We start from the raw sequence: 57,671 nt of genomic DNA, 5'->3' as shown, positions 1-57,671 counted from the left end.
TTTACAGACTTTGTGGGCAGTTCAGATCGTAATGATTATTACCGCTTTAGTTTATCTCAAACCAGCAATTTCAATCTGTTGCTGAGTGGTTTAAGTAGTTATGCAGACGTGGAGTTAATTTCTGATAGCAACGGCAATGGTACATACGATACTAATGAAAAATGGTACCAATCTGATGGTAATCCTTGGAGAAATGGTGCAATTAACGCAACATTGGGGTCTGGTACTTATTTTATTCGTGTCTATACTGCCGACCTCATAGATAATACTAATTACACTCTTGAATTATGGGTGTAAGTGGTTTGTGGTTGGGAATTATGGGAAAACATCGGCTGTTTGGAGAGATTTACCACTAGCATCTTTAGCCGATAGGATTGGTGGGCTGGTTAAAGGCCAATCTATAGCTAGGTCGAGGTCGTTCCAAATGATACAGCGTTCGCCACTAGGGGCGTAGTAGTCTGTTGTTTTGTAAAGAACTTCAGCTATTTCTGAAAGTACAACAAAACCGTGGGCAAAGCCAGGGGGTATCCAGAGTAGTCGTTTATTCAGGGAACTGAGTTCGCAGCTAACCCACTGACCAAAAGTGGGGGAACTTTTTCTGATGTCTACAGCTACATCAAAAATGGTACCTGCGATCGCACGGATGAGCTTGCCCTGTGGTTGTTGAATTTGGTAATGCAATCCGCGCAGGACATTCTGCTTGGAAAATGAGTGATTATCTTGTACAAAGTTAGCAAAAATACCAGTTTTCTCTGTAAAAGTCTGGTGATTGAATGCCTCAAAAAAAAATCCCCGTTCATCCTGAAAGACTTTTGGTTCGATGATGAAAACCTCAGGAATGTCAGTAAGAATAATATTCATTGACTTAATACGTGGACAGAAATAAGTAGAACTGTGTTACGAAATGTCAACCAATCCAAAATCCTTACTAATGACAAAGGACTTTGGACAAAGGACGACCCTCATGAGTTAACTTTACTTGTGTCATCCTAAAAGAGTCTTGAAACAATTAAACAACGAATTAAGCTAGAATTTTACAGCACAATGCAACACAGTTTTAGAAAAATATTGTGGCAAGATTAGCTAATTGCCATATATACTTAACTGCATTCGTGGCTCGCGCTGACAAAACATGATGACAAAGCCTTGGTATTGGCGATCGTTCCCATTAGAAAATCGTACAGGTTCTGACGTTTTCACTGCCTTATTTCGCCATACCTCCACGTCTAAAATTGCCACTTTACTGGAAAGCCCTTACCCAACCCCAACAGATCGTTCCCAACTGGCTCAATATTCTATTTGTGCTGGCGCTTATAGGGTAGTAGATGGCGTGCCACAATTATGGACACCACCAATTGGGGAAATTTTACCGTTGTTGAACAAATTAACGCGCCTCCAAGGGGAAATTTCCGCAAGAGCCCCTTTTTCCCCGAACCATCTCCCCTTCACAGGTGGTTGGCTGGGTTGGTTGGGGTACGATACTGCATGGGAAATTGAACATCTTCCCCAGACCAAACCCGACTTTCTGCCATTTCCCGTGGCTTTTTGGTATGAACCAGAGTGTTTTGCGGTTTTAGACCATAAAGAGCAAATTCTGTGGCTAGCCGCTAGCAGTCCTGTTGGACTCGATGAGCTTGAGAATAAGTTGAAAGATGGACAAGGGGATAAGGAACCCCTCTCTCAGACATTGAAAAACTCCCCTACTCCTCAGTTCCTTGTATCTCAACAAGAGTATGAAACTGCAGTAAATCGTGCCAAAAAATACATTCAAGCTGGAGATATTTTTCAGGCAAATCTGTCACTGCGTTTTAAAGCACAGACAGCAGCGTCTGGTTGGGATTTGTACCGCGCCTTGCATCAGATAAATCCTTCGCCTTTCGCTAGCTACTGGCAAACACCTTGGGGAGAAGTTATCAGCTGTTCGCCGGAAAGGTTAGTGCAACTACAAAAATGTCAAGACAACAAATTTTACGCTTCAACAAGACCAATTGCCGGAACGCGATCGCGTGGAGTAACTTTGAGCCAAGACGAACAGTTGGCGCAAGAATTACTCAATAATGCCAAAGAGCGTGCCGAACATATTATGCTTGTGGATTTGGAACGCAATGATTTAGGGCGAGTCTGTGAATGGGGAACTGTGAGTGTTGACGAATTACTAACAATTGAGCGTTACAGTCATGTCATGCACCTTGTCAGCAACATCAAAGGTGTCTTAAAATCTGATTGCAATGCCGTTGACTTGATTCGCGCCATGTTCCCTGGCGGCACAATTACAGGCTGCCCCAAGGTACGCTGCATGGAAATTATTGAAGAACTTGAACCAACGCGGCGCAGTTTATTCTATGGTTCCTGTGGCTATCTGGACTGGCGGGGTAGCTTGGATTTAAATATCTTGATTCGCACTCTTCTACTAACCCCCTCCTTGATTCAAAACACGGGGATACAGAGATACGGTGATGCGCTTAATGGAGAAGAACTCTCCCGGTCATCACATTTTCCGGTCATCGCGTCTTCCCCTCCCTTCCCGTTCAATAAAGTTTGGGGACAAGTTGGAGCTGGAATTGTGGCAGACAGCGATCCTGAGAGAGAATGGAATGAATCGCTGCACAAAGCGCAGGCACAACTTCAAGCCCTAGCTTTGGTCTTGAATAACAAGGACTAGAGTTTGGGGTTCGGGGAAAAGACCACAACCTATGGTCCGGCTTGCACTTGAGCCTCCAATCCGGTGACCCTTAACTCGGTGACCTTTGGCTTTTGATTTATTTATATATCCAATCATCAATCAGTATTAAATGTACTCAGAGAACTCGGAAACTTACATAAATCACCCAACTTGGGGTTTGCTCTATAGGATTTGTATGGGAGACGAGAACCAAGAGTTGTTCACTACACTTTATGCCCAACGCTTGTTTTTTTTGGTAACATCTGATGCTAAGGGTCTTAAGTTTCAGTCGATTGGGCGTACAGAAGCAAGAATGTTATTGGAAAATCGTTTACGTAATCTGCGCCGCAGCGGACAATCTCAAGAGTACGATCAGCTTCAAAGTGTATTCCAACGAACCTTCCAATGAGCAGTTCGATTAGCGAACGTATTATTGCCATTCGCTCCTCTCTACCAACATCGGTTCGGTTAATTGCTGTTACCAAGCAAGTCTCTTCCGAAATTATGCGCTATGCCTATGCTGCAGGAATTCGGGATTTTGGAGAGAGTCGCATTCAAGAAGCCCAGAGCAAACAAGTCGATTTGCAAGACTTAGCCGATATTACCTGGCACTTTATTGGACACTTGCAAACTAACAAAGCGAAAAAAGCTATTGAGCACTTCGAGTGGATTCACTCTGTGGACAGTTTGAAGCTAGCTCAACGCTTAGACCAATTAGCTCAGCAATTGGGAAAGCGCCCTTTGGTTTGTTTGCAAGTCAAAATCTTACCCGATCCTCACAAGTCGGGTTGGGAAGTCTCGCAATTACAAGCCGATTTACCCGCTCTTAATGAATGCAAAAATATACAAATTCATGGTTTGATGACAATTCCGCCACTAGGACTAGATGATTCAGAAATACTAACTGTGTTTCATCGCACCCGAGAACTGGCACAAGCAATCCAAACAGAAGACTGGTCTAACATCAAAATACAGCAACTTTCAATGGGTATGTCCGGTGACTACCAACTGGCAGTGCAAGCAGGTACAACAATGGTCAGACTGGGAACTATTCTGTTTGGAGAACGATTTCATCGGTAAATTTGGGCAAACGCAAATAAAGATTAAAAAAAGGGTGTAAGCAACTTCCCCTGCTACTCCAGGTAAGCTATAATCTGGACTCATTGTTGTGTGTAAGTCGGATTACGGACATACCAGGGGGCATTTTCTGTTTAGAAAAAAAAAACGTAGTGAATGCTACAAACAGCGATAAAATTGCTGAAATGTCCGTCCTTTGTAGCGGTGATAGTTGGCTGAGTTATTTGAGCCTATCAGTCAGGAGTGATTGGCACTAGGAGCGCAAACCATGAACAACATATTTTCCAAGCTGAGAGACTTTGTTGGTCTAAATGAGCCAGTAGAGTATTATTATGAGGATGAGGAACCAGATACAGAAACCTATCAGAATTTGTATCAGGAGCAGAACGCCCCTCAACCAACACCCCAAGAAACGGCTGCAGCTAATCGACGTTGGCGCGAACCTGTGCCTACAATGGGGAATGATGTAGCAGCAGGTTCCAAGCCGATGAGTAATGTTATTGGTATGCCAGGAGCAATGAACGGTATCTCAGAAGTATTGGTGCTAGATCCACGCACCTTTGAAGAAATGCCCAAGGCGATTCAAGCATTGCGAGAGCGTAAGTCAGTAGTATTAAATTTAACAATAATGGACCCGGATCAGGCACAACGGGCAGTAGATTTTGTAGCAGGCGGAACTTACGCGCTGGATGGACATCAAGAACGCATCGGCGAAAGTATCTTTTTGTTTACACCAAGCTGCGTGCAAGTTAGCACCCTGTCAGGAGTTATCCATGAGGTACCCCAACCCCCAGCGCGACCACGTCCAGCAGGTCAAAACCCAAATTGGGGAAATGATGTTAACCGTGTGGCTCAACAATAAATATAAATTTAGTTATTAGTCCTTTGTCCTTTGTTCTTATAACTCATGGCAAATGGCAAATGACTTTTGACCAATGACTAATGACTAATGACTACTAAATTTGGCCTAATAGGTGGCGGGGTAATGGGAGAAGCGCTGTTATCCCGTCTTATTGCCCGTAAAATATATCAACCATCAGAAGTCATAGTCAGCGAACCGCAGTCCTCACGGCAAATGTTTTTGCAGGAGGAGTACGGTGTGGCTGTGACAGTAGATAATCGTATAGTTTTCACACAAGCAACAGAGGTGGTATTTCTGGCGGTCAAACCTCAAGTATTTAGTGCGATCGCTCAGGAAATAGCAGATGTCATACCTACGGGTGCAAAACCCCTGGTCATCTCCATCCTAGCAGGTGTAACTTTAAGTCAGCTAGAAGCAGCTTTCCCCCACATACCAGTCATTCGGGCAATGCCCAACACCCCAGCAACCGTAGGGGCAGGTATGACTGCAATATGTCCGGGAGCTTATACAAAGGGAAATCACCAAGAAACGGCAAAGCGACTCTTCTCAGCAGTGGGAGAAGTTGTAGAAGTTTCAGAAAACTTAATGGATGCTGTGACAGGACTATCTGGATCGGGACCTGCTTATGTGGCGCTGATGGTAGAAGCACTTGCTGACGGGGGAGTCGCCGCCGGGTTACCAAGGGGAGTCGCCAATCAGCTAGCCCTGCAAACGGTCTTGGGAACGGCACAGCTTTTGCATCAAATCAAAATTCATCCCGCAGAACTGAAAGACCGCGTCACAAGTCCGGGGGGGACAACGATTGCTGGCATTGCCCAATTAGAAAAAGCAGCTTTTCGCTCTGCTCTCATTGAAGCAGTGAAAGCAGCCACAGCCCGCTCTCAGGAATTGGGAAAATAGCCATGAGTTTTTTGTCATTGATCCTTGGTTCTTTGTTAAAAACTGATAACTAATGACTAATCACCAATGACAAAGGACAAAGTTGACAAAAGAGTCGTTAATATAGTAGTTAGTATGGTTGCAATTGTGATTGAGTGAAATATCCTGCGCTGTCACCTGAACTTGACCCAAGTTCTATATTCCCTTTTGAACTGGATCGGTTCCAGAAGGATGCGATCGCATCCCTGAACGCTGGAAGCTCCGTAGTTGTATGTGCGCCCACAGGTTCAGGCAAAACTCTAATAGGGGAATATGCTATCTATCGCGCCCTGTCGCGAGGAAAGCGAGTATTTTATACGACTCCTCTGAAAGCACTGTCAAATCAAAAACTGCGTGACTTTCGCGAAAAATTTGGTTTTGAGCAGGTTGGGCTGTTGACTGGAGACGCCTCCATCAACAGAGATGCACCAATTTTGGTCATGACCACAGAGATTTTTCGCAATATGCTTTATGGCACACCCATTGGGCAAGTCGGTATTTCATTAGTGGACGTTGAGGCGGTGGTACTAGATGAGTGCCACTACATGAACGATCGCCAACGAGGAACGGTTTGGGAAGAATCAATCATTTATTGTCCTCGTGAAATTCAACTTGTAGCCCTTTCAGCAACGGTTGCCAACAGTGATGAACTAACCAACTGGTTAAATCAAGTTCACGGTCCTACGGATCTGATTTACTCTGATTTTCGCCCGGTGCCCTTAGAATTTCACTTTGGTACAACAAAGGGGCTGTTTCCCCTCTTGAGTGATGACAAAACCCAGATGAACTCCCGACTCCTGAAAAAAAAGAGAAAAGGAGAGAGAGATAAGGGCAAAAATGTCAGAGCTGAAGCCCCCAGCATAATTCAGGTTCTCTCCCAACTCCAAGAACGGGATATGCTGCCAGCCATTTACTTTATCTTCAGCCGTCGCGGGTGTGACAAGGCAGTGGGAGAAGTCGGCGATTTATGGCTGGTGAATAAAGATGAGGCACAACAGTTACGGAGGCAAATTGACGAATTTTTAACACGGAACCCCGACGCTGGTCGTTCCGGGCACGTTGGACCTCTGTATCGCGGTATTGCCGCCCACCATGCTGGGGTATTACCTGCTTGGAAAGTGTTGATAGAAGAACTCTTTCAGCAGGGGCTGATTAAAGTAGTCTTTGCTACCGAAACCTTGGCAGCTGGGATTAATATGCCAGCTAGAACAACTGTCATTTCTACCCTATCCAAGCGTACCGATACCGGGCATCGCTTGCTAAATCCTTCCGAGTTTCTGCAAATGGCAGGAAGAGCAGGTCGCCGAGGCATGGATGAACGGGGTCATGTGGTAACGCTGCAAACTCCCTTTGAAGGAGCTAAGGAAGCAGCGTATTTGGGAACATCCAAACCAGACCCCTTAGTCAGCCAGTTTACTCCCAGTTACGGCATGGTGCTGAACTTACTGCAAACTCACACCCTGGAAGAAACTAGGGAACTGGTAGAACGCAGCTTTGGACAATACTTGGCAAACTTGCATCTCAGACCGCAGTACGAATATGTTACTGATTTGCAAACCCAATTAGCCCAACTTCAAGCGCAAATTGAAGCGATTGACGAAGGGGAATTGGCAGTTTACGAAAAATTGCGGCAACGTATGCGAGTCGAACGCCAGCTATTAAAAACGTTGCAAGAACAAGCTCAAGACGCCCGACAAGAAGAGTTGGCAATGATGTTGGGTTTTGCAGTTTCGGGAACGCTTTTGAGCCTCAAAAGCAAAAGCTTCACAATGCCTGCTCCCATACCGGCAGTGCTTGTGGGGAAAACACCAGGTCCGAGTCAAACTTTCTACCTCGTCTGCTTGGGGCGAGATAACCGGTGGTATGTAGTCACAGCCTCAGATGTGCTGGATTTATACGCCCAATTGCCAAGAATAGACGTACCTGGTGAGTTGCTACCACCACCAGAGATGCCTTTGAAACGGGGAAACTCACTCATTGGAAATGAGGAAACAGCAGCAATCGCCCAGCAGATCCCCGACCCTAGCGAAGCTGCATACATGGCTCCAGAAGTTGTAGAACAACTAAGCCGCGTTGTCGCAGTGCAAAAGCAATTGGAGGCTCACCCCCTGCATCAAGATGGCAATGCCAGTACTATTGTCAAACGCAAATCACGTGTAGCGGAACTCGAAGCCGAAATTAAGCAACTGCGATCGCAAGTTGACCAACAATCCCAGCGCCATTGGGAAGAATTTCTCAATTTAATTGAAATCTTGCAGCACTTTGAATGTCTCAACAACTTAGTGCCAACGGAACTGGGACAAATTGCCGCAGCCCTTCGGGGAGAAAACGAATTGTGGCTTGGTTTGGTACTTGCTAGTGGGGAACTAAACAACTTAGACCCGCAGCATCTAGCAGCTACAGTTGCAGCCTTGGTGACTGAAACACCACGTCCGGATAGCAAAGTTAACTTTGATATATCCCCTACCGTGGATGAGGCATGGTCGAGATTGCAAAAAATTCGTCGTTCCGTGCTCAAAGTCCAATATCGACATGGTGTCGCATTGCCTGTCGGCTTGGAGAATAAATTTATCAATTTAGTTGCCCTAGTAGAACAGTGGGCACTGGGAATGGAGTGGATAGAATTGTGTGAAAGTACAAGTTTAGATGAAGGCGACGTGGTGCGAATTTTACGCCGGACTTTAGATTTGCTCTCACAGATTCCTCACGTACCACATTTACCAGACACTTTGCGACGCAATGCCAACCGTGCGATGCAGTTAATTGATAGATTCCCTGTAAATGAAGTAGTGGAATAATAGCAACTCTATCTGTAGAGACATTATGTGTAACGTCTCTACAGATAAATCATTAGTCATTAGTCAATCCGCGTAGGTTGGATTGAGGAACGAAACCCAACACCACCATATAGCCTTATATCTAACATCCCTATATTTAGATATTAAACGCAATTGAGAAGACACCTAGATTGGGTTAAGAAACGAAACCCAAGATATCACCAATGAAAAACAACAGACACGTAGGTTGGGTTGAGTCACGAAACCCAACACCACCGTATAGCCTTATATCTAACGTCTCTATATTTAGATATTAAACGCAATTGAGAAGCATTATCAAACAACTTTTGAGTTTTTGTGTAACCTTATTCTCATCAATTTGTAAATCTTATCGTAAATATCAGTTAGTTGCAATAACCCAAATTTAATGATGGGAAAAAAGTAGTTTTTCAAACTCATACTTCACAAAAGTAAGGAAATTAAACATATCAAATTAATAAGTGTGTAATTATACGATTTGAAATTTTTATCAAAGTTATACTAGATTTCAGGTTCTACCTGGGAATTACTTAGAAGTGGCTCTGCCACTTCTTTTTTTAAAGTATTAGAAGCCATAAGTAGGTCGGCACAGATAAAGTTAACAAGTTTTCGTCATTCTTTATCATTAGTCATTTGTAAGAGTTAGAAAACAAGTCTCAAAATTGTCAAGGACTTGTCAACTCCCAAACACACGTGTTACTAATGTAATATACAAACTAGTAGAAATTCTCCGGTCGTTTTCCCCTAGAATCTGGGAGAATGACATGAATGCAAATTGTTGAGACGCGGCTGCTGAACCACCGTCTCCCAAATCTTCAAAAAATAAAGCCCTGAGTTTAGAGTCATGGGTTCTGAGTACTCATTTGGTGATTTCTGAAATCCCCCTCAGTATTCAAGACTCATCTCTCAGTGCTGTACGCGGAGTTTTCATGCAGCCAAAGAATTTAAAACGACTTTTGCGAGCTTTATCTCGACAAGGGCTAGATGTTAGCTACAACAACCATACCTATTCTGTTCGTTTCTCCGATACTCCAAATGCACCCGTAGCAGAAGTCCTACTTCCAGAAGGTTTTCCAGTAGAAGCTAAGGCACTAAAACAGTTAGCCAACTTAGCACAAGTGCAACATCCTGCAGGCGGGTGTGTTTGCCGTGTTTGTGCGACACCTGACTTTCACCCCGGTGATGCGGGGATTGCCATTGGTTCAGTTGTTGAAACAAAAGGTCAAGTCATTCCTGCGGCTGTCGGTTCAGACATAAATTGTGGTATGCGCCTGCACGTTGCTGATTTAACTATTGACCAATTTTTAGCAAAACGCAACCAGTTTGTAGAACGTATGAAGGGGGACTATTTTTTTGGAACCCGTGATGTAACAATGACAGCCCATACCATGCAGGCTTTGTTTCAACACGGAGTTCCCGGTTGGGTGGATGCAATGGAGAAAGAACCTACAGGGAGTTTTGTCAAGTCCGATCTAAACCAACTTGCAAAGGAATGGGGAAGCATCTTTTTAGAGGGTTCAATGGAGGGAAATTGGAAACTTGCCCCTGAAGAACTTGTACCTGATGATGGGTTAGTGCGTGATGGCGGACTGGCAACTATTGGATCTGGAAACCATTTTGTTGAAGTTCAAAGAGTAGAACGGGTGTTCAATCGAGCATTAGCCCATGCGTGGGGAATCAAAGAAGGACAAATTGCCTTTATGATTCACTCTGGTTCGCGTAATGTAGGCAAATACATTGGGGGAATGTGGCGCGATAGGGCAAAAGCTGCTTGGGAAAAAGGTCTGAAGTATCCAAATTCTCACATCTTTCCTTTGTCCGTGCATTCCCATCCCGAACTAGTCAACCAGTATCTGCAAGCCGAGGCTACAGCTGCTAACTATGGCTTTGTTAACAGACTTTTATTAGCTGAATTGCTGCGTTTGCGTTTGCGGGAAGTTTATGGACAACTAGAAGCACCACTTGTATACGACTTACCACACAACATCACTTTGCCAGAAGGTGCGGGATGGGTTACGCGCAAAGGTGCTTGTCCCGCCCAGTCCGGACAACCCGTGATTATACCGGGGTCAATGGGGGCACCATCATATCTGATGGTCGGTCAAGGCAATCCAGCTTTTTGCTCCTCCGCTTCCCACGGTGCAGGAAGAGTACTTTCACGCTTTGACCTCAGCCGTAAAGGGGCAAAGCATACTGAGGAATCCTTGGGTTTAACTGGGGTAGATTGCATTACTCTGCGGGAAGAACGTCGTATCGAGGAAGCACCAACTGCTTACAAGCCAATTCAGCCCGTGATTGATGTACAGGTCGAGGCGGGAATGGTAGGTTTGGTGGCGAAGTTGAGCCCAGTGTTGACGTTTAAGGCTTGAGGTTTGAGTTTGACCCCTCCCTAGCCCTCCCCTTATAAAGGGGAGGGAACTGCAGGTGCCATATTCCCCCCTTGATAAGCAGGGCTGTTTTATTTCCTAAAAGTCCATAACTCACAAGCGTATCAATCAAAAAAACCAGGTAGTTATTGTCTCGTAGGTAGGGCTGTGCTGCACGTCCCCTCCCACTCGAAGGTGCAAGATATCAACTGACGCACTTAAATTTATTATCAAATAAATAAGTCGCTAAGAGTTTTTTCTGAGACTTGGAGGATTTGCATCGCTTCTCGCGGTGTAACATACCTAGTCATGAACTGTATTTGTATCACTGTATATTTAGTTTTACAGCTCCAGTAACATAATTCCAGAAAAATCTACAAACTAGTATTTATTTTTTCTTTTAGTACCTACGGTTTATAGTTATAAAGCCACTCCTCAAACTCAGATTGATTCACCTTTGCCACATCTAACGCGTCTCGCAAAAAAATATCGCTGTCGGTGTCATAAGAGCGATCGCCTTGAAATGCACTGCGAGCTTGGATAGCTTGGGTACGAGGTATTCGGCTCTTTTCGTAGCTAGCAAGGGCAGCTTGAATATTGGGCGACTGGGAAAGGAACTGAGCAAGTTCCCAAGCATCTTCAAAAGCCGTATTCGCTCCCTGTCCCAATACTGGCACTACTGGATGTGCTGCATCACCCAAAAGCGTTACCTTACCTTTGCTCCACTTTTGCAATGGCGGTCTGTCATATATTGGTCTTTCCACGATGTCATTGGCAGGCGTCGCCTCCACGATTGCTTGCACGGGTTCCGCCCATCCGGCAAATACCTCAAAAACGCGAGACTTTACTTCTGCAGCAGATTGGACGCAATTTTCATCCGCCGACAAAGCTCCACCGGCCCAATATACGTATCCGCCACCCACATCAATGAGAGTAAAGTTTTTACCATCATCTCCAATCATAAACGTTGATTCGTCGGGATATAGTTGCTCGTGGTGATACTTGACCACCGCACGCCAAGACAAGCGCCCAGCATAGTTAGGGAAACCGTCCCCCATGAGGCTATGTCTGATCGCAGAATTTATCCCATCAGCTCCTATCAGTAAATCTGTCTGCACTTGCTTACCACCATCAAAGCAAACTTCTATACCTTTATCATCTTGCTCAAAGCCGATACATCGACAATTAAGGTGGATGGCGTCCGGAGGTAGTGCAGAGGCGAGAATTTCCTGCAAGCGCGACCACCGGATATTCAACATCGGCTGCCCGTATTTCTCCAATAAGGTGAGTGGGTTTTGCATTACCATTTCTCCGGTGCTTTTTTTCAGGTTCACCACACGGGTTTGGCTACCTGCGCTTTTTAACGACTCGACTATACCTGCATCAACGGCATGGAGACTATTCAATCCGTTGGGAAAAAGAGTAAGACCTGCGCCGATTGGTCGCAATTCCCGTGCCTTTTCATAGATTTGTGCCTCAATGCCTTGTTTTCGCAGTGCTAACGCAACTGCCAAGCCACCAAGCCCAGAACCAATGATGGTAACTTTCAACGGCGACACTGCTGGAAATTCTTTTAAGTTGTTTTCCGACATGGATAAGACACAGGAGTTATGTTTTCGTCGCGATCGCGAATAATAAAAAATTTAAAGTGAGTTTTAACTGATTCAACTACCTTACAACTTCAATTTTAGTGTCTGGAATCTCTTTTGACTGCACTTTAATTTTTTTTAAATAGCCCTCATAGTTGTGGCAGAATCCGAGCGTGCTGGGTTGTCTGAACGCGACTTAATTGTACGCCGAACCATTGCCGAGCGCGATCCGGGTAACGAAAACTCTGTGCGGTTGTTTGGGGTAGAATTCACCAATAAACTGGTTCGAGCACTCTGGGGTGGCGATAGCATCGGAAAATAAGTGTATAAGAATCAACCAAAGCAAAGTTATGGTAGCAAATCAAGAAACCATAGAATCATTTCGAGCCTTGGCATTACAAGTCACTTGTCATGCCATCAACCAGGCAACTGACCGTCAGGAAGTACGCGCTTTGATGCAAGATACAATCAACCGTTTGGCACAGCAAATTGCTGCGAGTATTGCGTTCATTGGTTCGGACTGTCGTTTAATTGTTTTACCAGAATACTTCCTGTCGGGCTTTCCTATGGGAGAATCACTCGCGGTTTGGGCAGAAAAGGCTTGTTTGGAAATGGCTGGTGCGGAGTACGAAGCATTGGGTAAAATTGCACAGCAGTATAATATATTTCTTGCAGGTAACGCCTACGAGTTAGACCCCAATTTTCCAGGATTGTACTTTCAAACTTGCTTTGCGATCGACCCTTCTGGAACGGTGGTTTTGCGGTATCGGCGTTTAAATTCCATGTTTGCGCCAACCCCTCATGATGTTTGGGATAAGTATCTCGATTGCTACGGGTTAGAAGGTGTTTTTCCAGTTGCCAAAACAGCAATTGGTAATTTGGCAGCACTTGCCTCAGAAGAAATTCTCTACCCGGAAGTGGCAAGATGTTTGACAATGAGAGGCGCGGAAATTTTCCTGCATTCCACCTCAGAAGTTTATGGAAAAGAACGTACACCCAAAGAAGCAGCAAAAATCTGCCGCGCTGTAGAAAATATGGCATACGTAGTTTCTTCCAACAGTGCAGGTATTGCTAACATTGCCATACCCGGTGCTTCTACGGATGGTGGTTCCAAAATTATCGACTACAGAGGATTGGTACTAGCTGAAACAGCTTCAGGGGAAAGTATGGCAGCATTTGCAGAGATTGATTTGGCTGCTTTACGTCGCTACCGCCGTCGCCCAGGGTTAAATGGGGAGAGGGAGAGGGGGAGCGAGTTTTCTGGTTTTTGTACAGATTGTTTAATCATAACTAATTAACCGGACTTGATGTTACATGATGGTTAGGTTCTGGCATACTGAGTTGCTGTTCTCACGCTCATAGCATCTGCTGCCCGCTCAATGCTGGTTTTTAACCGTTCGCCTAGCACTTGGACATGGGGCTCATACATCATTGTGAAATGATTGCCAGGAATTACATGTACCTGCACTGGTTCGGCAGAAAACTTGTCCCAGCCCCATGCCGCATCCTGAATAATTTCAGAAAGCTCGTCTTCAATCAAAGCAGCAGTTTCCAGATTAAAATCACTTGCTCGGAAGAGGATACTTCGGGTCAAATGAACTTTTTGCGGTGTGTAAAAACTTAAATTGTTAACCATAAAAAGCTTGATCCAGTTGTGTATGTGCATTGCCCTCTCCATTGGAGGCGCTTGGTTAGCCATCTGCATCCGTTTCTTATCTCCAGGATCGAGCTGGTTGGAATCGAGCAACCGCTCAATTAGGTAGTTTATTTTCTCATCTGGATTGAGAGGCTGAAAATCGTCGTAGGACAAACCCAGACTTATTCCATGCTGAGCTTCAAATGTGTTGAGAAGATAATTTACCCATCTACCACGCTCCCAATCAAGACCTATGGGCTTAGACCTTGGTGCCCAAGCATCCATCAGGGCAAGCAGGGCTACCTCATGCCCCTGCTGTTGCAATTGCTGTGCCATCTCAAACGCCACCTTACCGCCAAGGGAATGACCTCCTAAAAAGTATGGACCTTGAGGCTGAACGGTCTGTATTGCTTGAATGTAGTGGGATGCCATGTCCTTACATAAGATGTTAGGTTCCGATTCCCTTAAAAAATCTAATATTTGCAGTCCGTAAAACGGTATGTCTGAACCAAGATGGTGCGCTAGTTCACACAAGTAACTCGCATTTCCACCACCTCCCGGCACGCAGAAAAAAGGCAGCTTTGAACCACCTGCTTGAATCTCGAGTAAGGAAGACTTGGATAAGGATGGCAATAGTTGAGGGAAAGCATCAGCTACCAAGGGGTCAACTTTTAAAGTTTTATTTTCTATAAGTGCAGGTGTATCATAGTTTAATACATTCAAAGATACTTCTTTTCTACAATTTTTATGAGACCGTTCTATCTGTTTTACAAGATACTTTCCCAAGTCAAGAATAGTAGGTTGCTCGTAAAATTCTCGAGGATATATCTTGATTTGAAAATCCTGCTGCAAACGATTGATAAATTCCATAATAATTATGGAATCTATATCTATATCTAAGAGATCGGCTTCCACTGGTATCTGTTGAACATCTATTTGTAGAACCTTGGCAATCTGTTTTTGCAAATAGGATGTGAAAAATTCTACTCTTTGCTCTGATGACATCTCAAGAATTTGCTTGAGAAGGTCTTCCTCTTTTTCTATTATTTTGGAATTTAAGTTAACTGAAACAGGCTCTTTATCTTGAAAATGGTTAGGTTGTAACTCTAATTCATCTGACCCGTTTTTGAGTTGGGTTGGTATTGGCTTAATTAAATCTGGTTGTTCATTGTATCCATTGGCTGCGGAACTTGTTTGCTGAGCTTTAGATATCTCAATCCAATATCGCTGTCTTTGGAATGGATAAGTTGGCAAACTAACCTTTTGCCGTGAATTACTGTGGTAAAAAGCAGACCAGTTGATAGTTTGCCCGCGTACATATAAGTTGCCCAAACTATCAAGTAACTGTTGCCAATCAGAAGTCCCCGGACGCAAGCTCGGGAGCCAAACTCCTTCTTGTGCTGGCAAACAATTGCGTCCCATTCCTAACAAGATAGGTTTTGCTCCGATCTCCACAAATATTTTATAACCAGAGGCATGAAGTGTCTGCACGCTTGCAGCAAATTGTACGGGCTGCCTTAAATGACGACACCAGTATTCAGGAGTTATCTCAGCAGATGTCAAGCGCTGTCCGGTGACGTTGGAGATAATGTCAATTTGCGGAGCAGTGTAAGAGATACTGGCAGCAACTTGACGAAATTTAGCTACTATCGGCTCTACTAATGGAGAGTGGAAGGCGTGGGAGGTTTGTAGCTTAACGGTCTTAATTCCTGCTGCTTCTAGTTGGGTACAAATGTTCTGTACTGTATTTCGCTCTCCAGAAATCACGGTATTTTGCGGTCCATTTTTGGCAGCGATCGCTACTTTAACATCATCAATTTCAATCAGCTCGCGTATATATGCTTCTTCTGCAAACACTGCTACCATCTCACCATCAAAAGGTAGGTTTTGCATCAAACGGCTTCTTTCGGCAATCAGTTTCAGTCCATCTTCCAGGCTAAAGACTCCCGCCACACAAGCAGCAACGTATTCTCCCAAACTGTGACCCATTACCGCAGTAGGTACAACACCCCAAGATTTCCAAAGCTCGAAGAGTGCATATTCTATGGCAAATAAAGCAGGTTGGGTGTAAGCAGTCTGGTCTAATGGAGAAGTTGTTTCAACTCCAGAGTAAAGAACTTCAAGCAGTGATTTTTCTAGGTAAGGACGTAAAATTTCATCGCAACGATCTAAGGTTTGCCGAAAAACAGGCGCAGTTTCATAAAGTTGGCGTCCCATGCCAATATATTGCGAACCTTGTCCGGTAAATAAAAATGCCACTTTCGGACGCTTTTTCCCTTCTACCCGACCACTAACAACTGCGGTAGGCTCATTGGCAGTAAAATTGCTTAGTTCTTTTTGCAACTGCACATTAGATTCAGCGACAACAGCAAGACGGTAGTCAAAATGCGACCGTCCCGTGTTAGCAGTAAAACAAATATCTACAAGCGCTTCTTCCGGTTGGTCACTCAAGAACTCTTGATAACGCTGTACCAGTTCCCGCAGAGCATCCTCACTTTTAGCTGACAAGGTCAGAAGATGCACGGGACGAATGAAGGAGGGGGAGAGGGGGAGAGGGGGAGATGGGGGGAAAGAATTATTCAACTTGTCCCCGCGTCCCGGCGTTTCCGTGTCCTCCTTCAAGGGTGCTTCTGCCAAAACTACGTGAGCATTTGTGCCGCCAAAACCAAAGGAACTCACTCCAGCTAGTGCCAAACCATTTTCTTGGGGCCAAGGCTCTAAGGTTTGCTGAACTCGTAGTGGCAGTTTATCAAAGGGAATATAAGGATTTGGCTTTTGGAAATGTAAACTTGGTGGGATTTGTTGGTGTTTGAGAGACAACGCCACTTTAATTAACCCAGCAATTCCCGCTGCTGCTTCTAAATGTCCAATATTGGTTTTAACCGAACCCACAGCGCAGTAGTTTCCACTTTTGCGATCCTGAGAAAGCACTTTTCCCAATGCCTTCATTTCTATAGGGTCACCCAGACTCGTACCCGTACCATGAGCCTCAATGTACTGAACTTCCCCAGGGGAGACACCGGAGACTCGGTAGGCGGAGCGCAGAACAGCTTCCTGTGCTTGTGGATTTGGTGCGGTTAGTCCATTGCTACGCCCATCCTGGTTAACCGCACTTCCCCTAATCACAGCGTAAATGCGATCGCCGTCAGCCAAAGCTTGTGATAGAGGCTTTAAGATAACCACACCAGCCCCCTCGCCGCGAACATAACCATTAGCGCGAGCATCAAAGGTTTTGCATCGACCGTCAGGAGCCATGAATCCTGCTTTAGCAAAGTTAATCGTGGCTTTCGGCAACAACAAGACATTCACCCCGCCAGCTACGGCAAGGGTAGACTCTTCGTTCCATAAGCTCTGACAAGCATAGTGAACCGCGACGAGTGCAGAGGAACAAGCTGTATCAAATGCTATGCTTGGTCCTGTGAAATTAAATAAGTAGGAAATACGGTTAGCTGCTATACACTGAGAAGTTCCAGTGGTCATGTAAACGTCTTCGTTGGAATTGCCCCATGCCAGCACAGAAAAATCATGGGTTGAGATTCCAATAAAGACTCCTGTTTGCGTACCAGCCAGACGGTCGGGTATTTGCCCAGCATCTTCTAATGCTTCCCAGGTAGTTTCCAGTAATAACCGTTGTTGGGGGTCTATACTGGTAGCTTCTCTTTGTGAAATACCAAAGAATTTGGGGTCGAAGCGATCGACTTGCTCCAGAAATCCACCCCAAAGAGTATTGACTGTTTTTAGTTTTGCTGTTCCTGGGTCTATTTCCCAGCGAGAAGGAGGCATTTCTGTGATGGCATCCACACCATTGGACAGCAACTGCCAAAAAGCCGTTGGATTATTGGCATTAGGAAAACGGCATCCTATTCCAATAATGGCAATTGGTTCTCTGTTCATGTTTAGCTTAATTAAGTAAGTAAGTTAATGTAAATGTTTGTTACTGTTTAGTGGTTGGGATGCATGCGAAGACAGCGCCACTACGAGCCTTCGTTACATAGTTTGGTGTTTTCTGGCTGACGTAGATGTTTTAAGATGGAGTAGAAATATAAATTACTGACAAGTGAAAGTGACGGGGAGAGCGGTTAAGCCACGTAAAGCGACATTTTTTCGCCACTCCAGTTTGTCTGAGGCTAATTGTAAATCGGGGAATTGTTGAATCAGTGTGTTAATAGCAATTTGAGCCTGAGCGCGTGCTAGGGCAGCACCCAAGCAATAATGAATGCCATCACCAAAAGCAAGGTGGTTATTCTCAGACCGATGAATGTTTAATCTATCTGGGTCGGGAAATTGAGATGGGTCTCGGTTAGCAGCTCCCAGGCAAAGAACTATCTTTTCACCTGCTTGAATTGTTTGGTTGCCTATTTCTAAATTGTCAATGGCAATACGGTTTGTAATCTGAACTGGGCTATCATAGCGAAGTATTTCTTCAACAGCACTTTGGATAATTGTCGGTTCCCTTTTGAGTTTTTCCATTTCTTCGGGGTGACGTAGCAATGCCAGCATTCCATTGCCTATTGTATTTACTGTGGTCTCTTCACCTGTTGCAAATAACAATATACAAGTTGACAATAGTTCTTCTTGGCTAAGCTTGTCACTTTGCTCTCTAGCTGCAATCAAAGCACTGATAAGGTCTTCTTGGGGATTTTTTTCTCGTTCGGCAACAAGAGTACGTAAATACTCTTGAAACTCTTCCATAGCCTTATTCATGGCTTCATATTCTTCTAGTGAAACCAGTGAGTCTAATATGCGGGACAAAACATTAGACCACTGATGAAGTTGGTCTTGAGCCTCATTAGGTATTCCCAACATCCTACCAATGACAGTCACAGGAAGTGGACTGGCTAGATCGGCAATAATGTCCATAGACCCGCGATCGCGAACTTTGTTAAGTAACTCATCTACCAGTCCCTGGATACGAGGACGCATACGCTCAACGACTGAAAGAGAAAAAGCTTTAACGACCAATCCACGCAGTCTGGTATGGTCTGGCGGATTCATATAAAACAAAAGTTGATTGCTAGTATAGGCAAGGGTATTCAGATTCTTGCCTTTGTCTTTGAGGTATTGGTTTCGTTCTTTGATTGATTCTGGCTTGTCGTGACTGCGAACGCGACCGCTTTTCAAAACTGCTTTTACATCAGCGTAGCGCGTGAGTACCCAATCACCTCCAACAAAGTATCGGTGTACGGGCTCCTCAGAGCGGAGGCGATGGTAAGTTGGATAAGGATTAGCGCGAAATTCTCTGTCAAAGGGATTGAATTTGAATGCTTTTGCTGACCCCAGTTTTTTAGTCTTGTCAGTACTGAGGGCGTCTTTGTTCGTGTTAATAATTAGCTCCATTTATGAATCTCCCTAAACACCCACTGGTAAAGTTGTCGATCGCAATAACTGACATTCCACTGCCAAATACTGCGCTAGCGTTTCAATACTGGGGTACTCCCAGAAAAGAGTGGGTTCTAATTCACAACCAATCCATTGTGCTAATTCACCCGTTAAACTGACCGCCACTGCTGAATCCAAACCGTATGCTGCAAAAGGTTCTTGAATGTCTATTTCATCAGGAGACACTTTCAAGTACAGAGCTAGATGAGACACAAGCCAGGTTGCGATCGCATCAACTGTAAAACTTGGCTGTAACGATTTCTCCTCAACCTCAGACGGAGCTGAATTTTGCACTTGCTCCCTGAGGGTTTCGACTTGTTGTTGGAGTTGCAGTAAGTCTATTTGTTGAGAATCCGCTGTCCAATTTCCTACAACATCCAAACTTCCATCTAGAAAACTAACCCGACAAGCGTAGCGCTGAATCTTACCACTAGAAGTTTTCGGGATACTTGCTGTTTTCAGTAGCACAACAGCATAAACTTGTAGCTGGTGCTGCTCGGACACCGCCTGACGGATTGCCCTAATTACCTCATCGACATCTAGTTGACGCAAGTAACTTCTTTCTACCTCTTGAACAACGACGAGCCGTTCAAAACCGTCTACCTCCACAGAAAATGCAGCCCCACAATTTGACCTCAGTGCTGGATGGCTCTTCTGGACTGTCAATTCAATATCCTGAGGATAGTAATTTTGCCCCCGAATAATAATTATGTCTTTTATGCGACCCGTAACAAATAATTCGCCATCAAGCAAAAATCCCAAATCTCCAGTGCGTAAAAACGGACCTTCTCCCGTGTCTTGCAGTTGCACATTAAAGGTTTGTTGAGTCTGGTCGGGGTTTCTCCAGTAGCCAGCAGCCACACTTGGTCCTGAAACCCAAATTTCTCCTATTTGTCCATCTGCACGCAAAGTCAATGACTCAGGGTTTGCGATCGCAATTTTGTGGTTCAAGCAGGGTTTACCAACACCGATAATCGCTTTAGTATCTTCTTCCTCTCCCGTAGCAGCCACCACCAGGTTTTGCTTCAAAGCCTTATCCTTCACTAAGCGAATAACTGGTGGATCTGTTTTCAAACCTCCAGACACAATTAAAGTTGTTTCAGCCATTCCATAGCAGGGGTAAAAAGCACTTCTTTTAAAACCGCAATCTTTAAAGGTTGCATAAAACCTCTCAAGAGTTTCTGCGCGAATAGCTTCAGAACCATTAAAAGCCACCTCCCAACTACTTAAATCCAGCCCAGAGCGTTGTTCGGGAGTTATCTTATCAACACACAAATCGTAAGCAAAATTGGGTCCACCACTGGTCGTCGCTCTATATTGGGAAATAGCTTTTAGCCAGCAAAAAGGCTTTTGAAGGAAAGTCTCTGGGGACATCAAAGTGACTGGAAACCCACCGTATAGAGGCTGTAACACTCCACCAATCAACCCCATATCGTGGTAAGGAGGCAGCCATATAACTCCCTTGCTATTAGGGGTATGCTCAAAACATTTATGAATTAGAGCCGAGTTATGCAGCAAATTGCCATGACTTACCATTACCCCTTTCGGTGTTCCTGTAGAACCGGAAGTATACTGGAGAAAGGCTAGGGTGTTGCTGTATAAGGCTGTTTCTTGCCACGACTCTGCAACAGATGGATCTATTTTGTCTGTTGCCAAGCACTGCAATCCGGCTAGTTCTGGATTCTCGGCAAACTGACTTTTGATGTTACTTAGTAAAGCTTCTGTTGTCAGTAACAACTGAGGTTGGGCATCTGCGACAATTGCTTCCAGTCGCGACATCTTTTGATTGCGTCTGGGTGGATAAGCCGGAACCGCCACCACTCCTGCATACAGACATCCGAAAAAGGCGGCAATAAATTCCAGACCTGATGGGTAGAGCAGCAAGGCTCGTTGTCCGCTAGCTTCTATACTCTGGAGCTTCGCCGCGATCGCTCTTGAGAGTCGGTCTAATTCTTCATAAGTCAGACTTGCTAATTCTGCGTCTGCATCTTTTATAAAGGTATAAGCTCTTTGGCTTTTCTGCTGTAAAGCTCTTTCCCTTAACACATCTACTATAGTATGAGGTTTCCGTAACATTATTCCGCTCTTGTAATTTGCTTGACATTAAAATTTTAGTAAACTCATATCTTGCACCATCACCTTATTGCAAAAATCAAAGCCCAAAAAGCCGATCCCGATCGTAGGGTGGGCACTGCCCACCACCCCAACCCACAAAGAAGGTGCAAGATGTCAGTAAAGCCATATGGTAGATGCTTTTAAATAGATGCGTACAGACATCCGAAAAAGGTGGCAATAAATTCCAGACCCGATGGACATAGCAGCAAGACTCGTTGTCACGCACTTCTCTGTATCTTTTATAAAGGTATAAGCTCTTTCCCTTATAGCAGTTTTCATGTAGGTGAGTTACACCTATTATGTAAAAGCAAACGGTCGTATGCCTGCGAAAGCGCTGGCACGCTACTCGTTGGCGAAGCCTACCTGCAGCGCAGGGCTTACGCCCCTGCCGACGTACCTCACTCTATCGGGAACCGCTACAAGACATCTACTATACTAAACGTGCTCTGATGATTTATCATGGGAGTAGCTAAATCTTCAATAAAAACTTCAATAACAAAGAAATTTTCATCATATAATTTAGTGGTAAATGTCTTGGCATCTTATACCTTTTCAAGAAAAGTAAGGTGAACATTGCTTAACCCAGACAATAACAAGCTTTTCGACCTGTAATTTTTGCTTGGGAGAAGGTGATGCAAGATATGAAGTTTTTACGAGCGCACCAAACATTAAGCTTGAACTTTGCGCTTGTTGTTTCCGTTAGGACGAGAAAAGCTTGCTTGAGGCAATCGTACCCGATACATATGGAATAAACACAACCTCTCGAAATCCTTGCTCGACCCGAGTTTTTAAATGTGTTTCTTGAAAGTATCGGGACTTTCAACTAAAGCTGCTTTCAACTCATGGTAAGTAGAAATGCAGTACTGATATCCAATTTTTATTTTTATTATTCTACTATTACTATACATAAAAGTAATAGCAACTGTAGTGAGGAAAGTAAGAACTTAAAATAAGTAGGAAAAGTAGGAAAAGAAGAAGTTTTTAACTATAAAAATGAATGATATCAACGGTGGTAGGAAAAGTGGAAACTTAAAAAAGAAGGAAAAGTGGGAAATTAATAAGCTTTTCAGTAATTGCAGATATCAAAGACAATGAATTATTACAATACTTCCTAGGTAATATTTAAGACTACTTGCTCCCATGAGAGAAAATTTTGTAGTTGATTCAAGCTGCGATGCCCGCTGATTGCTTGAATGACGCGCAGTGGTGCCCATTCCGGTGCATCAGTGTAAACACCACGGGCAGAACGGACAAGCAGTCCCTGTTCCTCAAGACGCTTCAGATACTTCCGGTAAATACCTTTCCGTTCTACATCCCTCTGTAACCTCATAACATCGCAGGTCGGCTCCTAAATATTTTTATAAATGTAATTCCTTGCAAATGTTACAGATAAAAATTACCAACTTATGACCCTAAGTTGGCAAAATACTCAAGGTTGATGATTCCGCTCATCGGTACAGTCAGTTAACAAGGTAAGGTCAAACGCGTAAGTTTATGCATGATTGCTACTAGAACGCCTACACCAACAAAATTGCGTCGCTTCCGTTTTTGCAACACAACCTTATTTCTGCTTACTCAGTTTCAGTTCGTAAATGTTCCAAAATACTCCTCTTAAGGCGGAGTACTTAATACCTTGGATATGATTTCGCACTGCTCCCATTGTCAAGGGCTGAGTTAAATAAATATATGGCAGATACTCCCGATCAATGCGTTGAGCTTCTGCATAGATAGCTTTGCGCTTTGCTTCATCAAATTCTTCTACAGCTTGAAGATAAAGGTCGCCAATTTTCCGTTCCCAGTCTGCCACCTCTCGTCCTGTTATCGGAGTTTGACCTTTCTGAGGTTCCTGATTATATACATGGAAACTACCTTCAGGCAAGAACAAACTAGCAATGTCATTTGGTTCCACAGTAAAATTAATAGTTCCCAAACGACATTCCCAATCAAAAGAGTTAAGAATTTTGTCTAGAAAAAGGCTATAATTTACGGTATTCAAATCAACAGATATACCAATTTTACTTAAATCTTGTTTAATCTGCACTGCGATTGTCTCTATTATTTTATTACTAGAACTCGTCATTAGGGTAAACTGCACCAAATTTCCCTGCTCATCTAATAACTGTCCTTGACTATTGTATTGAAAGCCTGCTTTTACAAGCAATTTTTTCGCTTTTATAGGATTATATTCATAATCTTTTAAACCTTCTTTAGGAGAAAGATAATAAGGGCTTTGTTTAGGAATATATGAATTTGGCAATTCACCCAATCCTCTATATATGTTATTGAGCAATCTCTGGCGGTCAACTCCATAGGCAACAGCTTGTCTAAATTCCACTGTATTAAACCAGCGAGACTTGATTGGATTGACCAAAGGTTTGCCATTTCTGCTTCCTTTGTTTAGATTAAAACTAAGATACGTGGCTTCCGTAGAAGAACCTCCGTTGTAGATGGTGAATTGCCCTCGTTTTTCTTCCCGCTTCAACAAGGAAAAATATTGAGGAGAGACATTGATGTAATCCAATCCTCCAGAACGGAACTGTATTAAAGAGGTATCAGTATTGTCAACAATTTGCCAAATCACACGCTCGATATAAGGCTGCACGTTGCCTTGAGCATCTTTTCGCCAGTAATAAGGATTCTTTCGGAAAATGACTCGCTCACCTGGAGTATAAGCTTCTATCGTGTAGGAACCATTGGCAATAATTTCTTTAGGTGGAGTATTAGTACCCCAGGTTGATATAAATTTAGACTGACCTTCTTTATCTTTTGTGTTGACTGCTTCCCGCAATACGTGAATCGGTAATATTGCTAGTTTTGCTATCCTAAGGAATGGGACAAATGGTTCAGGTATAATAAATTCAATTTGCAGATTATTGATTTTTTGCACAGTGGGGAAAACGCGATTTTCACCAATTCTCCACAGATCCTTGGCATCATTAGGAATGGCTGGGTTCAAGAAAATGTCGTTATAAGTAAAAACCACATCATCTGCAGTTAAAGGCTTGCCATCTGACCATTTCAGCCCTTTTTTAAGAGTAAAAATAATCCGTTTCTTATCTTCAGACATTTTCCAAGATTCGGCAAGGGCAGGTTCAATTTCTCCTCGACCATTTTCTCTAACTAGCCCCTCGTGAGTGTAGTCTGAAGTATTGGGGGACTCCTGGATCAGAGCTGGGTTAAAGGTCTTAGGATTTGCAGAAACGCTGATAACTATCTGAGAAACTGGTACTGTTTTGGCTTCTATATTAACTGAGCTAAATCTAATTAGTGCAAACGCTGTTATTAAAGCTAGTAAAATTATCCATTGGAGATGACGAACAACAGTAAACACACTAAACTTTTTCATCATTAATAGGGTTATTTGACACCTTATTTCACTTGGCTAGTTAGTAGTCAATCAGTTACCAACTACCTTTGACCAGACCCCACTACCAACAGTCCCTCCCGTATCAGGCGACGTACTAGGGTTAGCTTAGCATTATCAGTGAGGCCCGGTAGGGCTTTGATGGGAATTTCTTCAGAATCAGCAATGAAGCGAATTGCCCGTTCTGTGGTCTGTGGTCCCATCACGCTGTTCCCCGCAAATTGAATACCAACCTGACCTTCTTTTTTGATGACACGATATATCATGCCTTCTCTTTTTTTAACGATAGTATCAAGGTTTAAACTATCAATATTTTCAAGCTGGCAGAAATGTTCATCGGGCAGTGGAGGCATTCCTCCCAAAAAACGTTCGGCAATCCTTTCAACTGCATCCTCAACCTCTGATTTGTCTGCTAGGAGTTGGAGGAGTTCTTGAAATTGATTTTTTAAAGATACCTTCACTTCGTCTTGCTGCAAAAAGCCAACTGGCAATGACTGTCGAAATCGGACATCTTGTTCAGTTAAGGTAGCGATCGCATTAGTAATCAAGTCAGACCACCTAAAAACGTGGACACCTACTGTAAGATGAATAGAATAAGATTCAGAAGTACATGCTTCGTGAATATACCCACGAGGGAGATACAACAAGTCACCAGCATTCAAGCAGATTTCTGTAACAGGAGCACTGAGTTCGTTCGTTAACTTTGGTATATCTTTTTGGTTAGAGAGAACAGGCAAAGTTATGGGAGAATCATAGATGCGCCAGAGCTTTGACCCTTCAACCTGCACAATAAAAACCTCATGAGTATCAAAATGAGGCGCAAACCCCCGTGAATTTTTTGGGGTCATATACATATTGATACTTACAGGATGATTTAAAAAAACCTCTAGATTTCTTTGAAAAACTGATACTGGTTTCCAACGCTCATGAAGACCATTGATGACAAAACTATAACCTTGACAGTATGCGTTGTATAATTTATTAACATCAGGAACTCCATCGCTATTTACATAGTTTCCAATCTGCCCAGAACCGGGAGGAACTTTAGAGCCGTCCTTAACCAGTTCAACTCCCGAAAGCTTATACCTGGTAAACCGGATGATGGAGTCAATATCTTGCATTGAAAGAAGCTCACAGTAGTAATCCGGCTGACTTCTGGAAATAACAAGAGGACGTTTCTCCCAGTATTCATTAAAGAAAGTTGCTGGCTCTATAGGGCTGAGCATTCTCTCAAAATCATACTTTGACATTGCTTATTTCCTTAATCAGTACTCTAAATTCACCTGACGAAGCGACTGCAGCATCTTTTAATAACCCTTTTTCCACCATAGGAACCGTATACTTCCCCCCTTTATCAGCGTTTTTACTGCTTAATTGTCATCATAATACTCGCCGCTTTACCTGTAAAATTGTAAAGAAAGTAAAAAATCGACTCTCATTGAGTAGGGATTTTGGTAGCTAGGGAGTTAATCTATGAATTTGATGCTTCATCGCCAGTATGATTTCGTCCCGCGCTACTTCCAACTGGCTCTAGCCAATGTCCTGTCGAATATCATGATACCATTGGCCAATTTAGTCAGTGTCATCTTCTTGGGTCATCTCTCAGAAATCCACCACCTAGTTGGAGTCGCCCTAGTTGGAAACCTGCTTAGCTTTCTCTACCTGGTTTTCACATTTTTACGAATGGGTACCACCGGGGTCACAGCGCAAGCTGTGGGACGAGATGACCGCGAGGGTGTACTGTTAGTGGGACTGCGTAATGGTTTAATTGCTCTGGTGCTGGGTATCGCGCTCGTGCTGTTGCAGTACCCTTTGGGAGAGCTGGGGTTTGCCCTACTGGATGTCACCCCAGAGGTATTAGCTTCAGGTCGAGCCTTTTTCAACACCCAGATTTGGGGAGCGCCTGCAATTTTACTCAATTTTGTCCTAATTGGTTGGTTTCTGGGACAAGAAAAAAATGGCTTAGTTGTGCTGTTGTCAGTCGTTGGCAATGGTGCCAAAATCGCACTCGACTACCTGTTTATTCTCAGCTTGGGGTGGGAAAGCATGGGGGCAGGAGTGTCCTATGCTACAAGTCAATATCTATCTTTATTGATGGGATTGATTTTTTTTTCCAAAGAAATCCAGTGGCAAAAAGTAGTCGCCCTAGCTGGAAAAATTTGGGACTCAAGAGCTATGAGATCCACCTTGATCCTCAATGGAAACATCTTTATCAGCAATTTAGTTATTCTCTTCGCCTCCTTAACGTTTAACTACGAGGGAGCACTGATGGGGACAACGATATATGCTCAAAATGCTTTGCTCACACAGATCTGCAATTTGAGCACCTATTTTGTTGAAGGATTGGGATTTGGTACGGAAACTCTGGTCGGAAACTTTAAAGGAAAAGGAGCTTCACAACAGTTAAGGTCCCTTGCTGGCGTTTCGGTGGGAACTGCTCTACTGGTGGGACTGTTTTTCAGCGGAGTATGTATACTATTTCCCGACACTATTTTTGGGTTGTTCACCAACCACACCGAAGTCATCAAGAACATTGATATTTTTGTTCCCTGGTTGCTACCCGTCCTGATATGTAGTTCAATAGGTTTTACTCTGGATGGGTACTTCTTGGGCTTGGCTCAAGGGCATACCCTACGCAATATTAGCTTAGCCGCTCTTTTGGTGGGATTTTTGCCTGCGGATTTTGCCGCCATTAAGTTTTCGAGTAACCATATCTTATGGTTGGCTATGTCTTTGTTCCTCGCACTCAGAATGGTGACGCTTGCAATGAAGTTGCCCAGGACGTTTGGGAGTGATGTTGAGGAGGGTAGTATCTCCCTTCCAGCAAGAGAAGAGAAGCAAATTGCGACGTGAAAAATTGGAGGTAGGCTCCGATGAGAGATTGACCTGCTAAATCGAGGAACCTGTCCTGCAATATTATGACGCTGGTGAAGTGGTGAGAACCACTATCCCAATGAGGTAATTGCTGTTAAAATATTGATTTTAGACAACAACTTTGTGAGCAACCGAACAGAAGAGATTCATGACTGACAATGTTAATGCTGAAAAGCTGAACACAATTTATGAGTATATCCGTGTTGCTCATGGCGGTGGAGTGTATGAGAAGCTAGACCAAAGTTTGCATCCGCGTCCGCCTGAAATGCTCTATGATTTTGTTGAGAGGCTTGATCTGAGTGTCGGCTCTGCCGCGCTTGATGTCGGCTGCGCGACGGGAAAGTACACTTGCGAGTTGGCGCGGCGGTTCAATTTTCAGGTCAAAGGCATTGACCCTTTGGATGATCTCCTAGAAATGGCGCGTGAGGCGGCGACGAAGCAAGGTTTAGCCGAGCAAGTCAGTTTCACAAAAGGAAGCATGGAAAGCATACCTTTTGAAGATGCTGCGTTTGACCTTATTTGGTGTCGTGACGCGCTGGAGCAAGTGCCTTCTTTGCGGCAAGGCTTTAAGGAGTGCGGGCGTGTTCTCAAGCATAACGGCAACATGGTTCTGTTCACCACATATGCAACCGAACTAATGGAAACCAAAGAGGCAGCACGTATCTACAATACTCTGGGTATTGTGTCTGAAAACATGTCTTTAGAGTATGTTGAAGATTGTTTCAAAGATGCCGGATTGCAAATAGTTTCTAGACAGACAATCGGCAGCGAGGTGACACAATACTACGAAGAACGTGAGGGACGTTATACAAGAGAACTGATGCGTCTTGCACGAATGATTCATGCCAAAGAAAAGTTTGTTGCAGAGTTAGGACAGACAAATTATGAAGTCACATCGGCACTTTACCATTGGGGCATTTACCAGTTGCTTGGCAAGCTGAGTTTCATCATTTATACCTTGAGAAAAACCGCTTCAAATTAAGAGGATGTCTGAGATGATTTTCCGGATATTATTGATTTCAATACTCTAGCTAGAGTGGTCAACACCCCTGCCTAAAGGCTAGGGGCTTCTAGCCTCAAATGAAAGAGCGCTAGTTGCAAGTTTTTCAACACTTCCCCCCGCCGGAAAAAACTGGCATGAACAATCCGGTTCGACCAAAACATCAATATTGCATAAAAGGCGTAGCAAAGCACTGCTGGGCGCATTGTTAGAAACTCTTTTCGCTTAGCTCACTGGATTCCCTATAGAGCCTTGGTTTATTCATTTGTTAATCTGTTAAGTTATTCTACCAAGACTTGGAGCATTTTTTTATTGGAGATGCTTATATGTTTCCCTATATTTCTGCTTAAGATATTCACCTGCTTTAAACGGCGGATATTTAGGAGTTTCATTTACGCCCAAGCAACTCTCAATGCAGGTAATCTCAGCATCATAGTTGGGATTTGCAAAAAAGCCAATCGAGTACCTTGGCTTGGCTGTACGGAAATTCGTGGGAATTGATACTCGGTGTACAGTAGCGCGAAACTTATCATTGGTCCATCGCTCTATCATTTCTCCTACAAGTACCAAAACTGTATCAGGGATGAACACAGCTGCAATCCACTCCCCATGTGTGGTGCAAATCTCTAGTCCCTCGACTTCATCTTGAAACAACAAGGTAACACTGCCGAGATCATTATGTTCGCCACAGCCAATTTGCCCTGGTTCAGGAGGTTGGGAAAGAACTGGGTAGTGATGTAAACGTATGAGAAAATTGTTCGAGGTATGGAAATTCGTGAAGTAAGACTCCCGCAGTTTCAAGGCAAGAGCAAATGCTTGCAGTACTGACGAGGTAGCTTGTTGACAAGCATCGAAAAACTGTAACAGAACCTTACGAAACTCTGTCTGACTTTGGGACCATTCATTGGGTGCATCAAGCAAACGATCGCTGGCTACACCAAGTTCATTTGAGTCAAATTCTGGCCCAAAAGTAAATCCCTCCTTGAGATCCGCTACTGTTGTGAACTTCTGCTGTTGTAGACCTTCATATCCGCCAGCAGTGGTGTATTTGTCCCAAGCTAGTTGGTTTTTCTGCTCCTGTGGTAGCGCAAAAAACCACTTGGCTTGTGCAAACGCTTGAGTTACCAAAGTCTTGGGTACACCATAATTTTTCAGGTAGAAAAATCCAAATTCATGAACAGCGCCAGAGATTTGGCTCGCAACTGCTATGCGAGCGGCTGTATCACCAGCAATAAAGGGTTTGAAGTCAATGATGGGTATTTGCATAGAAACCGCTTGAATGCTGAATTTTTGTTCGCAAAACGAGACGCTTAGATGCCTGGGGATTTTTGATTGGTGTCCGACTATGCAGGGAGAGCTTGTTGTTTATAAACCAGAGACTTCCAGGAGCCATTGCAAAATCGATTATGCCTGTAGCTTCGTTAAGAACGTTTTCCATAGCGCCAAGAGATGCTGAGATTGTCTCTGGTAGAGACTCCTGGTTATTTTCGAGCGCAAATTTGATTGTGTAGGGCAACCAGCGCACACTATTTGCCGTGAACACAGGTGTTCTTAACACCCCTCCGCCAAATTTATCGGCAATCCACCAAGGTACGGCTTCAGTATGTAAAATCTTGAGCACTTCTTGGCCGAAACGTTTATCTAGCTCCACAAGTAGTGTGTCTATATCCAATAAGCGTGAGCGTCCACCGCCTTCATAGTCTGGTCGAATGCAATGTAGGCAAGTCAGAGCGTTTGGCTCGGGCCAGTCGGTGCTATCCGTGTGAAGCTGTTCGTTCAGCACACCCCAGCCGTCAGGAATGACTTTGTCTGTTGATGGCTGAAGGTCGCGCACCAGTCGTGATGAAGGGTTGTAGGGATCATCGACTACGTCTCCGAAGGCTCCGGCTAAAGAGAAAAACACAAGGTTAGGATCGTCGAATTGGAGTCCGGTCACATATGCACAATACGGTTTTCGGATTAGCCGCTTGCGGATTTCTTCTACCAACCAGTCAAAACCATCACCAGCTATTAATGTGCGGATTTGTTCGCGAACTGTTGCTTGCAGCTTTACATCATATAGCGCCTTGTCATCATATAGTGGAAGCTTCTTAACTGCGCTAAGGAGATCGGTCGCGAGTTTAGAGGGTACAACCACTCGTGCTGATTCTGGTAAAGGTATCATACACTCCTATATCTCTCAATTCAGGGTGCAACAAGCAATAGAACAATTAACTGCCTTAAGACTGTAAAGCTTATAGTGTCAGATTCATAATAACTCTACCAATCAACTTACACAGAATTGTTGAATGCGGTCATAAAACTTTACATTGAAGCGTCGGTTAGAACAAGGCTGTAGAACTTACGCACTGTACAAATTTATTATCTTATGCATTAACGTTAAATCTGTCGGGGGAAACTTCCCGCGACGAGTTTAACGAAAATACGTCGTTTTAGACTTTTATCAATCATCCGAGGATCAATAGCGTAGGCGTAGCCCGCCGCAGGCATCGCTTAAAAAGTGTCGAAAAATCAAGCTTGAATGCCTGAAATCCGTATTTCAGATTTGGTATTTCTTTATCAATACGTGAGTCCTAGGCGGCTCTACTGTTGTACAAAGTTGCGCTCTTATGATTTAAATTCCTTATAAACAAAAATATAGATGCACTTTGGTGTAACGACGCATCTGTGGGAATTCCGGCCCTCGCTCCCACAAATATAAGAAATTGCCCCTTAATTCAGATTTGCTTATTACAAGAACTCTAATAGTGCCAGTCGTGGTATTCTAACGTTAAGCTGTTGAAATGCAGCGCAAATCAATTCTTACACCCAAATGGAGGGAAATATGGTTAATCAACAAGAACTGTTGGCTGAATTGTATGACGAACAACTCGTAAGCGTCTCCAACAGAACCGTAACTGTAGACGTTCCATCTACAACCGTAACCGTAGACGTTCCATCTACAACCGTAACCGTAGACGTTCCATCTACAACCGTAACCGTAGACGTTCCATAATTAGAGACGACATTGAGTAACGGTAAGCTATGAAGTATTATTCTATAGCTACTGTTTAATAATTCAGGACAACTTGAATTGGTTGGGAATAGGTTTTCTACCTATTCAACTTAGTCAGCGTTGCCGAATCAAGCAGGAATTTTGGTTTTTCATGCTGAATTTCACAAACGTTAAGAGAAGTATCCGCCGAGATTCTTTGCTCAATGCTGTGGGTTTCAGTAGCGATCGCCTTCCTCTTATTCGGCAATGCTTTGACAAGTTTTAGACTCTTTGCCGTCTGGTTAACTAGGACTTAACAGACTGACACCTAATCATGATAACAGTGGCAACCGTAGCAAAAAAAGCTTGACTTATTGCATTGATATCAATTTTTTCGCAGACTTCAGTATGAAATTGAGTTAGTTAGATGGCTAATATCACTCATTTAGCACAAATCGTCAAGAACACTTTTGTTGCTTAATATTATTTGTTATTTTAGACAAGGGAATTATAAATCCGAATGATCACTCGACCACAGTTTAAGCCCCACTTCCATGTCGAAGTTGTACCACCTCAGACAGTGTATTTGCTCAGCGAGCAGAATCAAATTGCTTTAACTGGGCGTCTTTACTGTTGGTTAGCTCCACTTTTAAATGGTTGTCATACGGTTGATGAAATTGTTAGCAAGTTAGAAACACAAGCTTCTGGTGCTACTGTTGAACATGCTCTGACGCTCTTGGAAAACAAGGGCTATATCACTGAGGCTGATGACAATTTCCCTGCTGAAGTTGCAGCTTTTTGGAATCTATTGAGTGTAGATTCGAGAGTTGCTAACAATCGCTTGCAATCGACCAGAGTTTCTGTAACTAGCTTCGGCACGGTAGCAAAAGAACCGTTGATAACTGCTCTGCAATCCTTAAACATCCGCATCAGCCATGAGCAGGATTTACAGGATCTAGCAGTAGTTCTAACGGATGATTACCTGCAACCGGAACTGGCAACTTTCAACCAGAAAGCGTTGCGGGCACAACAGTCTTGGATTCTGATTAAACCTGTGGGAGCCGTAATTTGGATTGGGCCGATTTTTATTCCAGGCAAAACAGGTTGTTGGCAGTGTCTGGCTCACCGTTTGCGGGATAACCGTGAAGTTGAAACCTCAATACAGCAGCAAAAAAACCTAATTAACCCATTTCCCACCTCCCGGTCAATATTACCCTCTACCCTGCAAACTGGCTTAAATTTGGCTGCAACCGAAATTGCCAAATGGATTGTTCATGGAGAACATCAACAGCTTGAAGGGAAGCTTATGACTCTTGATTTGGTATCGCTGAATCTGCAGCACCATGTCTTGGTTAAGCGTCCTCAATGCCCTGATTGTGGTGAGCCAAAATATCTTGCTAACCCGGAGCCACAACCTCTGATACTGGCTAGCCGGAAGAAGCAGTTCACAAGTGATGGGGGGCATAGGATTTTATCGCCTGTGCAAACTCTTAAGCAATATGGATATCACATTAGCTCAATTACGGGAGTTGTCAGTGTTTTAGAGCGGATATCTGAGGCTGGGAATGATCTCGTTCACACCTATGCTGCAGTTCACCCCTCTCCCCTTGAGGCTGACAATCTGGATAGCTTACGGCAAGTGTTACGGCTCAAAAGTGCTGGTAAGGGCAGAACCGACCTTCAATCTAAAGCCAGTGCCTTTTGTGAAGCAATCGAGCGCTACTCTGGTATCTGGACGGGTGACGAAATTCGGGTGAAGGCGACAATTGCTCAACTCGGTGAAAGCGCTATTCATCCCAATGCCCTTATGCAATTCAGCGACGCCCAATTCCAGAACCGTCAGATATGGAATCAGAAGCATGGACAGTTTAATTGGATGCCAGAACCGTTCAAGGAGGAGCGAGAAATAGAGTGGACACCTGTTTGGTCGTTAACTCAAGAAAAGTTTAAATACCTGCCAACAGCTTACTTGTATTACAGTTATCCATTGCTCAAAGACCATGAGTTCTGTCGTGCAAATTCCAGTGGTTGTGCTGCTGGTAATACCCCAGAAGAAGCCATTTTGCAGGGATTTATGGAGTTAGTAGAACGCGACAGTGTAGCTATATGGTGGTACAATCGGGTGCAAAAACCTGCTGTAGATTTGGCAAGCTTTAACGATCCGTATTTGTCAGATCTACAAGACTATTACAAAACTCTGCACCGTGAGTTTTGGGTACTGGACATCACCAGCGACTTGAATATTCCAGCCTTTGCGGCTGTTTCCAAGCGCACCGACCTGGAAACAGAGAATATTCTGTTTGGGTTTGGTGCACATTTTGATGCGAAAATTGGTCTACTCCGGGCAGTGACTGAGTTAAACCAGCTTTTACCACTTGAGAAGATTGTCGAGCACAAGAGAGACCTGATTCCTGTTGAGCAAGATGTGAAAAGTTGGTTAACGACTGCTACCTTAGAAAATCAACCTTATCTGGCTCCTGACGAAAGTCATATTCCCAAAGTTTTGACTGATTATCCTCGTCGCTGGAGCGATGATTTGCGCTCTGATGCGATCGCATGTGTGGAGATTGCAGCACAGCACAGTCTTGAAGTGCTTGTCTTAGATCAAACTCGACCTGATATCGGTTTGAATGTAGTCAAGGTGATTGTTCCAGGACTGCGCCATTTTAAAGCCAGATTTGCACCTGGTCGGCTCTATGATGTTCCTGTTAAATTAGGTTGGTTGTCAACCCCTTTGTCGGAAGAGCAGCTCAACCCTATTCCGATGTTCATATAGGAGGAGTTAGTACTCCCACGTCTAGAAGCAGGGCTGTTTCATTCGTTAAGGAGGGAGGAGTTGTCGGCATGCTGCGCTGACGCCCTTACAAATAGGTGTACCTCGCATATATGAAAACGGCTATAATTGCAACTATAAATATGTATAAGGGTCAATAACCCCACCCTACTTCGTTGAGGGTGGGGCTTGTAAGAACCAAATCTTACGTGTTTGACTAGCCCACTGAGCCTAATCCTGGGACACACACCCGCATACTTCCCCAGTGCGGATTTAATGTAAGACTGTTTGGTCAGTCGTTGTGAGACAAGACATCTTGGATTAGGTGGGCGAGGGGACATCAACTCTGAAAGGAGAATTATCTTAAATGCGAATTCCAGTAGTCTCAAAAGACGGAAGACCACTTATGCCAACAACTCCTAGCCGAGCTAGACGTTGGATAAAGGATGGTAAAGCAATCAAGCGATGGTCAAAACTAGGCGTATTTTACGTACAGTTAACCGTTGACCCAAGCGACACTAAAACTCAACCAATTGTTATTGGTTTAGACCCTGGCAAACTGTACTCTGGAGTTGGCGTTCAGTCCTCCAAATTCACGTTACTTATGTTGCATCTTGTTCTTCGGTTCAAAACAATTAAAGACAGAATGGAACAAAGAGCGATGATGAGACGTGGGCGTAGAGGAAGACGCATTAACCGTAAATAGCCATATATTCAACGTGCTCACCGTCAAAAACGTTTTGATAACCGCAAACAAAAGAAAGTACCTCCTAGTATTCGCGCCAACAAAACACTCGAACTACGGATAGTGAGTGAAATAGCTAAGCTTTATCCAATTCAAAGCATCATCGTTGAACGTGTTATGGCACGAGGAGACAAAGGATTTAGCCCTGCTATGGTCGGACAATTATGGTTACTTAGTCAAATAGAAGACCTATTGGGTATTAAGCCGACAACTATTCAAGGATGGGAAACTTCTAACTTGCGTAAACATCTAGGGTTGCCTAAAGACAAACAAGACAAGTCACGCCAAGCACCAGAAACTCACGCTGTAGACGGTGTTACAATTGCAGCGAGTCGTTGGGTTAAGTACGAGATAACTTCAATTAACAGTATGGGCAAGGAACTGTAACTTGATTCCTACCCATAGTTACCCTTCCATACCTAAAAAAGGGTAACTATGTGTCAAAATTTCATACTTAAGTATTTTTTCTACTGACAGGATACCGTTACGAGAGCTTTCTTACTTCTCAGACATCCTCTAAAGAATAAAGATGTTTATCCTCTTGAACTTCATTAGATGGAGGGCGTTTGCAATGGATGTTGGGAACATCATTTGTATTCTGGCAACCGTTTGTGAGTATTTCGCGCTTGCTTGAAGGTTGTGCTGCGCGATTAGCCAACTGCCTACGGGCTGAAGCCCTATCGCAAACCTTTTTTCCCCTTGAACTGCTGATTGTTGGGTATTGATTATTGACTGTTAACTGAGTGGAGTTTCCAAGAGAATTACTTTTTGGTTTCAACCTTGGCTTGTCGCTAAAGCTTTCAGGTGCTTTCCAGGTTAACCCCGGTGGAATAAAACGTGTTAATCGGACTAGCAATTCTGGTTCAATCGGAACGGGTATTGATTTTCCATCCCACAGAACCAAAACGAGGGGTAAATATGCGTCCAAAAACAAATGTTCTCTTGTCAGCTGTACGGTTCCCTCAACTGTGGTACCTTTTAGGCGAACGCGTAGGCGTAGCCCGTCGCAGACATCGCCAACTGACCAAACATCATCCGGATCTGGGGGTTCGTCTCCCCACTCGGAGTTATCTAACCAACCGCGCACAACAAACCATTGCTGTTGGACCACATTTGCGACCATCAGACTGACTCCAAATTTTTAATAATTCCGTAGGACTTGTCAAAGAACACCGTTGCCGTACCCGTAGAGCCGTGGCGCGACTTACCAACAATCAGTTCTAGGATTCCCTGTAAATCCGTATCGGGGTTGTAATACTCGTCTCGATAAGCGAATATTATATTGTCTGCCACCATCTCCAAAATTCCTGACTGGCTCAAATCGCTCATCATCGGGCGCTTGCACTGTCGATTGTCAACTCCTCTGGAGATTTGAGAGAGTGCGAGTACGGGAACGTCCAATTCCCCTGCTATTTTGTAAAGTCCCTTGGCAACATCTCCTAGTTCGTAGCTGCGGTTCCCTCCACCTTTAAAGTCTTGCGCTGCCATTAGTTGCAAGTAATCAACAATGATTAACCCCAGCTTCCCCTGTTTCGCTTTAATCTGACGGCACTCGGAAGCAATCTGGGAGACTGTAATTCCCCTCGAATCATTGATATAGAGCGGTAAATCTATAGCTACGCTGCTAATTTTGGCAATGCTGGCAAACTCCCACTCAGCTAAGGGAAGGTCACCAGAACGGTGTTTCCGAATGCGATCGCCCTTTAAGGGAACCAAATCTAGGTATTGGTATGCCGTTGTCACGCTCATCAAACTCCACAATCTGTATTCCAACTGCTTTTTGGTCATTTCTAGAGAGAAAACGACAACGCTTCGGTTGTGGAGGAGTATCATTTGCAGAGTTAGGAATAAGGCGACAAAGCTTTTCCCCATTGACGGGCGACCAGCAAGTATGGTGAGGTGTCCACCCTCAAATCCCACAATCAACTTATCCAACTCGTAAATTCCCGTGCGGTAGATAGGGGTGATAGACTCAATGTCCGAGTAAGCGTTCACCGCAATCGTGCTGTTGTGTTCGGTGTTTGAGCTAAAAGTTTGATGGGAAACAGAGAAAATTTTTTGTTCGGAGCGATCGAGTATGGTGGGTAACTCTGTTTGTTGTTCGTATCCGAGTTCCATAATCTCAGCAGCTGCTTTAATCAACTGACGCCTGTAGTATTTTTCCATCACCAGTTCTGTTAGGGCATCGATGTTGACGGCAGAGACCGTGCGGTCTACCAAACCGGCAAGCTTGTTTCTACCGCCAACTGTAGCAAGTAAATGATGGTTTTCAAGCCAGTTTATGACTGAAAGCAAGTCTGTGGGTTTGCCCTGACCGTGCAATTGCAACGTTGCGAGGTAAATCTCTCTGTGAGAACTGATGTAGAAGGCTTCGGGAACAAGACGATCCGAGATTCTGGCGAAAGCATCTGGGTCGAGCAAAATACCACCGAGTATTGCCTCTTCAGCTTCAATGTTTTGGGGAGGTAATCTTACCATCATGCCGTACCTCCTGTTTCACACGACTCTGCTTGCGACTTCTGCCAGTTTGCTTGTGCTTGCTGGTACCTCTGTTCTATTTCCGAAGTAAACTTTTTCATCATCTGGCTGTTGGCACTGCTTTTTGATTTGTTGGTTTGCTTCTGTTGGTGGAGAGTAAATTTTTCGTAGTACACATCCCAACGGTTTTGCCCTGCTTTAGTTGTGTGAGCCAACCAAGCCTCGATGTCATTCACTTCCTTGCTAAGATTTTTGGTTTTTTCCCTACAAAAATCTAAAAAACTCCCTCGCTCCTCTTCTGAGAGAGTCTGAATAAAGTCTGAATAAGTCTGAATAGTCTTAGAGGACTGGAGTTCCTGCTGTGTAGGCGTTTCAGGCTGCAACTGTCGCTCTACATTTACAACTGTCGTCTGAGATTTACAACTGTTGCTCTTAGACGACAACCGTCGCTCTACGTTTACAACTGTCGCCTGAGATTTACAACTGTCGCTTTCAGGCGACAAGTGTGTGACATTTGAGTAAGTGTCACATAAAAATCCTTTAGACTGTATTTTTAAGGTATAATCAACATCTTCTTTGTTTACATATCCTTTCTCTTCCAAAACATCGATTGCTTTATAAACTGTTTGTCTGGAAATGCCCAAATCCCCAGCTATTTTTGAGGCACGTATTCTTAAGCCATTGCTGTAAGGATCTAGACTCCTTAAATAGTAAAGAACACCTCTTTGGCTATCTGTAAGCTCTTTGTAAACCTTTAACCATTCCTCATGCTGTAGAGGGTAAAACTTTCCTTGAATTTTTGTATCTGTCATGACTGCACCTCCTCAAAAGTTACGGCAACGCCAAATTCCAAGCAGGTTGCCTGAGCCAGTGCTAGTTTTGCCAGGTCTTGCTTTCCAAATAGGTGAATCCGCTTAGCATGCCAGAGGTAAACAGTGTAAGCCAAAAGTTGACATAACGCTTCAAACCAGTTGTCTACACCCTTAAGTTCAATAATTTCAGCACCAGTTTTTTCTTTGGGTGTGAATTTTATAAAGTTTTGAGTAAGCGCTAGCTCAACGGTTTTTATCGATTGGTTTTGGGTGACAATCTCACTTATTGCTTTGATAAAGTCCGTTTCTTCTACCTCACGAGCAAAAGAAAGGCTTTCCTGATTCTGTGTTTCTGACATATAATTAAAGATGAGTAATTGAAACATCACCCCTAACCGCTGCAACGCTTAGGGGCTGTTCTATTAACAAAAGGAGTTTCTGCCGAAGCAAGTCACTCTTGCTCCAGACCGTTCTAGTAGGTTAGATTGAATTTAAGCTTTTGGGTTGATATAATCATACTAAAAGCTTAACTGATATCATACGCTACTACTATTAGCTTAAGTCAAGAGTAAGTAAAAAATATGGCTCAACAAGTTCACCAGCTATTTAAGCAAGCGATGGATCGCTACGGAGTAAGAGGCAAAGACCTTGCAGCCATAGCTGGGATAACTCCCAATCACTTATCTGACTTTCGCTCTGGGAAAAAGTGGGTGGGACCGGATGTCTTTATGGCACTTTTAGAAGGAATGGAGCAGTTATCTCCAGGCTCCGGTCGCTACTTTTGCCATCTGTTGGCAGAAGAGTCATCTTCTGAAAAAAAGACTAATGACGATTTTGGCGATAAGTTGATCGAGATGATTGAAGCCGCTGATGATGAGACCATGGAGGCGGCAATGATAGCAATGGGGCGCAAATGGAAGAGAATTCGACAGAACCAAGCCATTTCCAACGGTTACACTTCGGGACTTGATTCAGCGATCGCAGTATGATGGTTGCTGTATAGTATCAGGCTGTATCAAGATTTGCTTTTTACGTTGGAGTTCAACTTTGTAACCCTAGATGGCATTCAGGGAAAAGTAGAAGGGAGGGGATGGGTCATCGAATCCGCAATAGATAGAGAAGCTCTCGAATCAATGATTGAGCAGGGGCTTTTTGAACCACTTCAATAAATTTTTCATTATTTGAACCAGTACAATTGTTGGGTGATCGAGGATTAATCACTTGGGTATCGGTTGGTTGCTTATCGCTCAAATCCTTGCGGTTTTTGCTTTTGTTGTTGTCGTAACCTAACCAATAGCTCCTCATTCCAATCCTTCAATGCAGGGCGCATCCTTTCAGCTTCTGGCAGCTGCTCCCGAATCGCTTGAGCCAATTCAAAACCAGATGCATCACTATCTAAAGCTGCTATCACTTTTGGGATGGTTCTAAGGTATTCCACTGGCAAGCTTTTGGCACTATCGGCAACCAAGTACATGGTTCTCTGTTGGGGGACTCCTTCTATTGTTGCCAGTGACAGGGCATCGATGGGTGATTTTGTTAGCACAACTCGCTGGATATCATCAGTTGGCTGACCACCCCATCTGAGATAGAACCAACCCGCATCTCGTTTGGTGCCACGGGCATAACCCATGAAGGTATTGTCTTCTCCCCTGGTGCCTCTAAGGAACGCTCCGGTGGTTTCTCCCGTGAGTGACCTCATTCCGAATACGGCGTTTTGTTGGCTGTCAGCATAAACCAACCCCTGACCGTGGAGGGCTTGCACCATTTCTTTTGGCAGTCCCCGTTTTTGAATGAGGTATTGCTGTACTGCGGGCCACTGGCTTGAGTCAACAGCGGGTGGTGTGAACTTTTGTGCTGGTTCTGCTTGGGCAATTTGTTGTGCAAGTATCCTGGCATGGTGAGTGGCTGCTTTGAGCATTCCCCCTTCTCCAAATCTATCGTTTAACCAGGCGATCGCCAGGGGGAAGCTACAACTGTTGACGTGCATCACCAAGTCAATCGCACCCCCACCACCCGAGTGGGAACTGGGTGAGAAGTCGTAGAATTTGGGGCGTAAGTATCAATGGAACAGAAAACCGGGATAAGAAAATAAAGTCAAAAATATGAGCAAAATCGCCTCCATGTATATACATAGGTGAAAGCCTTGTTTTACGTTCTTTAAGACTTCCCCCATGTATATACATGAAAAAAATCGTTACAAAACTTAGGAACAGAAAACCGGGATAAGCTCTTTTCCCTCAAATTAGTTCAAAATCAACGCGTGCAGATGGGTCTCTTAAAGGACGCCATTCTCCCTGTTCTATAGTTTCAGCGAGAGAAAAATGATACCGCCCTAACATATTTATGTGCTTGCGTCCAAGCGGAGACAGTCTGGCAACGTCTGACAGTAAGACCTGTTGGTTAATAGAACGCAGTTTGGAGATAGCTGCATCCATATAATAAGTATTCCATAACACAATCACGTTGACAACCAAGCCCAATGCTCCGAGTTGTTCCTCCTGTCCCTCACGATATCTTTGCCGCAACTCTCCTTTCTGCCCGTGGAACACAGCTCGCGACAAACTGTGACGACTTTCGCCACGGTTGATTTGGGTCAGGATGCGACGGCGGTAACTCTCATCATCAATATAAGACAGGAGGTATAAAGTTTTAGCAATCCGACCTAACTCAGCAATAGCCTTAGATAAGGTTGAAGGTTGGTTACCTCGCTGTAGAGAACGCATTAAGTCTGTTGCACTTACAGTTCCCAATTTAAGAGAACCCGCTACCCGCAATATATCATCCCAGTTGTTGGCTATGAGTTCAGTATTTATCTTATTTTTTGCTAGTTTATCCAACGCTCCATAAACAGCGTTATTGTCTAATCGCCACAGCCTGGAATCTCCTATATCTGCAATCCTAGGACTGAACTGGTAGCCCAACACCCAAAATAAACCAAATACAACCTCACTATAACCTGCCGTATCGGTCATGATTTCAATTGGTCGCAAGCTGGTTGTTTGTTCGAGCAATCCTGACAATAAAAACAGAGAATCCCGTAGCGTACCTGGAATGACAATACCATGAAAGCCAGTAAATTGGTCGGATGTAAAGTTGTAATAAGTAACACCTCGACCAACACCGAAATATTTACTATTGGGTGCAGCATTAATGGTTCTTACAGGCACACTAAACCGTAAACCATCGGCGGATGCAACCTCGCCTCCTCCCCAAATTTGTGCCAGAGGAATGTGGGTTTGAGCATCAACGAGTCTGGAGTTAGCGCGAATCAGGGTTTCGCTACGGATATAATTTTGCTGTACCCATGACAACCGCCCACGGGTTAATGCTGGCACTTCCGGGCGTGTCAATGGTTCCAACCCAATATTACAAGCTTCCGCCAACAGCACTGCACAAATACTAATGTGCAAGTCTTTGACGCGACTTCCAGCTTGACTTAAATGAGTAAATTCTTTCGTAAATCCTGTCCTGGCATCAATTTCCAACAACACTTCTGGCAAATCCACTCTCGGTAACATTGCTGCCACTTGATAAGTGAGGGTTGTTAAACTAGGTGGGTCAACAAGTTTATCTAATCCCGTCAATACTAAGTACTCCTTACCGTCCTTCATCTCAATACGTACAAATGCATTGTCTTTGAAGTTACTAGCAGTCCGGTGATAAGCTTCATCAAGTCGGGATTTTAAAATCTCTTGAGTTTTATCAAAAGTAGGTTCGAGGTCTAAAGTACGACATATCGCCCCACGTTGCGCTGCCCAAGCTTCATCCGATAAAAGTTTGGCACGGGGGTCGCAATAACGTTGACTTTTAACAACAAAAACATCACGGCGTCGCAACGCAGACCGTAAGCATTGAAGAACGCAGAACGTATAAGCCTTACGGTCAATGACTCCAAAATCGTTTATAACTAACCGCTTCCAAGCCTTGGTAACAACTTTTAATGGTGCAACACTCATATCTGGTCGTTTATAACCCTCTATATCACGTAAAAAATCGAGTGCTTCTAAGATTGGTGTAGCGGAATCCATCCCAGAAAACTCGATTTTTTCTAAAAGAGTTGGTAAAAAAATTCGCACATATCGCCAACGGGACAGAATCGTGTCTAGCAGTTCATCCTCAAAAGGACGTGCTAATGATTTTACCTTCTCTACGGCGAGTAGTAATTCATCACGGCGGACACGTTCAAACGCTTCAACCCTAATATCTGCATCTTCATAGTCAGCATCAAGTACGTCAAACATTAACTACCAATCAGGAAATGAGTATTACTTTAGCATCATTAGCTACACAGTTTTTAGAGCGTCCCGGACTTTCTCCTCACACTATTGATTCTTATGAATCAACTTTAATGCCTCTGCTTAAGCTTTATGGTCGGTGGTCAATTGAGATTATCGATAGAGATGTCTTAGTTGAATACTTAAGTAATTTGGACGGCATAAAATTTACAACTCATCGCCGCCATCAAGCGGTAATTACTGCATTGTTTAATTTTGCTGTTGAACAGCGGTTACTCAAATCAAACCCGGCTTCTCAACTAAAACGGCGTAAACCAAATCCAAAACTTGGAGAACACAATTCAGAAGAAGAAGTACGCTATTTAACACCACAGCAATTAGAACTTCTTTACCAAGCGGTAAAAAAAGATGCTCGTATGGATGCTTTAGTACATTTGTTACATAGTAGTGGCGCAAGGATTGCAGAGATACTTAGTTTAAATTTAAAGGATTTAGATGTTGACAGACGTAGATTTCAGGTAATTGGTAAAGGTAACAAACAACGCTGGTGTTTTTATAATGACTCTACGCGAGAGTGTCTTTTCAACTACGTTAAATATTACCGATACAATAACAGTCCAGCTTTATTTACTGCTCAAAAACCACAAAATAACTCGTGTTCTCGTCTTTCCTACGCTCGTGTTTATCAGTCTTGGATTCAAATTACTAGTCATATTCCAGAACTTAAAGGTACTCGTTTACACGATTTGCGGCATACTTGGGCGACTGAGCGCATGGGGATACTACAGATAGAAGAACTTAGGGCTTTGATGGGGCATGAGAAAATTCAGACTACCCTTCGTTATTCCAAAGTGACCTCACAACGTGCCGAAGAAGTCGCACAACTCGCCTTTGAGAAAATCAAAAATTATGGAGAATAGTAAACTACGTTTGCTCATCGCAATTTACCAACAGTATCGGGTTTATTACCTAAATGGTAGAAAAGCACTTTGACACTCAAGAGAATAGACAATACTCTTGATTGCCAAAATATGAGTTGACGCTGCCATTTGACAATAAATAGTATTAAATTACACTAACTATTGTCTTAATTACTGAGAAACCTCAGTATAACTCACCACCGCGAGTGAATATTTCTATCACCTCACTCCGAGTTATATGGTTTTTTTCTGCTATCTGATAAAGCTTTTCCCAAGCTTCGTCCGTCAGTCGGATAGACCTTAACCGTTTTTGAGAGTCGGAGTAATCTGTTTCAAATTTACCATCTGGTGTACGAGGTCGCCTTTGAGATTTTTGTCTTGTTCCGGAGTACTGATCCATCGAAAGCAGGTTATACATGACAAGTTGATTTTACCATGTATATACATGGTGGCAGGGTTAATTTTTCACAATTTTTTTCTTATCCCGGTTTTCTGTTCCATTGATACTCGCGCCCCTGTTCCCTCTTTCCCCCGATAGTAGAACTCAGCAATCCCGAAAGCAATTAAGTTTCCTTCCCTGTCGTGAGTATGGTTGACGGTCTTGATAGCTATGGTTGCAGTGGTGTTAATCATGATAGTCTGATGATAAATTTTAAGTGTGTTTGTTTTTCGCCTACACAAAATACTCGCGTAGGCGAAGGTTCTTTTCTTAGAAATGAGCGTAAGCGATGGTTTCTTCGTTAAGTCCAGAGGCAGATTCTTCTTTACGAGGTGAACTCAATAACTCGACAGCATTGATGATGATGACGGGTTTTTGACGCATCACGCCAGAATTTCTATCAGCCCAGCGGTCAAATTGGAGTTCCCCAGTGACTGCAATTTGGGTTCCTTTGCGAACATAGTTACCAATCACTTCCGCTTGCTTTCCCCATGCAACCAAATCAAACCAAAGGGCTTGTTCGCTTTTATAGGGAGGTCTAATGGCGATGCTGATACTTGCTTTAACTGCACCGGACTCAAAATACTTCAGTTCGGGTTCTTGTCCGCATCTGCCAACTAACATGATTTTGTTGATGTAGTTCATACCGCAAGAATTGATTGACTTTTTTGTCTTTCTGCGTTAGCAAAAGCCAGTAGACCGAAAACTTTTGAAAGTTGACGAAATAATAAGGGTTTCAGCCGCCGTTTTTAGGGCTGGAGATCGCAACCACAAGCGAGTACTCTTAACTCGGATTTCTCACAAAGATTTAAACAACTTACCCAAAATGCTTATGAAACTTAGATTTGAGTCAAAATACCGCGTCAACATATTGGAATAATTCGTACTCTATCTAAAACGCTCAAACTCTATACAGGATAAGAGTTTTGGGAATAGTGACGCAACGCTTATGAGAAATCCGGGGAGAGCATTGTGTTGAACGGGTTCCTCGGCTTGAAGCAAGTGGCGTAAACCTATTGAGAGTAATGTTATAGAAAAAACAACGCAGTTTCGTAGTTTGAGAACTTCCTGTAAAAAGTCAGACCGTGACACCACTTCCTCAAATCTGCACAAGTTGCTTTGAAGTTCACCTATATATATTATTTTGGTTATCTTAAATGCCTACTTGATTTATCTACCCAAAGATATATTTTTGTTATAATTCCTTTCTTTAGGAAGACTTTTAAGGACTACTTATGCAATAATGGTTATTATCAAAACATAATTTTCATGTATGTCGTGTCAAAAGTTTTAAGGAGAGCTTGTATAAAATTCAGATTTAGGAGGCAAATTTCACATAATAGTTTACTTTTATCTTCCCAGAATACCCATAAAGTTCTGTTATTGCTTCATTCGATACTTGAACTTTGCGTTTGCGTCTACCTTTAGCATATTTGCTTATTGAATTTAGCAGCACTATCTTAATTTGTTACAAGTGGGGCTGCTATCAAAAATTTACTAGGATTAATAATATCTTTTTCTTGAAGTCTGTAGTTTTATACAAGAGTTTTGTGTAAATATTACTACCTGTAATTCTTTAGTCGTTATGTACATGAGTATCGCAAATGACTGAAGAAAGAATTTTATGCAGATTCTGCTTTGTAAGGGCTGAAAGTCATTGAAGCATAGTCATTTAATGAGCAAAAGCTTAGTTTTTTATAAAGATCCATTAGCTACCATAGACTTTGTAACTAAAAGTAGTAGGAGATCGATCTCATGAGCTGGGAAACTGTTGTGCCATTTGTGCTAGATGTAGCGAAGGGAGTACTTACTGAAATAATCAAAAATCAACTACTAGAAATTATTTCTCCTAAAGAAAATAAATCAAAATTAGAGATTACAGAAACAGAAATTGAAAAGAAGATTGGAGAAGCATTGCAAAATAAGCATGAAGAACTTCAAAAAATATTGAGAGAGCAGCATAATGACATTGAAGAGACAAAACATCTCATTTGGGAGATAATGAGTGAGATTAAAACAATATCTAGGAAAAATTCTAATTTGGAAGTAGGATATGGTGAGATAAGCCTTTCCAAAGAAATTCAACAGAAAAAGGAAAGAATTGAACCAGAAAAATTGAAAGCTCAATTGGTAGAAAGATTAGAGGAAACTGTTGCTGAAAGGCTTACAGAACTCAAAACCAGGCTTTCCTCAGAACCTGGAAAAGATAAGTCCATGAAACAGGTAAGCAAACCTTTTCAAATCCAGCAAGTCGAGGAACAACAGCGAGGTTTGCCCCCCAGTGGAACTATTGAAGTGTCAGTTGCAAACAATCCCGAACCCAAAGAAAAAATGTCAAACTATTTAGAAAACCTGCAACGATATAAAGAATATGGTGAGTCTATACTCGAGGGACTAAAGTTGATACCCGAGCGAGAATCCTGGCCTGATGAAGTTCCAACTACTCTCCACGACTGTATCCAACGCCTTAAAAATGCTGCCGACACAATTAAAAAACGTGCGGCTTCACCAATTAAAATCGCTGTAATGGGAGAAGTCTCTAGCGGTAAAACCTTGCTTGTGGGCAGCCTAATCGGCTATGCAGATGGCTTACCAGTCAGTGAAACTCCTACTACAGGTAATGTAACCGCTATTCACCTTGTTCAGCAAGAAGGCTTTCAGAAGACGAAACTGAAAGAATTTACCGTTGAATATCTTTCTGAGGAAGGGGTGAAAGAATGCCTACGCTATATGCTCGAAGAAGCAGAAAACCGGGCAAAAGCAGTAAGGCTTCCCTCTGAGCTTATTCTTCGCTCTTTGCAAAGTTTAAGCCCTCAAAATGCTGTGGATTGTGATACTATTCTTAAATTGTGTGAGCAAGTCTGGGAAAATGCCCAAAACTCAGAACTCCGCTATCTGATATACGAAATCGTAGTTTTCGTTAATACCTATAGGGTCTACGGAAAAGATCTTTGTGGCAGCACTAAAAAGATTGATGATATCACGACGATTAAGAATGGGCTGAAACTAGATTCTTTGCCAGAGAACATCCTAGAACTCACATTTGACCAATTGCCTTCTGCGCCAACGCAATGGCAGAATAAAGACCAGCCATCAGCCCAAGACGTGCGTAACAGCTTTTCACTAATCCGCTGCATAAATGTCAAAGTTGAGGTATCAAAGGAAATTTGGGATCTGTCTTCTTTAAAAGGAGCCAACAATAGTAATGAGTTTGTTCTTTTAGATATTCCTGGCTTGGGGAGTGAACATTCTGGGGTAAGGGATACCTACCTGTCTCTAACGCAAATAGAAGAAGTACAGACCTTTTTGCTTCTGCTCAACGGCAAAAACCCATCAAGCGGGACAGCACCTAAAATCCGCACTATAATTGAGCAGCATAAGAATACAGGAGACCTTAGAGATCGTATTTTAGTAGGAGTAAGTCGGTTTAATCAACTTTCCTTAAACGCTAATGACAAACAAAAAATTGACGAATTCCTTAATAGGCCTTTCCTCAGCGAAGATGAAGTTCTCAGGGGCATTGATATTCTAAACCACATTATCACCAGCGCTAGAAATTTGACAAAAGAAAAAGATAGGATTATTCTAATATCGCAACTTTTTGGATTGGAGAAACTAGCACAAAAATCGAATCTTGTGGAAGTCTGTTCTCCAGAATTTTTACCAGAACTTGAGCAAGTGAAAAAACCTGAGGAGTCTGCTCAGCGTCAGAAATGGCAGCAGTTGAGCGAGATGCTGCCGAGCTCTCAACGAAATAGCACCTTGGGGAGACAACTCAGTGACTTTGCCGATGATGGTGGTCTTGGTAGGTTACGTTCATTGCTCCAGACTCATGTAGCTACTCATGGTATCAAACAACTTTATGAAGACACTAGTCGCGCTGCCGAAGATTTGCGTACAGAACAGAAAACTCTGAAAAAGATAATAGATCAAATCCAAGATGGTCAGGTTGAAAGCCTAGAAAGCGCAGCTTTTACTAAGCTATCCCAAACTATTAATACCCTAGTGAATACTTATAGATCCTTCAAAGATAATTTAAGAGAAAAGCCTCTATTAAACCGTAATACAGTTGCTGTTAGCGATGTTGTGAAGAAAGAGATCGGCTTTAGAATAAACAATTGGAACGAGTGGGCTTTCCTATTCAATAAAATCCAAGATGGTATTATTAAACTACCCTCTGCTTCAACATCGGTTGATCCCAAAATAATTAGTATTGGACTTCGACCTGTGAAAAGAGTTAATAACTCTATTCCGATGAAGAGTGACGATTTTTCTTCCATTTTTCAAACAACCGTTGAAGATATTAAAAAATTTGCTCTCACATGCATCGAAGAGGCGTTCAAAGATTTGTTAAACAAATTGTCTAGTGATTTGGAGCAAGCGCGTGAAGATCTAAGCAGAATCCTAAATTCTGACATTCTAAACCAAGTTGAGCAAAACTTTGGTGAAGAGCAGGCAAATTTAGTGAACAACCTCCAATTAGCTGCTGACCCAAGCAGATTGCAAAAACTAATTACTGACGAAATTAAAAACATTACCGACGATAGCTCCTCAATCATCAACTCCGAAATCCCGTTTCCTCTGGCGCGTGTCGATGATAAACATAACATTGCTCACATCTTTGACTGGAGTCATCATAAGAAGAAGCAAGTTACTCCAAGACCATTTAACCACGAATTCCTAGTGCTGCGACTACGCTCAGAGATGATTGCTAGCGCCAGCTTGAACCTTGTTCAGGTTGTCAGCGAAGTTACCAAAAAGGTTATAACTACACTTTTAGCGGTTGTGGACGACTATATTATTAATAGCTTAGAACAGATTTTAAAGAATGAAGCATTGCTAAAGTACATTGCCGCCGGCGATCGGCAATTGCAAACTAAAAATTCCCAGTTTTTAAAGGTTCTTTTGTCAATCTCATCGATTTCTTATCCAAAAAATTGAAACCTGTCATTGAGATAAAGGAAGACTTCAAATGCCCCTCAAGATTGAGCTTTTTTCTTCTTATCAACTGCGTACTAAAGACAATGACCCCCAGGTGTTGTTGCTTCCTGCAATCGAACTTATTCCGATTGTAAGCAGTAACTTACCACATATCTACCGCATTACTATATCTGTTAGCGGAACAGATTCTGAATTGACAAAGCAGATTGAATCTGCGTACAAAGGTTACAACGCAGAGAAGCTAGTTAAGCTCGAGAACGCTCTGCGTACAAAGCAATCTGATTGTCACTTGGATAAGCCCATACCAGAAAATTTCAACTGCATTTTGAAGGTAAGTGTAGAGTATTATGATTCTAACTTAGACGGTAGTGCAGATTTATCTAAACTAAAAAACTCTTCAGCAGAGTGCTATATTTTTTCTTCTTCAATTTCACAGCCATCTCCAGCTGAAGAAAACCGTAAATTTTCAGCTAAAGAACCAGCAGTAATACAGCCATCTCCAGTTGAAGAAATTCCTCAACTTTCAGCCGGAAAACCAGCAGCGATACCCCCATCTCCAGTTATCGGAACCAGTGAACTTCCAACTGAAAAGCCAAAAAACACTTATCTTGGTTTCTTCGCTATTGATTTTGGCACATCCAACTCCACAGTCACACTCTACGATCCGAAACTGATTGTTACCCCAAATAGCTTACCCAAGGAGCAAGAACAGTACTTGCGTGAAAAGTTGGTTGAGTGGGTGAAGCAACGAGCCACCAACAGTTTTAGTAATTTGGAAAATGAAGAGTGGGAAAAGCTGCTCAAAGAATTTGGTAAAAACTTTCAAGGTCTTAACTTCGATGACCAAGCTAATTTAGGTGCCCAAATATTTTTGGGTACTAACAGCACCCGCTTACTAGAAGCTATTCGTCTGTTAGAAATTTGCTTAAGTCAGCGCAGAGAGCAATTCCGCCGAGCCGTCAGCAACGAACTTAACGAAATCTACTATCAAGTTTCCCGTGTACCACCTCTAGAATGGCAGAGTCTCATTGCAGTTGAACTCAACAAAAATAGCAAACTTAGTGAAATTCCTAGCGAGTTAGAAATCGTCAGTTTCGATCCTTCTTTACCAGAAGAAGATCCGTTCAAAGTCAAAGTGCTCATGGGGGAACGAGCAAGACAAAATAGAAAACAAGCACTCGACGAAGGAGGGGAGATTGAAGGAAAATTTCACCACTCACCCAAACGCTACTTAGGTCAGCAAGAGCACTCCATCCCTGTCACACTCAATGGAAACACTGCTAACATTAAAGTTAAAAAACTTATTCAAGCCGCGTGGGCTCATCTGATTGAGTTGACCGATGATTACCGCAAAGAACATCCAGATAAGTGTGGTCAAGGCAACTTCTCTAAAGGAGTAGTGACTTACCCAACTATAGCTCCACCAGTGGTACGCCTTGAGATTGAGCAGCTTGTCAAAGAACTGGGCATTGATGATGTTCAGATCGCATACGATGAAGCGGTGTCAGCAGCTATTTTTTACCTCTGGCGAGAATTTGGAGGAGACTTAAACACTGGAATAGAGTCTTTCAAAACTCGTTGTTGTAGTGAAGGTGATACATGGTCACAAAATGTTTTAATTTTAGATATTGGTGGAGGAACCACTGACTTGGCTTTGATTCGTCTCACATTGAAAGAGATAGACCCGTTTGAGCCAAACGAAGACAGAGGCGATGGGGGACGCTATTATGTACTTACCCCCAAACTGTTAGGTTCTTCAGGTCATTTGCAGTTAGGAGGCGAGTTAATCACCCTGCGATTATTCCTCCTTTTAAAGGCAGCTATTGCCGATTGTTTGCTAACGGCAGTTACAGAAGAACTTCTACAGCAGGACGTACTGAAGATTCAAATCAATGAGCTAAGTGAGCGCTTCATTGTTAACGGTAAATTCCAAAATGGGACACTTTTGGCTTGTTTAAACACACAAGATCCAGAATCAGATTCTGTAGCCTATAAAGATGCCCTAAGCGCTGCTGAGAAAGTGCTACCTACCCGTTGGAAAGAGTCTCGTCAATCTCGGCGGGTGCAAACCTTTTACACACTTTGGGAACATGCTGAGAGGGCTAAAATCCACCTAGGTCAAAAAGATCAGGTAACTGACTTCATTCTTAATGGTCAGGAAATTTCTGACATGCTGCTACAAAACGACATTCAATTGCCGAATGGTAACCTTGATAGCTTAAACGTAAAACTAACGGTGCAGCAATTTGAAAATGTTGTAATTCCAGTACTCAAAGAAGCAATCGGGATTGCCAACGGGCTGATGATGAATAGCTTCAAAAAGAATAAACAGCAGGTAGATTGGTTAATCCTGTCAGGAAAAACCTGCAACCTTGATCAAGTTAAAAGTGAGCTTTACCGAGCATTTAGCAACTCTGAATATTTTGTATGGAATGCAGAGCGGGTCACTTTTGTACCCCAATATGCTAAGCTTGCGACCTCTATCGGAGCATGTTACGCTGAAAAATTGCGGCAGTTGACGTTTGATCCCGTCTATGCTAAGCCAATGCTGGTTAAGGGAGCAAACCAGCTTTACTTTGATGTTAAAAACTTTTTTTATTTTCTGCCATGCTCCTTCTTGCGTGAGGTAATTGGGAATCCGCCAGATATTATCTTTGAGGCAGGTCAAGAACTTTATCAACTTGACAGTGACTCGGGGGCGAAGGTTCGGAGTGATTGGCGGGGAGCACAATTAACTAATAATATTCGGCGTCAAGACTTTGAAGGTAAGGCACCGCAGCTCTGGGGCGGCTTCAATGGTGAGGCGTTGGCAAAGACACTGAATATGGGTGAGCAAGAATTTCGCGAGTCCATCAAAATCCAGTTTGAGGTTAATCAAAAGCTAGAATTCACCCTACGGTTTTGCAATGGCAACCCGCACTACATGATTCCGCCTGCTAACGAGCACAATAGTATTGATGCAACCCAAAAAATACAAGCGCCAGTTATTTCCCAGGGCAAAGTAGTACGTGATATCGCTGTCAATGTCGCCGAATCTGCAGCTGCACTAAAAACAGATGCTGAAAATGTAATATTTGAAGCAGCAAAAGACTATAGCAAGGAACTAAAAATCTTTTGCAATAAAGAAGATGAAACTGTAAAACGGCAGGGATTAATTAGCGCTCCCTTACCTCCTTTCCCTTTAAGTGGCAAGCATATGTTCTATTTCCAAGTTTATTGCCCAGACAGCAATACATGGAAACTAATTGGTGAATTGACAAAACCTAAAAACAAAACAGAATACCCTTGTGAATATCGCGTCACTCTTGATGAAAAAGGTATTCTACAGATTCATGCGGGTGAAGTTCCCTACAGAGAAGGAGACAATAAAGAAAATCTCAACCAAGAGGGATACGTTTTTCGGACCGCAGTTGAATTGGAAAGTAGTGGAGTTGTGGATGAGCGGAACCCGTTTTCTGGGGTACATTAGTTGTCAATGTTTTTTTGTTAGTTGTCAATGAGCAATTAGTCATCCATAATTAACTATGACAACGTACCATGCAATATCATAATCTAACTCCCAACACCATTTTTATGAAATTTCCTTCTCACTATATGTAAATAACAGAATGGAGAATTAGTTCACCCTACCAATTCTCCATTTTGAACTGCTAAGCATATTAAACTCAAAAAATAAAAATGGTGTAATTCCTGAATTTTTACCGTCATAATCAAGTTAAAGTAGAGGGCATATTAATGCAGTTAATGCATCACCTCAGTAAGTTACTAAACACAAAAAACTCGGATTTAATCGAGATAGTACAGTCCGGTTTGTATGGACTGCGAGCGCAAATAGAAGAAGCCCTTAAAAAATATCCACAAGACTCGGGAATCAGTGACTGTCAAGAGATACTAAAAGCCCTGAATTCCCTTTTGGAATCAGCACCAAAGCAAAATCAGAAGAAACCGGATGACTTCCTCTCAGAGGATGATTTCCCTTTTGAGCCAGCATCAGGGCAGAATCACGACAAACCGGAGGCTGACCTTCCCTCAGACGATGATTTCCCTTTTGAGCCAATACCCAAGCAGCCCATTTCACCCCTCCCTGTAGCTCAACTCGAAATGAGACTGATTCGCCTGAAAGCTTTTATTTCCGAGCAAAAGCTACAAGACTATCTGGGTTCAATTAAACTTCAAAGTACTAATGACTCAGAGTTGTGGAAAGAAATTCAACTTTTATTACTGCGTGTTCCTGCAAATATAGCTGATTCTTGCCAAAAGAAGACTCTTGAACTGGCTCAAGAGGTTGGTGCTTTAAAGAACGAGGAATCGCTACTCGATTTTTCTTTTAGCCGGGACGAAGTTCTTTACCCCGGTCTTAAAAACAAGGTTGAGGCTCAGGGTTTATGCTTATCAAAAAAGCTACCTTGTGATTTACATCCTGCAGAACTGCCTAGAGAAGGGGATTTGTTTTTTCTAGCAAATGTTGTTTCTACTTGTCTAAAATTTATTGACCATGACCAATCAAATTTGCACCATGCTTTAAAGATTGTTAATCGCTTTGGTGTCAAGTCTTTGAAATCAGATTCAGAGCGTTCTATGTATATTGAGGCTCTGACAAAACGTTTACGACGTGCCCAGGCAGTTGAGCACGATGCTGATCCGATAGTCGCTTTGCATGCTAGACTTGACCTAGATGAAGCAATCCATTCTCTAGTATATCATCCTCCGGCCGATCGCTACTCTTGGTGGGGCAAGCTACAACAAGAATCACGGCAGACTTTAGATCGCGTAGTTGAGAAAATTCGTCTTAAGGGCAATAAGGTTCATACTCGTCCTCTATGGGGACCATATGCAGATATTTGTACTTTGTCAAAAGATGACTGGGAACTAGACAGTGGAGGTACTCCGGGGGAAGTGCTGGCATGTCTCCGAGTGTATGCCAAAATCAACTCAGAAGAGCTTCCGGGGCGTGTCCTTTATCGGGGACGTGTCCGTTAAACAAGGAACCCATTGAAGCTAACTTGATTGAGTGTACCATGTTAGCTCGCGATAACGAAAGTTATACCATCCCTTGGTTAATTCGCACTGATTACAACCCGAAATTCTTTATGCTTACTGGTATACCATGCACAGTTAGATTGAAATTAACCAACCACAATACACAAATAAAGACACAGACTCCAGCTACCCTGTTATTGGAATTGAGGGGTTTTTTACACTAGTGGAAGTAACCAGAAAATTTCGAGCATCCCAGGTATCAAGCAATCTAAGAGGTGTTGTATGCCAAAGCGACTTAACCCCTCGCTCGTAAGTACACGAAACATATAATATTAGATTTTGCGTTCGCATATCGAATGTGAGATACAAAGATTGTAGGTAATCAATAATATATTGTATTATGTAAGAAATATCGTGTATGTTATCGACCCTTGACTGCCCTGAGAACCCGATTATTTCATTTTGTTGTAATATATTGAGCATACAGATGCCTTGAGAAGTGCTCGTATTAACTTGTTATTTACCCAAATGTTTGAATAAAAAATTCATTTCCAGGAGGGACTTATGGAGCTAGTAGATATTATCGATTTTGGCGGAAATCTTGAACCCCGTTGTCCAGTCATATTGCTAGTCGATACTTCTTATTCAATGGATGGTGACCCCATCAAAGAATTAAATACTGGCTTAGCTATTTTTAAACATGAGGTTCAGCAAGATGCCAGAGCTTCAGTACGGGTAGAGGTAGCTATTATAACCTTTGGTGGTGAGCAGGCAAAATTATTGCAAGACTTTATTACTGTTGAAAAATTTATTCCCACTCCCCTGGAAGCAAGTGGTCGTACTCCAATGGGTCAGGCAATTGAGCTAGCGCTAGATACCTTAGAAAGCCGTAAGAGTAAATATAAAGAAAATGACAGAGAGTACTATCGACCTTGGTTATTTCTAATTACAGATGGTGAACCAACAGATAATTGGGAAAACGCAGATCAAAGGCTAAAACAAGCGCAGGAGGAGGATAAACTTACTTTTTTCGCTATTGGGGTTAAAGGTGCAAATATGGATATTCTTAAGCAGATGACGTTAACTAATACCCCAGTTATGCTAGATGGCTTAAAATTTAAAGAACTTTTTCGTTGGCTATCTGCTTCAGTCAAGAAAGTTTCCACTGCTCAAGTAGGGGATCAAGTTGGACTTAGTCCTATTGATGGTTGGGTCACTGTAAAGACTTAGAAAAGAGGCGGCTCATGTCTTGGAAAATCAAAAAATCTAGTTTTGTTGGAACCAGCCATCAAGAACAAGGTAAAGGCTGCCAAGACTATGCCAGTTATTACCTTGTTCCTAATGATAATTATGTAATTGGTGCAGTTGCTGATGGGGCTGGTAGTGCAAAACATTCAGAAATTGGGGCAAAAATAGCAGTAGAGGAGGCAATTAACTACCTCAAAAAGATATTATACTCTAAATCAATAAATAATGAAAATCAAGCTAGAGAAAAATTCACTCAAGTTTTAGATCATGTCTTACTTAAATTAAAAGAAGAGGCAAAAAATAAAGGTTTTTTACTCAGCGATTTGAACTCTACTTTACTAGTTTTCATTGCCACAAGTAATTGGTTTGCCGCCATGCAGATTGGTGACGGACTGATAATAATTAAACATAAAAATGGTGATTATGAGCTAGTTTTTAAACCAGATAAAGGCGAATATGTTAATCAGACAACATTCGTTACTTCATCAGATGCAAAAGAGCGAATGCAATTACGGTTTCAATCAATCAATCTGAATTTTATTTGTTTAACAACAGATTGGTGTGAGAATATATTTGTGACTAAAGCTAAAGAAAGTTGGAAGCCTAAACGGGATCTTTTTGAAGCTCTAGAAAATTGCCTATTAGAAAAAAAAAATAATATCAATTATCAACACTATACTCCAGAATCAATTGATGAACTTCTTAATTCGGCAAAGATTAATCAAGCAATTGATGATGATAAGACACTACTCTTATGTGTTTGTGAGCAAAATGAAACTCTAACCCCTTTTCTTCTTAAAGAAGTTACAGTAGCGCAAAATATAGAAGATCAATCCCTTACTTCAGAATCAACTGACAAACCTCTTACTTCAGCAAAGATTAATCAAAAAACTGATGATAAAACACCGCTCTTATGTGTCTCTAAGCAAAATAAAACTCTGACCCCTACTCCCCCCTCCAAAGAAGTTAAAGGAGCGCCAGTGGTCAAGCAGAAAAAACGTATAAATAAACGTTGGATTGAGAATCGGCTAAAACTATTATATGCTAGTCTTGCATTTAATGTAGTTTTTTTAATTTCAATGGCTATTGCAGCTTTTCTAATTAATCCACAGAATCAACGTGAAATTCCCTATGAACTTAATAAAGTTGATGCTCATTATAATAACGATTTATGGGAAAAATGGAGCTCACAAAATATATCTGTATGGGTCTTAGCTTCAGTTAAATCACTTGATAAAGATAAGTCAATACTTAAAGTGATAGATAAAGACAATAGCCCTCGTTTTTATAAAAAAGATATTCCACCAAAAAATCCATTAAGAGAGCAGCCTTTGGGACTTTTGCCGCCAGGGAATTATTCTTATTTTGATGCCAGAAATTTTAGTCAAGAAAAAGAACAAGAACAAGAACAAGAACAACTACGTTGGGTGAGAATTCAAGTTATTTTATGTAACTAAAATATCTAGAAAAGCTTATGGTACTATTTAGATGTGACAAATCTGGTTTAAATATTAATATCGATCTGGATAATAATACTGTTGGTGATGGTGGCGAAGGTAAAATTTATAAAGTTCAAAACCAAGTAGCAAAAATTTATAACAAACTAAGTCCAGAGCAAATAGACAAGCTAAAGGTAATGGTGGAAAACCCACCAGAAGACCCTATGTTACATAAAGGACATATTTCCATAGCATGGCCACAGGATTTAATCAAAAATATTAAAACGGATGAATATGTTGGATTTTTGATGCCAGAAATTCAGGGAGGTCAGACACTATTAAACGTATATAATCCAGAACGTCGAAAAAACAATGCTCCTGGATTTAATTGGCTTTATCTTCATATTACGGCTCAAAATGTTGCTACAGTTGTTGAATCTATTCATGCTAAAAAATATGTAATTGGTGATATAAAATCGGAGAATTTCTTGGTAAATGCCCAAGGTTTTGTTTCTATTGTTGATACTGATTCATTCCAAATTGAGCATCCCAAAACGGGAAAAATTTATCGTTGTCTCGTGGGTTCTGAAGAATATACACCACCAGAGTTAGTTGGTAAAAACTTTAAAATTATAGATAGATCAGAAATTCACGATCATTTTGGATTGGCAGTAATTATTTACAAGTTACTATTTGGCGCTCATCCTTATCAGGGTAGCGGCGATTCCGATTCTCTAGATGTACGTATCAGTAAAGGACATTGGCCTCATGGACCACAATCACCAGTTAAAATGGCCAAGTGGTCAATACCACTAGAAATAGTAGATGCCAAACTTCAAGATTTCTTTCATCAATGCTTTAGTGAAGGACATAATGACCATCAAATGCGTCCTACTGCCAAACAGTGGCGAGATGCTTTGGGAACAGCAATTACCAAATTAATTGATTGCAAAGTTGAGATATGTCTTAACCAGTCAGGACTTAATTTCACGGAGCGTTCTTGTTCTAATTTTTGAGCTAACTGAACAC

39 protein-coding genes and 3 pseudogenes (1 of these 42 running past the window's edge) are annotated in these 57,671 nt (G+C 42.6%); 23 read left to right on the top strand and 19 right to left on the bottom strand.

Annotated elements, in window-relative coordinates; genetic code table 11:
* A protein-coding gene (locus ACYRY3_RS30920) for a PPC domain-containing protein (RefSeq protein ID WP_460205494.1) crosses the window boundary here: on the top strand, positions 1–297 show its 3' end. 1,437 nt of this gene lie to the left of the window's left edge; 297 of the gene's 1,734 nt are visible here — the last part of the coding sequence; its start codon lies beyond the left edge, outside the window; its stop codon occupies positions 295–297.
* 18 nt (positions 298–315) lie between these two features.
* On the opposite strand, the gene rfbC is transcribed toward ACYRY3_RS30920, so the two are convergent.
* Complete coding sequence (gene rfbC / locus ACYRY3_RS30915) at positions 316–861, bottom strand: dTDP-4-dehydrorhamnose 3,5-epimerase (protein WP_460205493.1); 546 nt, start codon at positions 859–861, stop codon at positions 316–318.
* Positions 862–1,135: 274 nt separating this feature from the next.
* Between rfbC and ACYRY3_RS30910 the strand changes: the two genes are divergently transcribed.
* The 7 genes from ACYRY3_RS30910 (at position 1,136) to ACYRY3_RS30880 (ending at position 10,704) form a co-directional block, all read left to right on the top strand.
* A complete protein-coding gene (locus ACYRY3_RS30910) occupies positions 1,136–2,662 on the top strand; it encodes an anthranilate synthase component I (protein WP_460205614.1) in 1,527 nt (508 codons plus the stop codon).
* A 130-nt stretch (positions 2,663–2,792) separates the two neighbouring features.
* On the top strand, positions 2,793–3,071 hold the full coding sequence (gene pipX / locus ACYRY3_RS30905; RefSeq protein ID WP_460205492.1) for a transcriptional coactivator PipX: 279 nt from the start codon (positions 2,793–2,795) through the stop codon (positions 3,069–3,071).
* Positions 3,068–3,742: a YggS family pyridoxal phosphate-dependent enzyme gene (locus ACYRY3_RS30900; protein ID WP_460205491.1), complete on the top strand. Its 675-nt coding sequence runs from the start codon at positions 3,068–3,070 to the stop codon at positions 3,740–3,742. The genes pipX and ACYRY3_RS30900 overlap by 4 nt, the downstream gene beginning before the upstream one ends.
* A gap of 265 nt (positions 3,743–4,007) precedes the next feature.
* Positions 4,008–4,601 carry a cell division protein SepF gene (locus ACYRY3_RS30895; RefSeq protein WP_460205490.1) on the top strand — a complete coding sequence of 198 codons (594 nt, stop codon included), beginning with the start codon at positions 4,008–4,010 and terminating at the stop codon, positions 4,599–4,601.
* A gap of 87 nt (positions 4,602–4,688) precedes the next feature.
* On the top strand, positions 4,689–5,501 hold the full coding sequence (proC, locus tag ACYRY3_RS30890; RefSeq protein WP_460205489.1) for a pyrroline-5-carboxylate reductase: 813 nt from the start codon (positions 4,689–4,691) through the stop codon (positions 5,499–5,501).
* A gap of 134 nt (positions 5,502–5,635) precedes the next feature.
* Positions 5,636–8,317 (top strand): DEAD/DEAH box helicase, encoded by a 2,682-nt coding sequence (locus ACYRY3_RS30885; protein ID WP_460205488.1) that lies wholly within the window; start codon positions 5,636–5,638, stop codon positions 8,315–8,317.
* 947 nt (positions 8,318–9,264) lie between these two features.
* Positions 9,265–10,704 (top strand): RtcB family protein, encoded by a 1,440-nt coding sequence (locus ACYRY3_RS30880; protein ID WP_460205613.1) that lies wholly within the window; start codon positions 9,265–9,267, stop codon positions 10,702–10,704.
* A 404-nt stretch (positions 10,705–11,108) separates the two neighbouring features.
* Here the strand turns inward: ACYRY3_RS30880 and ACYRY3_RS30875 are convergent, their stop codons facing one another.
* Positions 11,109–12,293, bottom strand: coding sequence for an FAD-dependent monooxygenase (locus ACYRY3_RS30875; RefSeq protein ID WP_460205487.1), 1,185 nt, complete (start codon positions 12,291–12,293; stop codon positions 11,109–11,111).
* A gap of 154 nt (positions 12,294–12,447) precedes the next feature.
* Here ACYRY3_RS30875 and ACYRY3_RS30870 point away from each other — a divergent pair.
* Together ACYRY3_RS30870 and ACYRY3_RS30865 are read left to right on the top strand one after the other, a co-directional pair.
* Positions 12,448–12,612, top strand: a pseudogene (locus ACYRY3_RS30870) (red chlorophyll catabolite reductase); the annotation flags it as partial.
* A gap of 28 nt (positions 12,613–12,640) precedes the next feature.
* Complete coding sequence (locus tag ACYRY3_RS30865; RefSeq protein WP_460205486.1) at positions 12,641–13,588, top strand: nitrilase-related carbon-nitrogen hydrolase; 948 nt, start codon at positions 12,641–12,643, stop codon at positions 13,586–13,588.
* A gap of 23 nt (positions 13,589–13,611) precedes the next feature.
* Here the strand turns inward: ACYRY3_RS30865 and ACYRY3_RS30860 are convergent, their stop codons facing one another.
* The 6 genes from ACYRY3_RS30860 to ACYRY3_RS30835 form a co-directional block, all read right to left on the bottom strand.
* Positions 13,612–17,820, bottom strand: coding sequence for a beta-ketoacyl synthase N-terminal-like domain-containing protein (locus ACYRY3_RS30860; protein WP_460205485.1), 4,209 nt, complete (start codon positions 17,818–17,820; stop codon positions 13,612–13,614).
* A 153-nt stretch (positions 17,821–17,973) separates the two neighbouring features.
* The gene (locus ACYRY3_RS30855) at positions 17,974–19,263 is read right to left on the bottom strand and encodes a cytochrome P450 (RefSeq protein ID WP_460205484.1); all 1,290 of its coding nucleotides are present in this window, start codon (positions 19,261–19,263) and stop codon (positions 17,974–17,976) included.
* Between the two features lie 12 nt (positions 19,264–19,275).
* Positions 19,276–21,381, bottom strand: coding sequence for an AMP-binding protein (locus ACYRY3_RS30850; protein WP_460205483.1), 2,106 nt, complete (start codon positions 21,379–21,381; stop codon positions 19,276–19,278).
* A gap of 1,150 nt (positions 21,382–22,531) precedes the next feature.
* Positions 22,532–22,750, bottom strand: a complete 219-nt coding sequence (locus ACYRY3_RS30845) for a type IV toxin-antitoxin system AbiEi family antitoxin domain-containing protein (protein ID WP_460205482.1) — start codon at positions 22,748–22,750, stop codon at positions 22,532–22,534.
* Between the two features lie 231 nt (positions 22,751–22,981).
* Positions 22,982–24,766, bottom strand: a complete 1,785-nt coding sequence (locus ACYRY3_RS30840) for an ABC transporter substrate-binding protein (protein WP_460205612.1) — start codon at positions 24,764–24,766, stop codon at positions 22,982–22,984.
* Positions 24,767–24,828: 62 nt separating this feature from the next.
* The gene (locus ACYRY3_RS30835) at positions 24,829–26,034 is read right to left on the bottom strand and encodes a cupin domain-containing protein (protein ID WP_460205481.1); all 1,206 of its coding nucleotides are present in this window, start codon (positions 26,032–26,034) and stop codon (positions 24,829–24,831) included.
* Between the two features lie 223 nt (positions 26,035–26,257).
* Between ACYRY3_RS30835 and gntT the strand changes: the two genes are divergently transcribed.
* Together gntT and ACYRY3_RS30825 are read left to right on the top strand one after the other, a co-directional pair.
* Positions 26,258–27,637: a guanitoxin biosynthesis MATE family efflux transporter GntT gene (gene gntT / locus ACYRY3_RS30830; RefSeq protein ID WP_460205480.1), complete on the top strand. Its 1,380-nt coding sequence runs from the start codon at positions 26,258–26,260 to the stop codon at positions 27,635–27,637.
* A 169-nt stretch (positions 27,638–27,806) separates the two neighbouring features.
* Entirely contained in the window at positions 27,807–28,640 is an 834-nt protein-coding gene (locus ACYRY3_RS30825) for a class I SAM-dependent methyltransferase (RefSeq protein ID WP_460205479.1), read from the top strand.
* A gap of 327 nt (positions 28,641–28,967) precedes the next feature.
* Here ACYRY3_RS30825 and ACYRY3_RS30820 read toward each other — a convergent pair whose 3' ends face one another.
* Together ACYRY3_RS30820 and ACYRY3_RS30815 are read right to left on the bottom strand one after the other, a co-directional pair.
* Complete coding sequence (locus ACYRY3_RS30820; protein ID WP_460205478.1) at positions 28,968–29,924, bottom strand: isopenicillin N synthase family dioxygenase; 957 nt, start codon at positions 29,922–29,924, stop codon at positions 28,968–28,970.
* Positions 29,905–30,822 carry a TauD/TfdA family dioxygenase gene (locus ACYRY3_RS30815; protein ID WP_460205477.1) on the bottom strand — a complete coding sequence of 306 codons (918 nt, stop codon included), beginning with the start codon at positions 30,820–30,822 and terminating at the stop codon, positions 29,905–29,907. Before ACYRY3_RS30815 ends, ACYRY3_RS30820 begins: the two co-directional genes overlap by 20 nt.
* Positions 30,823–31,482: 660 nt before the next feature.
* On the opposite strand from ACYRY3_RS30815, the gene ACYRY3_RS30810 reads away from it, so the two are divergent.
* The 3 genes and pseudogenes from ACYRY3_RS30810 to ACYRY3_RS30800 all read left to right on the top strand — a co-directional run bounded on the left by ACYRY3_RS30810 (position 31,483) and on the right by ACYRY3_RS30800 (position 35,537).
* Complete coding sequence (locus ACYRY3_RS30810) at positions 31,483–31,653, top strand: hypothetical protein (RefSeq protein ID WP_460205476.1); 171 nt, start codon at positions 31,483–31,485, stop codon at positions 31,651–31,653.
* A gap of 499 nt (positions 31,654–32,152) precedes the next feature.
* Positions 32,153–34,408 carry a TOMM precursor leader peptide-binding protein gene (locus ACYRY3_RS30805; RefSeq protein ID WP_460205475.1) on the top strand — a complete coding sequence of 752 codons (2,256 nt, stop codon included), beginning with the start codon at positions 32,153–32,155 and terminating at the stop codon, positions 34,406–34,408.
* Positions 34,409–34,772: 364 nt separating this feature from the next.
* Positions 34,773–35,537: pseudogene (locus tag ACYRY3_RS30800) on the top strand (RRXRR domain-containing protein).
* Positions 35,538–35,655: 118 nt separating this feature from the next.
* Here the strand turns inward: ACYRY3_RS30800 and ACYRY3_RS30795 are convergent.
* From ACYRY3_RS30795 to ACYRY3_RS30780, 4 genes are read right to left on the bottom strand one after another with little or no spacing between them, the layout of a single operon-like run.
* On the bottom strand, positions 35,656–36,273 hold the full coding sequence (locus tag ACYRY3_RS30795) for a hypothetical protein (RefSeq protein ID WP_460205474.1): 618 nt from the start codon (positions 36,271–36,273) through the stop codon (positions 35,656–35,658).
* Positions 36,273–37,631 carry a replicative DNA helicase gene (gene dnaB, locus ACYRY3_RS30790; RefSeq protein WP_460205473.1) on the bottom strand — a complete coding sequence of 453 codons (1,359 nt, stop codon included), beginning with the start codon at positions 37,629–37,631 and terminating at the stop codon, positions 36,273–36,275. The genes ACYRY3_RS30795 and dnaB overlap by 1 nt, the downstream gene beginning before the upstream one ends.
* On the bottom strand, positions 37,628–38,440 hold the full coding sequence (locus ACYRY3_RS30785) for a helix-turn-helix transcriptional regulator (protein WP_460205472.1): 813 nt from the start codon (positions 38,438–38,440) through the stop codon (positions 37,628–37,630). Before ACYRY3_RS30785 ends, dnaB begins: the two co-directional genes overlap by 4 nt.
* Positions 38,437–38,799, bottom strand: a complete 363-nt coding sequence (locus ACYRY3_RS30780; protein ID WP_460205471.1) for a hypothetical protein — start codon at positions 38,797–38,799, stop codon at positions 38,437–38,439. Before ACYRY3_RS30780 ends, ACYRY3_RS30785 begins: the two co-directional genes overlap by 4 nt.
* Positions 38,800–39,021: 222 nt before the next feature.
* On the opposite strand from ACYRY3_RS30780, the gene ACYRY3_RS30775 reads away from it, so the two are divergent.
* Positions 39,022–39,429 (top strand): helix-turn-helix domain-containing protein, encoded by a 408-nt coding sequence (locus tag ACYRY3_RS30775; RefSeq protein ID WP_460205470.1) that lies wholly within the window; start codon positions 39,022–39,024, stop codon positions 39,427–39,429.
* A gap of 251 nt (positions 39,430–39,680) precedes the next feature.
* Here ACYRY3_RS30775 and ACYRY3_RS30770 read toward each other — a convergent pair whose 3' ends face one another.
* Together ACYRY3_RS30770 and ACYRY3_RS30765 are read right to left on the bottom strand one after the other, a co-directional pair.
* A complete protein-coding gene (locus ACYRY3_RS30770) occupies positions 39,681–40,427 on the bottom strand; it encodes a DUF3991 domain-containing protein (RefSeq protein ID WP_460205469.1) in 747 nt (248 codons plus the stop codon).
* Positions 40,428–40,677: 250 nt separating this feature from the next.
* Positions 40,678–42,642 (bottom strand): annotated as a pseudogene (locus tag ACYRY3_RS30765) (Tn3 family transposase); the annotation flags it as partial.
* A gap of 56 nt (positions 42,643–42,698) precedes the next feature.
* Here ACYRY3_RS30765 and ACYRY3_RS30760 point away from each other — a divergent pair.
* Positions 42,699–43,595 (top strand): tyrosine-type recombinase/integrase, encoded by an 897-nt coding sequence (locus ACYRY3_RS30760; RefSeq protein ID WP_460205468.1) that lies wholly within the window; start codon positions 42,699–42,701, stop codon positions 43,593–43,595.
* Positions 43,596–43,779: 184 nt separating this feature from the next.
* On the opposite strand, the gene ACYRY3_RS30755 is transcribed toward ACYRY3_RS30760, so the two are convergent.
* From ACYRY3_RS30755 to ssb, 3 genes are all read right to left on the bottom strand, one after another.
* Positions 43,780–44,013 (bottom strand): transcriptional regulator, encoded by a 234-nt coding sequence (locus ACYRY3_RS30755; protein WP_460205467.1) that lies wholly within the window; start codon positions 44,011–44,013, stop codon positions 43,780–43,782.
* A 47-nt stretch (positions 44,014–44,060) separates the two neighbouring features.
* Positions 44,061–44,228 (bottom strand): hypothetical protein, encoded by a 168-nt coding sequence (locus ACYRY3_RS30750; RefSeq protein WP_460205466.1) that lies wholly within the window; start codon positions 44,226–44,228, stop codon positions 44,061–44,063.
* Between the two features lie 76 nt (positions 44,229–44,304).
* The gene (gene ssb, locus ACYRY3_RS30745; protein WP_460205465.1) at positions 44,305–44,679 is read right to left on the bottom strand and encodes a single-stranded DNA-binding protein; all 375 of its coding nucleotides are present in this window, start codon (positions 44,677–44,679) and stop codon (positions 44,305–44,307) included.
* A 1,110-nt stretch (positions 44,680–45,789) separates the two neighbouring features.
* Here ssb and ACYRY3_RS30740 point away from each other — a divergent pair.
* The 6 genes from ACYRY3_RS30740 (at position 45,790) to ACYRY3_RS30715 (ending at position 57,658) form a co-directional block, all read left to right on the top strand.
* A complete protein-coding gene (locus ACYRY3_RS30740) occupies positions 45,790–48,975 on the top strand; it encodes a dynamin family protein (protein WP_460205464.1) in 3,186 nt (1,061 codons plus the stop codon).
* 31 nt (positions 48,976–49,006) lie between these two features.
* Positions 49,007–52,444 carry a molecular chaperone gene (locus ACYRY3_RS30735; RefSeq protein WP_460205463.1) on the top strand — a complete coding sequence of 1,146 codons (3,438 nt, stop codon included), beginning with the start codon at positions 49,007–49,009 and terminating at the stop codon, positions 52,442–52,444.
* 266 nt (positions 52,445–52,710) lie between these two features.
* Positions 52,711–53,955 carry a hypothetical protein gene (locus ACYRY3_RS30730; RefSeq protein WP_460205462.1) on the top strand — a complete coding sequence of 415 codons (1,245 nt, stop codon included), beginning with the start codon at positions 52,711–52,713 and terminating at the stop codon, positions 53,953–53,955.
* Positions 53,956–54,519: 564 nt separating this feature from the next.
* Entirely contained in the window at positions 54,520–55,185 is a 666-nt protein-coding gene (locus tag ACYRY3_RS30725) for a vWA domain-containing protein (protein ID WP_460205461.1), read from the top strand.
* Positions 55,186–55,199: 14 nt separating this feature from the next.
* Positions 55,200–56,660: a PP2C family serine/threonine-protein phosphatase gene (locus ACYRY3_RS30720; RefSeq protein ID WP_460205460.1), complete on the top strand. Its 1,461-nt coding sequence runs from the start codon at positions 55,200–55,202 to the stop codon at positions 56,658–56,660.
* A gap of 17 nt (positions 56,661–56,677) precedes the next feature.
* Positions 56,678–57,658 carry a protein kinase domain-containing protein gene (locus tag ACYRY3_RS30715; protein ID WP_460205459.1) on the top strand — a complete coding sequence of 327 codons (981 nt, stop codon included), beginning with the start codon at positions 56,678–56,680 and terminating at the stop codon, positions 57,656–57,658.
* Positions 57,659–57,671 lie beyond the last annotated feature (13 nt).

The organism is Scytonema sp. NUACC21, from assembly GCF_054684315.1.
Note: the sequence above shows the minus strand (reverse complement) of the source record. Positions and strands in the feature narration are given on the sequence as shown.

Excerpts from the sequence above, each read along its gene's own strand:
- rfbC (WP_460205493.1), bottom strand. The coding sequence starts at position 861 with ATGAATATTATTCTTACTGACATTCCTGAGGTTTTCATCATCGAACCA.
- ACYRY3_RS30910 (WP_460205614.1), top strand. The coding sequence starts at position 1,136 with ATGACAAAGCCTTGGTATTGGCGATCGTTCCCATTAGAAAATCGTACA.
- pipX (WP_460205492.1), top strand. The coding sequence starts at position 2,793 with ATGTACTCAGAGAACTCGGAAACTTACATAAATCACCCAACTTGGGGT.
- ACYRY3_RS30900 (WP_460205491.1), top strand. The coding sequence starts at position 3,068 with ATGAGCAGTTCGATTAGCGAACGTATTATTGCCATTCGCTCCTCTCTA.
- ACYRY3_RS30895 (WP_460205490.1), top strand. The coding sequence starts at position 4,008 with ATGAACAACATATTTTCCAAGCTGAGAGACTTTGTTGGTCTAAATGAG.
- proC (WP_460205489.1), top strand. The coding sequence starts at position 4,689 with ATGACTACTAAATTTGGCCTAATAGGTGGCGGGGTAATGGGAGAAGCG.
- ACYRY3_RS30880 (WP_460205613.1), top strand. The coding sequence starts at position 9,265 with ATGCAGCCAAAGAATTTAAAACGACTTTTGCGAGCTTTATCTCGACAA.
- ACYRY3_RS30875 (WP_460205487.1), bottom strand. The coding sequence starts at position 12,293 with ATGTCGGAAAACAACTTAAAAGAATTTCCAGCAGTGTCGCCGTTGAAA.
- ACYRY3_RS30865 (WP_460205486.1), top strand. The coding sequence starts at position 12,641 with ATGGTAGCAAATCAAGAAACCATAGAATCATTTCGAGCCTTGGCATTA.
- ACYRY3_RS30860 (WP_460205485.1), bottom strand. The coding sequence starts at position 17,820 with ATGAACAGAGAACCAATTGCCATTATTGGAATAGGATGCCGTTTTCCT.
- ACYRY3_RS30855 (WP_460205484.1), bottom strand. The coding sequence starts at position 19,263 with ATGGAGCTAATTATTAACACGAACAAAGACGCCCTCAGTACTGACAAG.
- ACYRY3_RS30850 (WP_460205483.1), bottom strand. The coding sequence starts at position 21,381 with ATGTTACGGAAACCTCATACTATAGTAGATGTGTTAAGGGAAAGAGCT.
- ACYRY3_RS30845 (WP_460205482.1), bottom strand. The coding sequence starts at position 22,750 with ATGAGGTTACAGAGGGATGTAGAACGGAAAGGTATTTACCGGAAGTAT.
- ACYRY3_RS30840 (WP_460205612.1), bottom strand. The coding sequence starts at position 24,766 with ATGAAAAAGTTTAGTGTGTTTACTGTTGTTCGTCATCTCCAATGGATA.
- ACYRY3_RS30835 (WP_460205481.1), bottom strand. The coding sequence starts at position 26,034 with ATGTCAAAGTATGATTTTGAGAGAATGCTCAGCCCTATAGAGCCAGCA.
- gntT (WP_460205480.1), top strand. The coding sequence starts at position 26,258 with ATGAATTTGATGCTTCATCGCCAGTATGATTTCGTCCCGCGCTACTTC.
- ACYRY3_RS30825 (WP_460205479.1), top strand. The coding sequence starts at position 27,807 with ATGACTGACAATGTTAATGCTGAAAAGCTGAACACAATTTATGAGTAT.
- ACYRY3_RS30820 (WP_460205478.1), bottom strand. The coding sequence starts at position 29,924 with ATGCAAATACCCATCATTGACTTCAAACCCTTTATTGCTGGTGATACA.
- ACYRY3_RS30815 (WP_460205477.1), bottom strand. The coding sequence starts at position 30,822 with ATGATACCTTTACCAGAATCAGCACGAGTGGTTGTACCCTCTAAACTC.
- ACYRY3_RS30810 (WP_460205476.1), top strand. The coding sequence starts at position 31,483 with ATGGTTAATCAACAAGAACTGTTGGCTGAATTGTATGACGAACAACTC.
- ACYRY3_RS30805 (WP_460205475.1), top strand. The coding sequence starts at position 32,153 with ATGATCACTCGACCACAGTTTAAGCCCCACTTCCATGTCGAAGTTGTA.
- ACYRY3_RS30795 (WP_460205474.1), bottom strand. The coding sequence starts at position 36,273 with ATGGTCGCAAATGTGGTCCAACAGCAATGGTTTGTTGTGCGCGGTTGG.
- dnaB (WP_460205473.1), bottom strand. The coding sequence starts at position 37,631 with ATGATGGTAAGATTACCTCCCCAAAACATTGAAGCTGAAGAGGCAATA.
- ACYRY3_RS30785 (WP_460205472.1), bottom strand. The coding sequence starts at position 38,440 with ATGACAGATACAAAAATTCAAGGAAAGTTTTACCCTCTACAGCATGAG.
- ACYRY3_RS30780 (WP_460205471.1), bottom strand. The coding sequence starts at position 38,799 with ATGTCAGAAACACAGAATCAGGAAAGCCTTTCTTTTGCTCGTGAGGTA.
- ACYRY3_RS30775 (WP_460205470.1), top strand. The coding sequence starts at position 39,022 with ATGGCTCAACAAGTTCACCAGCTATTTAAGCAAGCGATGGATCGCTAC.
- ACYRY3_RS30770 (WP_460205469.1), bottom strand. The coding sequence starts at position 40,427 with ATGCACGTCAACAGTTGTAGCTTCCCCCTGGCGATCGCCTGGTTAAAC.
- ACYRY3_RS30760 (WP_460205468.1), top strand. The coding sequence starts at position 42,699 with ATGAGTATTACTTTAGCATCATTAGCTACACAGTTTTTAGAGCGTCCC.
- ACYRY3_RS30755 (WP_460205467.1), bottom strand. The coding sequence starts at position 44,013 with ATGTATAACCTGCTTTCGATGGATCAGTACTCCGGAACAAGACAAAAA.
- ACYRY3_RS30750 (WP_460205466.1), bottom strand. The coding sequence starts at position 44,228 with ATGATTAACACCACTGCAACCATAGCTATCAAGACCGTCAACCATACT.
- ssb (WP_460205465.1), bottom strand. The coding sequence starts at position 44,679 with ATGAACTACATCAACAAAATCATGTTAGTTGGCAGATGCGGACAAGAA.
- ACYRY3_RS30740 (WP_460205464.1), top strand. The coding sequence starts at position 45,790 with ATGAGCTGGGAAACTGTTGTGCCATTTGTGCTAGATGTAGCGAAGGGA.
- ACYRY3_RS30735 (WP_460205463.1), top strand. The coding sequence starts at position 49,007 with ATGCCCCTCAAGATTGAGCTTTTTTCTTCTTATCAACTGCGTACTAAA.
- ACYRY3_RS30730 (WP_460205462.1), top strand. The coding sequence starts at position 52,711 with ATGCAGTTAATGCATCACCTCAGTAAGTTACTAAACACAAAAAACTCG.
- ACYRY3_RS30725 (WP_460205461.1), top strand. The coding sequence starts at position 54,520 with ATGGAGCTAGTAGATATTATCGATTTTGGCGGAAATCTTGAACCCCGT.
- ACYRY3_RS30720 (WP_460205460.1), top strand. The coding sequence starts at position 55,200 with ATGTCTTGGAAAATCAAAAAATCTAGTTTTGTTGGAACCAGCCATCAA.
- ACYRY3_RS30715 (WP_460205459.1), top strand. The coding sequence starts at position 56,678 with ATGGTACTATTTAGATGTGACAAATCTGGTTTAAATATTAATATCGAT.